Annotated in this window: 45 protein-coding genes and 1 pseudogene (2 of these 46 cut by a window edge); 18 read left to right on the top strand and 28 right to left on the bottom strand. The window is 71.7% G+C overall.

Translation table 11 applies throughout. The features are described 5' to 3' along the window. The 10 genes and pseudogenes from pntB to QRX50_RS27990 all read right to left on the bottom strand — a co-directional run. A protein-coding gene (gene pntB / locus QRX50_RS28035) for a Re/Si-specific NAD(P)(+) transhydrogenase subunit beta (protein ID WP_285966141.1) crosses the window boundary here: on the bottom strand, window positions 1–1367 show its 5' portion. It extends 52 nt beyond the left edge of the window; only the first 1367 of its 1419 coding nucleotides appear in the window; it begins with the start codon at window positions 1365–1367; its stop codon lies off the left edge, out of view. A 7-nt stretch (window positions 1368–1374) separates the two neighbouring features. Further along, the gene (locus tag QRX50_RS28030; protein ID WP_285966140.1) at window positions 1375–2934 is read right to left on the bottom strand and encodes a Re/Si-specific NAD(P)(+) transhydrogenase subunit alpha; all 1560 of its coding nucleotides are present in this window, start codon (window positions 2932–2934) and stop codon (window positions 1375–1377) included. 152 nt (window positions 2935–3086) lie between these two features. Further along, window positions 3087–5234 (bottom strand): glycogen debranching protein GlgX, encoded by a 2148-nt coding sequence (gene glgX / locus QRX50_RS28025; RefSeq protein ID WP_285966139.1) that lies wholly within the window; start codon window positions 5232–5234, stop codon window positions 3087–3089. 92 nt (window positions 5235–5326) lie between these two features. Next, window positions 5327–7048: a malto-oligosyltrehalose trehalohydrolase gene (gene treZ, locus QRX50_RS28020; protein WP_285966138.1), complete on the bottom strand. Its 1722-nt coding sequence runs from the start codon at window positions 7046–7048 to the stop codon at window positions 5327–5329. Beyond that, window positions 7049–9343, bottom strand: coding sequence for a malto-oligosyltrehalose synthase (gene treY / locus QRX50_RS28015; protein ID WP_285966137.1), 2295 nt, complete (start codon window positions 9341–9343; stop codon window positions 7049–7051). Beyond that, window positions 9340–11469 (bottom strand): glycogen debranching protein GlgX, encoded by a 2130-nt coding sequence (gene glgX / locus QRX50_RS28010; protein WP_285966136.1) that lies wholly within the window; start codon window positions 11467–11469, stop codon window positions 9340–9342. The genes treY and glgX (QRX50_RS28010) overlap by 4 nt, the downstream gene beginning before the upstream one ends. 98 nt (window positions 11470–11567) lie before the next feature. Next, complete coding sequence (gene malQ / locus QRX50_RS28005) at window positions 11568–13547, bottom strand: 4-alpha-glucanotransferase (protein ID WP_285966135.1); 1980 nt, start codon at window positions 13545–13547, stop codon at window positions 11568–11570. A 197-nt stretch (window positions 13548–13744) separates the two neighbouring features. Continuing rightward, window positions 13745–15133 (bottom strand): M1 family metallopeptidase, encoded by a 1389-nt coding sequence (locus QRX50_RS28000; protein ID WP_285966134.1) that lies wholly within the window; start codon window positions 15131–15133, stop codon window positions 13745–13747. After that, complete coding sequence (locus QRX50_RS27995) at window positions 15130–16533, bottom strand: M1 family metallopeptidase (protein ID WP_285966133.1); 1404 nt, start codon at window positions 16531–16533, stop codon at window positions 15130–15132. The genes QRX50_RS28000 and QRX50_RS27995 overlap by 4 nt, the downstream gene beginning before the upstream one ends. A gap of 45 nt (window positions 16534–16578) precedes the next feature. Continuing rightward, a pseudogene (locus QRX50_RS27990) lies at window positions 16579–17329 on the bottom strand (TIGR03619 family F420-dependent LLM class oxidoreductase). 220 nt (window positions 17330–17549) lie between these two features. On the opposite strand from QRX50_RS27990, the gene QRX50_RS27985 reads away from it, so the two are divergent. Then, window positions 17550–17846 (top strand): DUF3040 domain-containing protein, encoded by a 297-nt coding sequence (locus QRX50_RS27985; protein WP_285966132.1) that lies wholly within the window; start codon window positions 17550–17552, stop codon window positions 17844–17846. Window positions 17847–17853: 7 nt separating this feature from the next. Here the strand turns inward: QRX50_RS27985 and QRX50_RS27980 are convergent, their stop codons facing one another. Next, window positions 17854–18969, bottom strand: coding sequence for an acyl-CoA dehydrogenase family protein (locus QRX50_RS27980; RefSeq protein ID WP_285966131.1), 1116 nt, complete (start codon window positions 18967–18969; stop codon window positions 17854–17856). A gap of 22 nt (window positions 18970–18991) precedes the next feature. Next, a complete protein-coding gene (locus tag QRX50_RS27975; RefSeq protein WP_285966130.1) occupies window positions 18992–19474 on the bottom strand; it encodes an Lrp/AsnC family transcriptional regulator in 483 nt (160 codons plus the stop codon). 143 nt (window positions 19475–19617) lie between these two features. Here QRX50_RS27975 and QRX50_RS27970 point away from each other — a divergent pair, with 143 nt between their 5' ends. Then, complete coding sequence (locus QRX50_RS27970) at window positions 19618–21936, top strand: transketolase-like TK C-terminal-containing protein (RefSeq protein WP_285966129.1); 2319 nt, start codon at window positions 19618–19620, stop codon at window positions 21934–21936. Between the two features lie 34 nt (window positions 21937–21970). On the opposite strand, the gene QRX50_RS27965 is transcribed toward QRX50_RS27970, so the two are convergent. The 4 genes from QRX50_RS27965 to QRX50_RS27950 form a co-directional block, all read right to left on the bottom strand. Next, window positions 21971–23122: an acyl-CoA dehydrogenase family protein gene (locus QRX50_RS27965; RefSeq protein WP_285966128.1), complete on the bottom strand. Its 1152-nt coding sequence runs from the start codon at window positions 23120–23122 to the stop codon at window positions 21971–21973. After that, entirely contained in the window at window positions 23122–24210 is a 1089-nt protein-coding gene (locus tag QRX50_RS27960) for a Zn-dependent alcohol dehydrogenase (protein ID WP_285966127.1), read from the bottom strand. The genes QRX50_RS27965 and QRX50_RS27960 overlap by 1 nt, the downstream gene beginning before the upstream one ends. Before the next feature lie 31 nt (window positions 24211–24241). Next, the gene (locus QRX50_RS27955) at window positions 24242–25660 is read right to left on the bottom strand and encodes an aldehyde dehydrogenase family protein (protein WP_285966126.1); all 1419 of its coding nucleotides are present in this window, start codon (window positions 25658–25660) and stop codon (window positions 24242–24244) included. A gap of 77 nt (window positions 25661–25737) precedes the next feature. Continuing rightward, the gene (locus tag QRX50_RS27950) at window positions 25738–26418 is read right to left on the bottom strand and encodes a GntR family transcriptional regulator (RefSeq protein ID WP_285966125.1); all 681 of its coding nucleotides are present in this window, start codon (window positions 26416–26418) and stop codon (window positions 25738–25740) included. A 109-nt stretch (window positions 26419–26527) separates the two neighbouring features. Here QRX50_RS27950 and QRX50_RS27945 point away from each other — a divergent pair, with 109 nt between their 5' ends. The 4 genes from QRX50_RS27945 (at window position 26528) to QRX50_RS27930 (ending at window position 30266) form a co-directional block, all read left to right on the top strand. After that, complete coding sequence (locus QRX50_RS27945; RefSeq protein WP_285966124.1) at window positions 26528–27337, top strand: alpha/beta fold hydrolase; 810 nt, start codon at window positions 26528–26530, stop codon at window positions 27335–27337. A 114-nt stretch (window positions 27338–27451) separates the two neighbouring features. After that, on the top strand, window positions 27452–27838 hold the full coding sequence (locus QRX50_RS27940) for a hypothetical protein (RefSeq protein ID WP_285966123.1): 387 nt from the start codon (window positions 27452–27454) through the stop codon (window positions 27836–27838). A gap of 137 nt (window positions 27839–27975) precedes the next feature. Further along, complete coding sequence (locus QRX50_RS27935) at window positions 27976–28779, top strand: trypsin-like serine peptidase (protein ID WP_285974583.1); 804 nt, start codon at window positions 27976–27978, stop codon at window positions 28777–28779. A gap of 80 nt (window positions 28780–28859) precedes the next feature. Beyond that, window positions 28860–30266 carry an MFS transporter gene (locus QRX50_RS27930; protein WP_285966122.1) on the top strand — a complete coding sequence of 469 codons (1407 nt, stop codon included), beginning with the start codon at window positions 28860–28862 and terminating at the stop codon, window positions 30264–30266. An 87-nt stretch (window positions 30267–30353) separates the two neighbouring features. Here the strand turns inward: QRX50_RS27930 and QRX50_RS27925 are convergent, their stop codons facing one another. From QRX50_RS27925 to QRX50_RS27905, 5 genes are all read right to left on the bottom strand, one after another. Then, the gene (locus QRX50_RS27925) at window positions 30354–30989 is read right to left on the bottom strand and encodes a hypothetical protein (protein ID WP_285966121.1); all 636 of its coding nucleotides are present in this window, start codon (window positions 30987–30989) and stop codon (window positions 30354–30356) included. 71 nt (window positions 30990–31060) lie between these two features. Next, entirely contained in the window at window positions 31061–31909 is an 849-nt protein-coding gene (locus QRX50_RS27920) for a hypothetical protein (protein ID WP_285966120.1), read from the bottom strand. 82 nt (window positions 31910–31991) lie between these two features. Then, window positions 31992–33476 (bottom strand): CehA/McbA family metallohydrolase, encoded by a 1485-nt coding sequence (locus QRX50_RS27915; protein ID WP_285966119.1) that lies wholly within the window; start codon window positions 33474–33476, stop codon window positions 31992–31994. Between the two features lie 142 nt (window positions 33477–33618). Beyond that, window positions 33619–34338: an SRPBCC family protein gene (locus tag QRX50_RS27910; protein WP_285966118.1), complete on the bottom strand. Its 720-nt coding sequence runs from the start codon at window positions 34336–34338 to the stop codon at window positions 33619–33621. 91 nt (window positions 34339–34429) lie between these two features. After that, window positions 34430–34879 (bottom strand): Lrp/AsnC family transcriptional regulator, encoded by a 450-nt coding sequence (locus QRX50_RS27905; protein ID WP_285966117.1) that lies wholly within the window; start codon window positions 34877–34879, stop codon window positions 34430–34432. A gap of 94 nt (window positions 34880–34973) precedes the next feature. Between QRX50_RS27905 and QRX50_RS27900 the strand changes: the two genes are divergently transcribed. The 3 genes from QRX50_RS27900 to QRX50_RS27890 all read left to right on the top strand — a co-directional run bounded on the left by QRX50_RS27900 (window position 34974) and on the right by QRX50_RS27890 (window position 37090). Beyond that, complete coding sequence (locus QRX50_RS27900; protein WP_285966116.1) at window positions 34974–35831, top strand: LLM class flavin-dependent oxidoreductase; 858 nt, start codon at window positions 34974–34976, stop codon at window positions 35829–35831. After that, window positions 35828–36244 (top strand): nucleoside deaminase, encoded by a 417-nt coding sequence (locus QRX50_RS27895; RefSeq protein WP_285966115.1) that lies wholly within the window; start codon window positions 35828–35830, stop codon window positions 36242–36244. The genes QRX50_RS27900 and QRX50_RS27895 overlap by 4 nt, the downstream gene beginning before the upstream one ends. A gap of 324 nt (window positions 36245–36568) precedes the next feature. After that, window positions 36569–37090: a 2'-5' RNA ligase family protein gene (locus tag QRX50_RS27890; RefSeq protein ID WP_285966114.1), complete on the top strand. Its 522-nt coding sequence runs from the start codon at window positions 36569–36571 to the stop codon at window positions 37088–37090. Here QRX50_RS27890 and QRX50_RS27885 read toward each other — a convergent pair. From QRX50_RS27885 to QRX50_RS27875, 3 genes are read right to left on the bottom strand one after another with little or no spacing between them, the layout of a single operon-like run. Beyond that, window positions 37032–38111, bottom strand: coding sequence for a hypothetical protein (locus tag QRX50_RS27885; protein ID WP_285966113.1), 1080 nt, complete (start codon window positions 38109–38111; stop codon window positions 37032–37034). The genes QRX50_RS27890 and QRX50_RS27885 overlap by 59 nt on opposite strands. Before the next feature lie 7 nt (window positions 38112–38118). Further along, window positions 38119–38703, bottom strand: coding sequence for a hypothetical protein (locus QRX50_RS27880; RefSeq protein ID WP_285966112.1), 585 nt, complete (start codon window positions 38701–38703; stop codon window positions 38119–38121). Window positions 38704–38705: 2 nt separating this feature from the next. After that, a complete protein-coding gene (locus tag QRX50_RS27875) occupies window positions 38706–39188 on the bottom strand; it encodes a helix-turn-helix domain-containing protein (RefSeq protein WP_285966111.1) in 483 nt (160 codons plus the stop codon). 257 nt (window positions 39189–39445) lie between these two features. On the opposite strand from QRX50_RS27875, the gene QRX50_RS27870 reads away from it, so the two are divergent. Both QRX50_RS27870 and QRX50_RS27865 read left to right on the top strand, forming a co-directional pair. Further along, window positions 39446–40390 carry an NAD-dependent epimerase/dehydratase family protein gene (locus QRX50_RS27870; protein WP_285966110.1) on the top strand — a complete coding sequence of 315 codons (945 nt, stop codon included), beginning with the start codon at window positions 39446–39448 and terminating at the stop codon, window positions 40388–40390. Continuing rightward, on the top strand, window positions 40387–42561 hold the full coding sequence (locus tag QRX50_RS27865) for a glycosyltransferase family 2 protein (RefSeq protein WP_285966109.1): 2175 nt from the start codon (window positions 40387–40389) through the stop codon (window positions 42559–42561). Before QRX50_RS27870 ends, QRX50_RS27865 begins: the two co-directional genes overlap by 4 nt. Here the strand turns inward: QRX50_RS27865 and QRX50_RS27860 are convergent. Next, on the bottom strand, window positions 42491–42997 hold the full coding sequence (locus tag QRX50_RS27860) for a GtrA family protein (protein ID WP_285966108.1): 507 nt from the start codon (window positions 42995–42997) through the stop codon (window positions 42491–42493). The two genes, QRX50_RS27865 and QRX50_RS27860, sit on opposite strands and share 71 nt — an antisense overlap. Before the next feature lie 181 nt (window positions 42998–43178). Here QRX50_RS27860 and QRX50_RS27855 point away from each other — a divergent pair, with 181 nt between their 5' ends. From QRX50_RS27855 to rpmJ, 7 genes are all read left to right on the top strand, one after another. Beyond that, window positions 43179–44333, top strand: a complete 1155-nt coding sequence (locus QRX50_RS27855; RefSeq protein ID WP_285966107.1) for an NAD-dependent epimerase/dehydratase family protein — start codon at window positions 43179–43181, stop codon at window positions 44331–44333. Window positions 44334–44494: 161 nt separating this feature from the next. After that, window positions 44495–45835, top strand: coding sequence for an SWIM zinc finger family protein (locus QRX50_RS27850; RefSeq protein WP_285966106.1), 1341 nt, complete (start codon window positions 44495–44497; stop codon window positions 45833–45835). Between the two features lie 625 nt (window positions 45836–46460). Beyond that, window positions 46461–47924 carry a DUF5691 domain-containing protein gene (locus tag QRX50_RS27845; RefSeq protein WP_285966105.1) on the top strand — a complete coding sequence of 488 codons (1464 nt, stop codon included), beginning with the start codon at window positions 46461–46463 and terminating at the stop codon, window positions 47922–47924. Then, window positions 47921–49006 (top strand): ATP-binding protein, encoded by a 1086-nt coding sequence (locus QRX50_RS27840; RefSeq protein ID WP_285966104.1) that lies wholly within the window; start codon window positions 47921–47923, stop codon window positions 49004–49006. The genes QRX50_RS27845 and QRX50_RS27840 overlap by 4 nt, the downstream gene beginning before the upstream one ends. After that, window positions 49003–51183, top strand: a complete 2181-nt coding sequence (locus tag QRX50_RS27835) for a DUF5682 family protein (RefSeq protein WP_285966103.1) — start codon at window positions 49003–49005, stop codon at window positions 51181–51183. Before QRX50_RS27840 ends, QRX50_RS27835 begins: the two co-directional genes overlap by 4 nt. Continuing rightward, window positions 51180–52349 (top strand): VWA domain-containing protein, encoded by a 1170-nt coding sequence (locus tag QRX50_RS27830; RefSeq protein WP_285966102.1) that lies wholly within the window; start codon window positions 51180–51182, stop codon window positions 52347–52349. The genes QRX50_RS27835 and QRX50_RS27830 overlap by 4 nt, the downstream gene beginning before the upstream one ends. A gap of 60 nt (window positions 52350–52409) precedes the next feature. Next, entirely contained in the window at window positions 52410–52532 is a 123-nt protein-coding gene (gene rpmJ / locus QRX50_RS27825; RefSeq protein WP_220241881.1) for a 50S ribosomal protein L36, read from the top strand. 66 nt (window positions 52533–52598) lie between these two features. On the opposite strand, the gene QRX50_RS27820 is transcribed toward rpmJ, so the two are convergent. From QRX50_RS27820 to QRX50_RS27810, 3 genes are all read right to left on the bottom strand, one after another. After that, the gene (locus QRX50_RS27820) at window positions 52599–54074 is read right to left on the bottom strand and encodes a flavin-containing monooxygenase (protein ID WP_285974582.1); all 1476 of its coding nucleotides are present in this window, start codon (window positions 54072–54074) and stop codon (window positions 52599–52601) included. Between the two features lie 145 nt (window positions 54075–54219). Continuing rightward, a complete protein-coding gene (locus QRX50_RS27815; RefSeq protein WP_285966101.1) occupies window positions 54220–56622 on the bottom strand; it encodes a polysaccharide lyase 8 family protein in 2403 nt (800 codons plus the stop codon). 93 nt (window positions 56623–56715) lie between these two features. Then, a protein-coding gene (locus QRX50_RS27810) for an aldehyde dehydrogenase (NADP(+)) (protein ID WP_285966100.1) crosses the window boundary here: on the bottom strand, window positions 56716–57671 show its 3' portion. 499 nt of this gene lie beyond the right edge of the window; the window shows 956 of its 1455 coding nt (coding positions 500–1455); the start codon falls outside the window, past its right edge; its stop codon occupies window positions 56716–56718.

Here is a 57671-nt window from a genome sequence, read left to right as displayed (position 1 = left end):
GCGTCGCCGAAGAGCATCTGGCTGTTCTCGCGGAAGAACAACGGGTTCTGCACGCCCGCGTAGCCCGGCGCCATGGACCGCTTGAACACCACGACGTTGCCGGCCTCCCAGACCCGCAGCACCGGCATGCCGGCGATCGGGCTGCCCGGGTCCTCCGCGGCCGACGGGTTCACGGTGTCGTTGGCCCCGATCACGAGCACGACGTCGGTGTCGGCGAGGTCGTCGTTGATCTCGTCCATCTCCAGGACGATGTCGTAGGGCACCTTCGCCTCGGCGAGCAGCACGTTCATGTGCCCGGGCAGGCGACCGGCGACGGGGTGCACCCCGAACCGGACGTTCACGCCCTGCTCCCGCAGCCGCCGCGTCAGCTCGGCCACCGGCGACTGCGCCTGCGCGACCGCCATCCCGTAACCCGGCGTGATGACCACCGAGCTCGCGTTCGACAGCAGCTCGGCCACCCCGGCGGCGTCGATCTCGCGGTGCTCGCCCGTGACCTCCGCCGGGCCGCTGGACGCCGGCGCGCCGAAGCCGCCCGCGATGACGGAGATGAACGAGCGGTTCATCGCCTTGCACATCACGTAGGACAGATAGGCACCGGAGGAGCCGACGAGCGCGCCGGTGATGATCAGCAAGTCGTTGCCCAGCAGGAAGCCCGACGCGGCCGCGGCCCAGCCGGAGTAGCTGTTGAGCATCGACACGACCACCGGCATGTCCCCGCCGCCGATCGAGGCGACCAGGTGGACGCCCAGCGCCAGCGCCAGCACCGTGACCACCACGAGCAGCCACGTGGCGGGGGTGATCACGAAGAACACCGTGAGCACCACGAACGCGACCAGCGCGCCGAGGTTGAGCACGTTCTTGCCCGGCAGCCGCAGCGGCGCCGAAGGGATCCGCGCCGACAGCTTCAGGTAGGCGATGATCGAGCCGGTGAACGTCACGGCGCCGATGAACACGCCGATCACGACCTCGGCGTGGTGGATGCCCAGCAGCGACCCCACGAGCTCGGTCTGCGTGGCGTTCCCCTCGACCTCGAGGAACCCGTTCCAGCCGACCAGTACCGCGGCGAGGCCGACGAAGCTGTGCATCAGCGCGATCAGCTCGGGCATGCCCGTCATCTCGACCACGCGCGCCCGCCACACGCCGATCGCGGCGCCGATCACGAGCGCGATGAGCAGCAGCGTGATGCCGAGCCCCGACGCCAGCCCCAGCGCGGTGGCCGCGGTCGCGACGAGCGCGATCGCCATGCCGGCGATCCCGAACCAGACCCCGCGGCGCGAGGTCTCGTGCTTGGCGAGCCCCGCGAGGCTGGCCACGAACAACAGGGCAGCGATCAGGTACGCCGCCAACTTCCACGTTTCAGCGTGCACTGCTCGCTCAGCTCCTCGAGAACATCGACAGCATCCGGCGGGTCACCATGAAGCCACCGACGATGTTGATGGAGGCCAGCAGCACGGCGGCCGCGGCCAGGATGGTGGTGGCGATCCCGGCGCCGGCGATCTGCAGGATCGCGCCGACGACGATGATCCCGGAGATCGCGTTGGTGACCGACATCAGCGGCGTGTGCAGCGCGTGGTGCACGTTGCCGATGACGTAGAAGCCGATCACGATGGCGAGCACGAACACCGTGAGGTGCCCGGCCAGCTCAGGCGGTGCGAACGCCGACGCCAGGAACAGGACCACCGCGCCGAGCACGGCGACCGTCGCCCGCGCCCACGGCGAACGCGGCTTCTCGGGTTCCGGCGTCTTGGCGGGCGCGGCGGGCGCGGCCTGCGGAGCCGCGCTCACCGACACCTTCGGCGGCGGCCACAGGACCTCGCCGTCGCGGACCACGGTCAGCCCGCGCTGCACGACATCCTCGAAGTCGAGGGCCGGCCGGCCGTCCTTCTCGGGCGTGAGCAGCTTCAGCAGGTTCACGACGTTCGTGCCGTAGAGCTGCGAAGCCTGCGCGGGCAACCGGCCCGGCAGGTCGGTGTAGCCGATGATCGTGACGCCGTTGTCCGTGGTCACGACCTCGCCGGCCTCCGTGCCGGCGACGTTGCCGCCCTGCGCGGCGGCCATGTCGACGACGACGCTGCCCGGCTTCATCAACGCGACCTGGTCGGCCGTGAACAGCTTCGGCGCGGGCCGGCCCGGGATGAGCGCGGTCGTGATGACGATGTCCACGTCGGCGGCCTGCTCGGAGTAGATCTCCGCGGCCCGCTTGTCGTAGGCCTCCGAGGTCGCCTTGGCGTAGCCGTCGGTGCTGGCCTCCTGCTCGACCTCGACGGCGAGGTACTCGCCACCGAGCGAACGGACCTGGTCGGCCACCTCCGGGCGCGGGTCCGTCGCGCGGACCACGGCACCCAGGCTGTTGGCCGCGGCGATCGCCGCGAGCCCGGCGACCCCGGCCCCCGCGACGAGCACCTTCGCCGGCGGCACCTTCCCGGCCGCCGTGACCTGGCCCGTGAAAAACCGGCCGAACACGTGCGCGGCCTCGATCACGGCCCGGTAGCCGGCGATGTTCGCCATCGAGCTGAGCACGTCCAGCGACTGCGCCCGCGAGATGCGGGGCACCGCGTCCATCGCGAGCGCCGTGACGCCGCGGGCGGCCAGCGCCGCCAGCCGGTCCGGCTCGAGCGCCGGCGCCAGCATCGACACCAAGGTCGTGCCCGGACGCAGCTTCTCGATCTCACCCGGATCGGGCGCGTTGACGGTGACGACGAGGTCCGCGTCCCACACCGGATCGGCCGTCACCTCGGCGCCCGCGGACACGTAGGCCTCGTCGTCGAACCCCGATCGCACGCCGGCCCCGGACTCCACCAGCACGCGATAACCCAGGCCGATGGCCTTGCGCACGGTGTCCGGCGTCAGCGCGACGCGGGTCTCGGTTTTCGTCGACTCCGCGACCAGTCCGATGCGCAGACCGGGCTCGGATCCAGTGCCGTCGTCGCTCATGCACTTCTCCTCGGGGATAGCCACGCTGGATTTCAGCATCCAACGATCCGGATGACGAGGGGGATTCCGGCGATCCGGGGTGAGAGTGATCTCTTGACCGATTTCTGCGAAACCTCTTGATCGATGCACCTCGGGACCGCCGGACCCCCGCGCTAAAGCGGCTGGGGGCCCGACACGAAGTCCCGCGGCGCTCGGAGCAGCTGCAACGACCGCGCCGCCACGACGATGCGGGTCTTCGGTTCCAGCACCCCGACGTAGGCGGGGCTGCCGTCGGCCGTGCCCGTGTCCAGCGTGGGTTTGTAGGTGGCGCCGTACTCGGGTCCGGGCAGCACCACCTCCACATCATCCTCGCCGGCGTGCAGAATCAGCAGCCACGAGTGGTCGGTGACGAGCTCGCCCTCGCGGTTGCGGGCCTGGGAGTTGGACCCGTCGATCCACATGCACAGCGTGCGGCGGCTCTCGTCGAACCAGTCGATCTCGTCGAACTCCTCGCCGTCGGGCCGGAACCAGATGAGGTCCGGTTTGCCGGTGGGCGTGGTGCGGCCTTCGAAGAACTCCGGCTGGCGCAGCGCGGGGCTGCTCGCGCGGATCCGCACCACGCGCCGGGCGAAGGCGAGCATCGGCTCCGACGCGGCCGAAGGAGTCCAGTCGACCCACGACGTCTCGTCGTCGAGGCAGTAGGCGTTGTTGTTGCCGCCCTGGGTCCGCCACAACTCGTCGCCCGCGACGAACATCGGCGTACCGGTGGACAGCAGCAGCGTGGCGAAGAGGTTGCGGGCCTGCCGGGTGCGCAAAGCGACGATCGCCTGGTCGTCGGTCTCGCCCTCCACGCCGTGGTTCCACGAGCGGTTGTCGGTGGTTCCGTCGCGGTTGTCCTCGCCGTTGTCCTCGTTGTGCTTTTCGTTGTAGGACACCAGATCCCGCAACGTGAAGCCGTCGTGCGCGGTCACGAAGTTGATCGACTGCCACGGCCGGCGCAGGTTGTGGTCGTAGAGGTCCGAAGAACCCGACAGGCGGAACGCGAGGTCGCGCACGCCCGTGACACCACGCCAGAAGTCGCGCAGGGTGTCGCGGTAACGCCCGTTCCACTCGGCCCACTGCGCGCCGAAGTCGCCGACGCGGTAGCCCTCCCCCGTCGCGTCCCACGGCTCGGCGATGAGCTTGCACCGCGACAGCACCGGGTCGGTGGTGATGGCGGTGAGCATGGTGGAGTCGCGGTCGAACATGCCGCCGTTCGGCCGGCCCAGCGTGCTCGCGAGGTCGAACCGGAAGCCGTCGACGCCGAGTTCCTGCGTCCAGTACCGCAGCGAGTCGGTGACGAGCCGGACCACGGTCGGCGAGCCCGAGTCGAGCGTGTTGCCGCAGCCGGTGATGTCGGCCATCTGCCCGCGCTTGGTGTGCAGGTAGTACGCCGGCGCGTCGAGCCCGCGCAGGAACAGCGTGGGCCCGTCGGGCCCGCCCTCGCAGGTGTGGTTGAAGACGACGTCGACGATCACCTCGATGTTGGCCGCGTGCAGCGCCGCCACCATCGTCCGGAACTCCTCGATCTCCCGGCCCGGTTCGCTCGCGTATCCCGGGTGCGGCGCGAAGTAACCCAGCGGCGAGTAGCCCCAGTAGTTGTGCCGGCCCGCGAGCACCAGCGACGGCTCGTCGGCGAACGCGTGCACCGGCAGCAGCTCCACTGTGGTCACGCCGAGCCGCGTGAGGTGCTCGATCGCCACCGGGTGCGCGAGCCCCAGGTAGGTGCCGCGCAACGCTTCCGGGATGAACGGGTGCAGCTCGGTGAACCCCTTCACGTGCAGCTCGTAGATCACCGACTCCTCGAACGGCACCTCGGGCTTGACGCCCGTGTCCGGCCCGCCGGGAGAGGTGACCACCGAGAGCGGCACGCTGCCGAGTGAGTCCACAGTGGACGCGGGACCGCGGTCCGGGTCGCCCACGAAGCCCTGCGCGACCGTGAGGTCGGTCAGCCGGCCGCTGATCCGGTGCGCATATGGGTCCACGAGCAGCTTCGCCGGGTTGCAGCGAAGCCCTCGCCCAGGGTCGTACGGGCCGTGCACGCGGTAGCCGTAGCGCTGCCCCGGCGTGACGCCCGGGACCAGCCCGTGCCACACGCCGAACGTCCGCTCGGTCAGCTCGATCCGGCGCTCGGTGCCGTCGTCACCGAGGAGGCAGACCTCCACGGCGTCGGCCACCGCCGAGGTGACGGCGAACCGCACCCCTCCGGCTTCCGGGTGAGCGCCGAGCGGAAAGGGGCGGCCGGCCAGGACCTGGGTGTCGGAAGCGGGTCGTGTTGCCATGGGGAGATCCTCCCAAACCGGCCGGTCCCGCGGGTCCGGCTACCCGGCTGAACTTTCCGGGGAAAGTGCCGGATTTCCCGCGTAAACGCCGGTCAGGAGGTGGCCACCAGCACGAAAGACGCGGGAGGCAACCGCACGGATTCACCGGCATGGTCGAACTCCGGAGTGTCCCAGGACGCCAGGACCTCCCCCGGCGTCCCGGCCAGTGGGACGGTCGCCGTGGTTTCGCCGAAGTTGCAGACGAGCCTCAGTGCGCCGCGGTGCAGCACGAGCCACGAATCGTCCGGTGCCGCCCGCACGACGAATCCGTCGAGATTCGGGTTGGCCAGCTCGGGCCGTTCGCGGCGCAGCCGGATCAGCGTGCGGTAGGTCCGCAGCACCTCCTGGTGCGCCGGCTGCTCCGGCTCGGTCCAGTCGAGCCGCGAGCGCGCGACGGTCGCCGGGTCCATCGGGTCCGGCACGTCGGCCTCGCCCCAGCCGTGGCGGCCGAACTCGCGCCGCCGGCCCGTGCGCACGGCCTCGGCCAGCTTGGCGTCCGGGAAGGAGGCGAAAAACTGCCACGGCGTGCTCGCCGCCCACTCCTCGCCCATGAACACCATCGGTGTGTACGGCGAGCAGAACACCACCGCGGCCGCGGCCGCGATTTTCCCGGGCGCGACGGTGGCCGAGAGCCGGTCGCCGGTGGCGCGGTTGCCGATCTGGTCGTGGTTCTGCAGGTACGCGAGGAACCGGTGGCCCGGCACCTTGCGCGTGTCGACCGGGCGGCCGTGGGTGCGTTCGCGGAACGACGACCACGTGCCGGCGTGGAAGAACGCCTCGCGCAGCGTCTTCGCGAGCGCGCCCGGCGCGGCGAAGTCGGCGTAGTAGCCCGTGGTCTCACCGGTGATGCGCACGTGCAGCGTGTGGTGCAGGTCGTCGGACCACTGCGCGTGCACACCGTAGCCACTGCCTTCACGCGGGGTGACGAGCCGCGGGTCGTTCTGGTCCGACTCGGCGATCAGGGTGAGCGGGCGACGCAGTGCCGCGGACAGCTCGCCGACCTCGGTGGCCAGCTCCTCCAGCAGGTGCACGGCGCGTTTGTCCACCAGCGCGTGCACGGCGTCGAGCCGCAGCGCGTCCACGTGGAAGTCGCGCAGCCAGCCCAGCGCGTTGTCGAGCACGTAACGGCGCACCTCGTCGGAGCCCGGGCCGTCGAGGTTGAGGCCCGCGCCCCAGTCGGTGTGCCCGGCGAAGTACGGGCCGAAGCGGTCGAGGTAGGCGCCCGACGGGCCGAGGTGGTTGTAGACCACGTCCAGCACCACGGCGAGGCCGCGGGCGTGGCACGCGTCGACGAAGCGCTTGAGGCCGTCCGGCCCGCCGTAGGGCTCGTGCACCGCGCCCCACAGCACGCCGTCGTAGCCCCACCCGGCTGTGCCGTCGAACGAGTTCACCGGCAGCAGCTCGACGTGCGTGATGCCGAGGTCCACGAGGTGGCCGAGCCGCTCGATCGCCGAGTCGAACGTGCCGCCGTCGGTGAAGGTGCCCAGGTGCAGCTCGTAGACGACACCTCCGGGCAGCTGGCGGCCCGTCCACGCGCCGTCGGTCCACTCGAACTCGGCGTGGTCGTACGCACGAGAAGCCTCGTGGACGCCGGCCGGCTGGCGCAGCGAACGCGGGTCCGGCAGCGGTTTCTCGTCGTCGCCGAGGAGGAACGCGTAGTCGGTGCCCGTGACGTCGGCCTGCCACCAGCCGCCCGTGGCCCGGCTCATCTCGTGGTCAGCGCCGTCGACACGCACCCGCACACGGTTCGCGGCGGGCGCCCACACGGTGAACATTCAGCAATCCCCTCGCACCAGAAGAGCCACCGGGTACCGGTCGAACAGCGCCGCGGCCGACGGTGCGTCGCCGACGGCGCGACCGGTGAGCACGTCGGTCCACACGCCAGAGGTCAGCGGCAGCACGGTGTCGCGCCAGCCGCCGGCCTGCTCGAGCCCGACGGGCAACCGCGTCACTGCGACCGCGAGGTTTTCGCCGCGCTGGAACGCCAGCAGGTGCCCGGCGGCCGCGCCCTCGGCCTCCAGCGCGCGGTAGCCGGTGAACAGCTCGGGCCGTTCGCGCCGCAGCGTCAGCGTCCGGTGGACCACGAGCAGCTTCGCGGCACCGGTTTCGTCGACCTCCGGCTGTTCGCCGGCGATCACGCGCTCGAGGATTTCGCGGCGCACGCCGTAGTCGACCTCGCGCCGGTTGTCCGGGTCCACGAGCGAGAAGTCCCACAGCTCGGTGCCCTGGTAGACGTCGGGCACGCCCGGCGCGGCCAGCTGCACCAGCTTCTGGCCCAGCGAGTTCACCCAGCCGGGCCCGCGCAGCTTCCCGACGAACTCCTCGACCTCGGCCACCAGCTCGGCGTCGCCCAGCACCTGGTCGGGCCACGCGGCGACGGCCTGCTCGAACGCCTCGTCGTGGTCGGTCCAGGTGGTGCGGAGCTTCGACTCCTTGGCCGCCTTGTCGAGGTAGTCGCGCAGGCGCTCGGGCGCGATCGGCCAGGCACCCACGAGGGTCTGCCAGGCCAGCAGGTTCAGCGCCGGCTCGTCGATGCCGCGCCGCTTCGTCCAGCGGCGCACGGCGTCGCCGAACTCGTCGGCCAGCTCGGACAACGCCGCCTGCCGCGCCCGCGTGTCCTCCGAGCGTTTGGTGTCGTGCGTGGTCAGCGTGGTCATGCTCGCCGGGCGTCCGGCGGCGCGGCCCGCGGCGAGCCGGTGGAACTCCGCGGGGGCGAGCCCGAACCGGTCCGGGTCGCCGCCGACCTCGTTGAGCGCGGCGAAGCGGGTGAAGCGGTAGAAGGTGGTGTCCTCGGTGCCCTTGGCCACGACCATGCCGGACGTCTGCTGGACGCGCGTCGCCAGCTCGCCGCCGGGTTGCGCGCGGACCTGTGTGTCCAGCGCGGTCAGGGCTTCGCAGAGGTCGGGCCGGCGCGACCGCGCGCGCTCGACGGCACCCGTCCACTCGGCGGCGCCCTCCGGCAGGTACGAGCGGTAGACGCCGAAGGCGATCATCACCTCGGCCACGGCGGCCCGCGCGGCTTCCGGCTCGACGCCGTCGACCAGGGCCGCGATCCGGTGCACCTCGGCCACCAGGATCCGGTCGGTGACCAGGCGCCGCGCTTCCTCTTCCACGGCGAGGTAGTCGGTGCGCCCGCCCAGCTCGCCCGCGAGCCGCGTGAACGCCGGCTTCGCGGCCGGGTCCACGAACACTCCGGTGATCTCGTTCAGCGCGTCGTAGCCGGTAGTGCCGTCGACGGGCCAGCTCTGCGGCAGCGCCTCGCCCGGATGCAGGATCTTCTCCACGACCAGCCACGCGTCGGGCGCGCCCTCGCGCAGCCGCCGCAGATAGCCGCCGGGGTCGGCCAGGCCGTCCGGGTGGTCCACGCGCAGGCCGGTGACATCGCCGTCGGCCACCCAGCGCAGCACCTCGCCGTGGGTCTCGGCGAACACCTCGGCCTTCTCGACCGTGACGGCCGCGAGGTTCGTGATGTCGAAGAAGCGGCGGTAGTTCAGCTCGGCATTGCCGCGGCGCCAGCCGACGAGCTCGTAGTTCTGGCGCGCGTGCACTTCCTGCGGCGTGCCCTCGCCGGTGCCGGGCGCGATCGGGAAGCGGTGGTCGTAGTAGGCGAGCTCGGCGTCGTCACCAGAGCCGTCCACGGTCAGCTCGGCGACGGCCGCGTCCTCGCCCAGCACGGGCAGCAGCACCTTGCCGCGGCTCCAGTCGATGTCGAAGAAGCCCGCGTGCTCGGACGCCTGCCCGTGGCGGAGCACGTCCCACCACCAGCGGTTGAGCTTCGGGACCTCGACCGACATGTGGTTCGGCACGATGTCGACCACGAGTGTGAGCCCGGCGGAGGCCAGCCGCGCGACCAGCACCTGCCGGGCTTCCTCGCCGCCGAGCTCCGGCCGCGCGCGGGTCGGGTCGACCACGTCGTAGCCGTGGGTGGAGCCGGTCGTCGCGTCCAGCACCGGCGACGCGTAGAGCGCGCCCGCGCCGAGCGAGCGCAGGTAGTCGACGATCCCGGCGGCGTCGGTGAAGGTGAACTCCGGGCGCAGCTGCACCCGGTAGGTCGAGGACGGCGCGCTCACTCCTGCTCCTCCCGGCCGGTGCGCTGCAGTACCACGAGCGACCGCGCGGCGAGCGTGTGCTTGCCCCCGCCCGGCACCGGGTCCACATCGGACTGTCCGACCTGACCGGTGGCCGTGTCGACGACAACCGTCCACTCCGTGCCGTACCCGTTGGCGGGCAAGGTCATCGCGATGTCCTCGTAGTGCGCGTTGAACGCGAGCAGGAACGACTCGTCGACCACGGCCATGCCCCGCGGGTCGAGGTCGGAGATGCCCTCGCCGTTGAGGAAGATGACCACGGACTTGCCGAAGCCGTCGTCCCAGTTCTGCTCGGTCATCTCCTCGCCGGCCGGGGTGAACCAGGCGATGTCGCCGAGCTCCTCACCCTTGCGCACCGGCTTGCCCTGGAAGAACCGGCGGCGCCGGAAGACCGGGTGCGCCTTGCGGAACGCCGTGAGCGCCGCGGTGAACTCGACGAGGTCGGCGTTCTCCTTCGCGAGCGCCCAGTCCATCCAGGACAGTTCGGAGTCCTGACAGTAGGCGTTGTTGTTGCCCTGCTGCGTGCGGCCCAGCTCGTCGCCGTGCAGCAGCATCGGCACACCCTGGGACAGCAGCACGGTGGCGAGCAGGTTGCGGCGCTGGCGGGCGCGCAGCGCGAGGACCTCCTCGTCGGTGGTCGGGCCCTCCACGCCGCAGTTCCACGACCGGTTGTCGTCGGCGCCGTCGCGGTTTTCCTCGCCGTTGGCTTCGTTGTGCTTCTCGTTGTAGGAAACCAGGTCCTCGAGCGTGAAGCCGTCGTGCGCGGTGACGAAGTTGATCGACGCGAACGGCCGGCGGCCGTCGTCCTGGTACAGGTCCGACGAACCCGTGATGCGGGAGGCGAACTCCCCCAGCGTCGACGGCTCGCCGCGCCAGAAGTCGCGCACGGTGTCGCGGTACTGCCCGTTCCACTCCGTCCACAGTGGCGGGAAGTTGCCCACCTGGTACCCGCCGGGGCCGACGTCCCACGGCTCGGCGATGAGCTTGACCTGGCTCACGATCGGGTCCTGCTGCACGAGCTCGAAGAACGTGGACAGGCGGTCGACGTCGTAGAACTCGCGCGCCAGCGCGGAGGCGAGGTCGAAGCGGAACCCGTCCACGTGCATCTCGGTGACCCAGTAGCGCAGCGAGTCCATGATCAGCTGCAACGTGTGCGGATTGCGGACGTTGAGCGAGTTGCCCGTGCCCGTGTAGTCCATGTAGTACTGCGGCTCGTCCTCGACCAGCCGGTAGTAGGCCTCGTTGTCGATGCCGCGCATGGACAGCGTCGGGCCGAGGTGGTTGCCCTCCGCGGTGTGGTTGTAGACGACGTCGAGGATCACCTCGATGTTGGCCTCGTGCAGGGCGCGGACCATGCCCTTGAACTCCTGCACCTGCCCGCCCTGGCCCGGCATCGCCGCGTAGGCGTCGTGGGGCGCGAAGAAGCCGATGGTGTTGTAGCCCCAGTAGTTGCGCAGGCCCTTCTGGTCCAGGCCGTGGTCGGTCACGAACTGGTGCACCGGCATGAGCTCCACCGCCGTGACGCCGAGCTTCTTCAGGTGCTCGATCACGGCCGGGTGCGCGAGCCCGGCGTACGTGCCGCGCAGGCGGTCGGGCACGAACGGGTGCGTCATCGTCATGCCGCGCACGTGCGCCTCGTAGATCACGGTCTCGTGGTAGGGTGTGCGCGGCGCGCGGTCGTTGGCCCAGTCGAAGAACGGGCTCACCACCAGCGAGTACGGCACGTGCCCGGCCGAGTCCTGGTCGTTGCGCTGTTCCGGGAACTCGAACTCGTACCCGAACAGCGCCTCCGACCAGTCGACGCCGCGCGAAAGCGCCTTGGCGTACGGGTCGATCAGGACCTTGTTCGGGTTGCAGCGCAGGCCACGCTCGGGGTCGTACGGGCCGTGCACGCGGAAGCCGTAGCGCTGGCCGGGACCGATGCCGAGCAGGTAGCCGTGGTGGACGAACCCGTCGACCTCTTCCAGGCGCGAGCGCGTTTCCGTGCCGTCCTCGTCGAACAGGCACAGCTCCACGTACTCGGCGACTTCGGAGAACAGAGCGAAGTTCGTGCCCACCCCGTCGTAGGTGGCGCCGAGCGGGTAGGGCCTTCCGGGCCAGGGACGCACGGGACTCTCCTTGGGGGACATCGGTTTGTCGGATTACTCGGGGAAGACTGACTTACCCGCGGGGCCGGGTCTCGAACCACGAAGGCCGGCCCGGGCGATCACGGGAGCGGGCGGGCGGCCTTGAGCGGGGCGACCGCCGCACGCACCCGTGCGTCGGCGAAGAACCCGTCGACGGTGACGGGAAGCGGGATCCGCCAGTTAGGGTACTGGTCGATCGTCCCGGGCAGGTTGGGCTGGCGCCGTTCGCCGACCACGTCGGCGGGTGAGGTGAGCACCAGGCGTGACGCCGCCGAGGCCAGGAGCGTGTGCAGGGCCACCACCGGGTCGTCGGCGGGGATGCCTTCGCGCGCAACGAGGTCGAGCAGCGCGCTGCGTTCGGCCGCGGCCTCGGTGTACTCCTGCTCCACGGGCCGGTCGAGCAGGCCCAGCTCGGCCCGCACACGCACGTGCTCGGCTTCGAGCCAGCCGGACACGGTGGGCAGGTCGTGGGTCGAGATGCTCGCCATCGCGTGCGGGTCCCAGTCCGCGGGGCGGACGAACGGTTTGCCCGGTGCGTCCCAGTCGCGCTGGAACCACAGCACGGCGGAGCTGAGCACGCCGCGCTCGTGCATCGTCTCGGTGACGATCTCCTCGACCGTGCCGAGGTCCTCGCCGACCACCACGGCGCCGGCGCGGTGGGCTTCCAGGGCGAGCACGCCGAGCATCGCCTCCGCGTCGTAGTGCACGTAGGTGCCGCGGCCGGCGGGCTCGCCCGGCGGGATCCACCACAGCCGCCAGAGCCCGGCGATGTGGTCCACGCGGATGCCGTCGGCGTGCTGCAGCACGCCGCGAATGACGTCGCGGAACGGCGCGTACCCGGCCTCAGCGAGGCGGTCGGGCCGCCACGGCGGGAGGTTCCAGTCCTGGCCCTGCTGGTTGAACGCGTCGGGCGGCGCGCCCACGCGCACGCGGGCGGCGAACACGTCGCGCAGCGCCCACGTGTCGGCACCGCCGGGGTGCACGCCGACGGGCAGGTCGTGCACGACACCGACGGTCATCCCGGCCTCGCGCGCCGCGAGGCGGACCTCGTCGAGCTGCTCGTGGCACAGCTGCTGGAGCCAGCCGTGGAACTCGACCCGGTCGGCCAGCTCGGCCCGCGCGGCGGCGACCTCGGGGCCCGCCGGGTCGCGCAGGGCCTCGGGCCACTCGCGCCAGTCGGCGCCGTGCACTTCGGCCAGCGCGCCGAACGTCGCGAAGTCGCGCAGGTCGCCGTCGAGCTCGACGGGCCGAGGATGGTGCGGGCGCAGCAGCTCGAGCGCCGTGCGCTTGGCGTCCCACACGGCGTCGTAGTCGATGAGGTCCGGAACCGCGTCCGGGGCCAGGGCCAGTACCTTCGTGCGCGTGGCCTCGTCGGCCCGGGCGAACGCCTCGGTGTCGGTGACCCGCAGGTACACGGGGTTCGCGAAGCGGCGGCTCGACGGCGAGTACGGCGAGCGCTCCACGGGGTGCGCGGGCGCGAACGCCTGCACCGGGTTGACCAGCAGCACGCCGGCGCCGAGCTCGGCGGCCGAGCGCGTGGCGGTGGTCCGCAGGTCGCCGAAGTCGCCCATCCCCCACGACCCGGCCGAGTGCAGCGCGTAGAGCTGCAGCATCCAGCCCCAGGCGGCGGGCACCTCGGGCAGCTTCGCCGGAACCACGGCCAGCGGCACCCGGCGCTCACCTGCGACGACGTGGTGCCAGCCCAGCGGCAGGTCGGCCGGCAGCGTGGTGCCGACGGCGCGGGTCGTGCCGTCCTCCAGCTCGACGGTGACCTCACGGCCCAGCTCGCGCGTGTCACCGGCGCGCACGACGATCGTGGGCGGCAGGTCGGCCGACGCCCGTTCCGCGCGGACGCCCTCCAGCGCCCGGCGGATCGACTCCTCACTCGAGGCGTCCACGTCGAACTGCGCGAGGACGGCGACCACCACCTCGGCCTCGACCTGCACTTCCACGCGATCGGAGTTCTCGTAGTGGGTCGCCACGCCGTACGCGGCGGCCAGCTCGGCCAGCTCGGGCGAAACGTCGGGGGTCGGTGATCCGGAGGCGGTCGGGCTCTGCACCGGCCCAGTCTTGCGGCCCACGCCGGGGCGCGCCAATCGCCCCGCCGGGCGGCACCCGAATGCCGGATGCGTACAGCGGTGACCGGCCAGTCGGGGGGCGTGCCGGCCGGTCACCGCCACACCCACCCAGAGGCCATCCGGTGAACAGAATGACGCGCGGCGACGCACATCACCTTTTCGGGTGAAGTGCGGCCCGCTCAGCGCGCGAGCGAGCCCGGGTAAAGGTATCGGGCCGGCGGGATAACGGAGCTGTGTGCCCACGCGGTGAAGAAGGCCGACAGGTCCTGGCCCGCCTGTGCCGACGCGAAGTGCTCGAAGTCGGGCCAGGACGCGTTGCCGTCGCGGTGCGCGGTGATCCAGTGCTTGAGCAGGCCGAAGAACCTGTCGTCGCCCATGGTGCGGCGCAGGGCGTGGAGCATGAGCGAGCCGCGGTCGTACAGGGCGAAGTCGAGCGGGCGGTCCTTGCCCGGGTCGTAGATCGGCACCTGCCAGTAGGCCGCGTCGCGGGCGTTCTGCTCGACGATCGAGCGGTAGCTCTCGTCGAGGTCGGCGCCGTTCTCGGCCCCGTCCCACAGCTGCCAGGCGTACTGGGCGAAGCACTCGGCGAGGCAGCCGTCGCGCCAGTCCGAAAAGGACACCGCGTCGCCGAACCACTGGTGCGCCAGCTCGTGCACCGCCGAGGCGTCGAAGAACGCGCCGTCGTAGGTCGGGCGGGTCTGCGTCTCCAGCGCGAGGCTGCCCTCGGTCGCCTCGGGCTGGACGACGATCGCGCCGGTCGAATCGCACGGGTACGGGCCGAACGTCGTGGTCAGGAAGCCCATGATCTTCGGCAGCAGCGCCTCGGAGTCGGGAAGGACACTCGTGTTCTGGCCGTACGCGGTGATCACAGGCGTGCCGTCGGCGAGCTTCGAGGTGTGCACGGTGAACTTGTCGATCGCCATCGTCGTGGCGTAGGAGACGATCGGGTGGTCCTCGTGCCAGCGGAACGTCGTGTGGCCGGCGTTCGTGGTCGTCGGGCCGGGCAGCCCGTTGCCCACCACCGTCCACCCGGTCGGCACGGTCGCCTCCAGGTGCAGCGCCGCCTTGTCCGACGGGTGGTCGTTCAGCGGGAACCACGCGGTCGCCGAGTGCGGCTCGCCGCTCACGTCGATGCCCCCGCCGACGAGCCGGTGCCAGCTCGCGCCCACCGGCTTGCGCGAGTACACGACGCGCACGGCGAAGGTGCTGCCACGCCGCACCCGCGTGCGCGGCGTGATCTCCAGCTCGTGTGCGCCCGACCGCGCGATCGCCTTCGCGGGCGCGCCGTTCACGGTCACCGCTGAGACCGTGAAGCCCTCCAGGTCGAGGTCGAACCGGTCGAGGTCCTGGCGCGCGGCCGCGTGGACCGTGGTGTCGCCTGTGAAGGAACCGGGGTTCGCGGGATCGTAGGACACCTTCACGTCGTAGCGCGAGACGTCGTAGCCGCCGTTGCCGTCCTGCGGGAAGTACGGGTCGCCGACACCGTCCGCGCCGATCGTCGACGGCTGCGCCATGCCGAGCGCCGCCGCTCCGCTCGCGACGAGGGCGAGCGCCTTGTACCAGCTCATGCTTTTTCCTTCAGGGTTCCGGGGTCGAGGTAGGGCTCGGGCGGGATCACGGCGCCGTGGGCCCACGCGGTGAAGAAGGCGGTGAGGTCGTGGCCGTACTCGTGGGCCGCGAGGTGCTCGAAGTCGGCCCAGGAGGCGTTGGCGCCGCGCGGGCGGGCGAGGAAATCACGCAGGGTCCGGAAGAACACGGCGTCGCCGACGGTGCGGCGCAGCGCGTGCAGCATGAGCGGGCCGACGGTGTAGGAGCCGCCGTAGAACCCGTCACCCGGGTCCGCGAGCGGGACCTTCCAGAAGTCCGGGTCGGCGGCGGCGCCGGCGAGCGCGGCCCGGTAGTCGGCGTCGAGGTCGTGACCCTCCTTCGCCTCCCGCCACAGCCATTCCGCGTAGGTGGCGAAGCACTCCTTCAGGCAGATGTCGGACCAGCGCGCCACCGAGACGCTGTCGCCGAACCACTGGTGCGCCTGCTCGTGCACGATGTCGGTGAACCGTTCCGGCGGCACCCCGCCCGGGTACACCGGCCGCTCCTGCATCTCGAACCCGCCACCGGTGTCGCCGGGGTAGAAGATGCCGCCGGCCGAGGAGAATGGGTACTTCCCGAAGCGCGAGGACAGAAACCCGAGCACCTCGGGCAGCCGGTCCTCGAACGGCTTCGCGGCCTCCGCGCCGGTGGTGTACGCGTCGACGATCGGGGTCCCGTCGGCGAGCTGTCCCGTGTGGACGGTCATCCGGTCGATCACCACACCCGTCAGGTAGGACGCGACGGGGTGACCCTCGGTCCACGAGAACGTCTTGCGCCCGCCGCGCACCACCGGCGGCGCGGGCACGCCGTTGCCCACCACCGCCCAGCCCGGCCGGTCCGGCATCGTCACGGCGAGGTGGAACGTCGCCTTGTCCGACGGGTGGTCGTTCACCGGGTACCAGCTCGAGGCGGAATGCGGCTCGGCGAACGCGTGCACCGCGCCGGCGTCGTCGGCCGTCATCCAGAAGAACCCCGGCGTGCCCGCATACCGCACGCGTACCCGGAAGGACTGTCCGCACCGCAGGGGTTTCGCGGGCGTGATCACGAGCTCGTGCTCGCCGGTGCGGGTGAAGGCCGCGGGCGCACCCCCCACCGTCACGCTCTGCACCGTGAAGCCCTCGAGATCGAGGTCGAAGCGGCTCAGGTCCTGGGTGGCGACGGCGTCGGCCGTCGTGTCGCCGGTGAGGTAGTCGGGTTTCGCCGGGTCGTAGTCCAGCGCGACGTCGTACTGGCTCACGCGGTAGCCGCCGTTGCCGTCCTGCGGGAACAGGGGGTCGCCGACGCCGTCGGACCCGGGGCTCGGGGCGGCGACCGCCGTGCTCGAGGCGAGCACGAGGATCGAGCCGGCGGCGACCGCGGTCGCCCACACTCTCTTCAGCACCGCGCCAGGCTGGCAGAACGGCGGGACGAACCGGTCAGGAACTTGTCAGGGTCGGATGAGGGTTCCGTGATCGAGTTTGCCCGCGAGCCGCCCGAGCCACGCCACGACCTCGGCCGGCTCGCGGTCCGGCAGCCCGAAGATCACCTCCGTGACACCCGCCGCTTCGAGCCGCGCGAGGCCTTCGGGATCGGGCCGCGGGCCGAGCGCGGCCACCTCGCGCTCACCGGCGCGGCCCTCGGCGCGCCAGATCTCCCGCAGCAGCCCGACGTTCTCCTCGACGTCCACTTCGGACGGTGTGGTGAGCCAGCCGTCTGCCGAGCGCGCGATCCAGCGGAACGTGCGCTCGGTGCCGGCCGCGCCCACAACACGGGAACCCGCTCCTGCACCGGTTTCGGCCACGCCCAGCTCGGCCCGAACGCCACGTGCTCGCCCTCGTGGCTCGCCACCTCGTCGGTCCACAAGGCACGCATCGCGTCGAGGTACCCGCGCAGCACGGTGCGCGCTTTCCCGCGGGCACGCCGTGATCGGCCAGTTCGTCGGTGTTCCACCCGACCCCGACGCCGAGCGTGACTCTCCCACCGGAGAGGTGGTCCAGCGTGGCGATCGTCGTGGCGAGCGTGATCGGGTCGCTCTCCACCGGGAGCGCGACCGCCGTGGCCAGGCGGATGCGAATGGAGACCGAGGCCGCGGTGGCGGGCGAGGCCCACGGGTCGAACCCGGCCGATTCGGCCGCCCGCGCCGCTGCCGCGGGGGTGATCCCGCGGTCGCCCGTGAAGAGCACGATGCCGTATCTCACGGCTCCCGACAGTATTAGAACGTGTTTCAGTTTGCAACGAAATCCGCCTGGCCACCGGAAGTGCTCTACAGTGAGCAGGTGGCCTCCGGCCCACCGAGCACCGCACCACCCGTCCGGGTTTGGCGATTATTCCTGGAAAAGCGGCGCTTGACGTGGGGTGGGCCGGGGTACTCAACTGGTAGGGCGATCACCCGGCCCGATCCGTCCTGAGGAGGGGGTCATGCTTCCCCATCGTGACCGCAGTGCACTGCGGAAGATCGAAGAAGAGCTGGCCGCGAGCGACCCCGACTTCGTCGCGGCCCTGAGCGCCGGCGCCCCGCCCGTGCGGTCGCGCACGTGGCTCGCCACCTTGATCCTCGCCGACATCACGGTGGTGCTGATGATCGTGGTCGGGCTGCTGGCCGGCAGCACCGGCATGTTCCTGTGGGGCCTCGTGATGGTCCCGGCGTTCGTCTGGATCCACCGGTCGATCCTGACGCGCAAGCGCGACCACACGGCCGACGACGCGAAGGCGTAGCGCAGGCTCAGAGCATCGCGGTGATGTTCGGCCGGACACCGAGCAACGCCTTGCCGTAGATCTCGTGGTTCACCGCCGGCTGTGCCATCGCGTGGGTCAGTGCGAAGTTCGCGTCGCGCCAGATGCGCTGCAACGGGTGTGCGTCGGCGAAGCCTCCCGTGCCGTGCGCCGCCACGAGAATCCCGATCGCGTCGACGACGCTCTGCACGGCCAGTCCGATGTCCCCGTGCACCCGCGCCCGCGCCAGCTCGGTCATCGGTTCGCCGCTCGCGAGCGCCGCGTCGACGTCGTCCGCGGCCCGCGCGGAATGCAGATGCGCGGTGTCGATTTTCAACGCCGCTTCGGCGAAGCGCACCTGGAACACCGCCGAGTCGGCTTGGCGCGCGTAGGCGGTTCCGGCCACACCTTTTGCCGACGCGCCCTCGCGCACCAGGTGCAGCGCGGCCCGGCCGAGTCCCAGCTGCGGCGCCGCCAGCACCACGGTCAGGTACGGCGCGAAGACTGAAACACGTTCCAGAAGCGCGGCCGTCCGCATGACGCGGTGCTCGGGCACGAAGAGCTCGTCCGCGACCACGGTGTCACTGCCCGTGCCGCGCATGCCGGCGACGGCCCAGGTGTGCTCGATGCCGTAGTCGCTCGCCGGCACGAGCGCCATCGCGGGTTCGCCGCTCTCCCCCACCGGGATCCCCAGCAGCGCCCAGCCCGCGTGCGCGATCCCCGACGCGTACGGCCAGCGCCCGCCGACGCGGTACCCGCCGGGCACCCGTTCGGCCCGGGCGGTCGGCGCGAGCGCGCCCGCGATCTTCGCCTGCGCGTCCGTCCCGAACACGTCCTCCTGCGCCTGCTCCGGGAAGAGACTCACCACCCACGCGCATGCGTTCACGAGCGTGAGCACCCACGACGTCGCGCCGTCGGCCTCCCCCGCTTCCGCGCCGACGTCCAGCAGCGTCCGCAGGCTCACCTCGTGGCCGCCGAAGCGCCGCGGCGTGCCCAGCCGGAACAGGCCGGCCTCGTCAAGTGCCCGCACGGCCTTGTCGGTGAGCCTGCGGTCGGTCTCCCCCTGCGCGGCCTCGGCGGTGAGCAGGGGCCGCAGCTCCCGCGCCCGCGCGACAAGATCGTTCACGGCTCCAGTGTGCCCTCGCGGCTCACTTCCCGGCGACCGCGCGCTCCAGCAACGGCGTGATCCGGTAGGGCACCATCTCGCGCATCACGAGCGCGTTGTGCGTGCGCTCCACGCCGGGGATCTCGAGCATCTGCCCGGCGATGCGGTAGAGGTCGTCGGCCTCGCGGGCCACGACGTGCACGAGCAGATCGGACTGCCCGGTCAGCCCGCGCACCTGAAGCACCTCCGGCACGGCGGCCAGCGCGCGGCCGACCTCGTCGAGCAGCCGCTGCGTGACCTGCACGGTCACGAACGCGGTCAGGGGGTAGCCGAGCGCGGCGGGGTCGATCCGGTGCTCGACCGAGCGCAGCGAGTCGCCCTGCTCCAGCCGCGCGAGGCGGCTCTGCACCGTGTTGCGCGAGAGCCCGAGCTCGTCGGCCAGCGCGACCGCGGTGGCACGCGGGTTGCGGTTGAGCGCGAGCAGGATCCGGGCGTCGGTGCCATCGAGCCGCTGACCACTGGGCATGGTGCGCAGTCCTCTCCGCGCCTGAGGGCGCGATTCTGGGCGTTCTGCTCACTGAACAGACCATCAGTTGTGCAGCATACCCAGCTCTGTTGGACTGAAGGCCGCGTTACGCCCAAGAAGATCGCAGAGAGGTCGTTGTCGTCGTGAGCAGTCCAGCCGCCGAGCGCACACCGGGAACCGCAGCGGACACGGAAGTCCTGCGCGAGGTACAGGACCGCGTGCTCTGGCTTTCGACCGCGATCATCGACCACGCCAACCGCGTGCGTCCGAACCCGACCGGCCTCAAGGTCGGCGGCCACCAGGCGTCCAGCGCGTCGATGGTCTCGATCATGACGGCTCTGTGGTTCGCGCGGCTGCGCGCCGAGGACCGCGTGTCGGTGAAGCCGCACGCCTCCCCCGTGCTCCACGCGATCAACTACCTGCTCGACGGCCTCGACGAGAAGTACCTGACGTCGCTGCGCGAGTTCGGCGGCCTGCAGAGCTACCCGTCGCGTTCGAAGGACCCCGACCAGGTCGACTACTCCACGGGCTCGGTCGGCATCGGCGCCACCGCGCCGATCTGGGGCGCGCTGGCCCGGCGCTACGTCGAGTCGACCACCGGCGGCGCGGGCACCGGCCGCCAGTACTCGCTCGTCGGCGACGCGGAGCTCGACGAGGGCGCGGTCTGGGAGTCCATTCTCGACCCGAACGTCCAGGAGCTCGGCGAGGTCGTGTGGATCGTCGACCTCAACCGCCAGTCGCTCGACCGCGTGGTGCCCAACATCGGCGCCACGCGCCTGCAGGGCATGTTCGACGCGGCGGGCTGGCAGGTGCTCACCGTCAAGTACGGCCGGCTGCTGCAGGAGCTGTTCGAGCACCCGGGCGGCGAAGCGCTGCGCCGGCGCATCGACGACATGCCCAACCCCGAGTACCAGCGCCTGCTGCGCTGCACCCCGGCCCAGCTGCGCGAGCGCCTCGCCGCCCCGGAACTGGCGCCGCTGCTCGACTCGCTCGACGACGAGACGCTGCACGCGGCGATCCGCAACCTCGGCGGCCACGACCTGTCCGCGCTGCTCGACTCGTTCGACGCCATCGACGACCGCCGGCCCACGGTGATCTTCGCCTACACCGTCAAGGGCTTCGGCCTCGCGAGCGAGGGCCATCCGCAGAACCACTCGTCGCTGCTCACGGCCGAGCAGCTCGGGCAGCTGGCCGAGCGCGTCGGCACGTCGGTCGACGACCCGTGGCACAAGTTCCCCGAAGGCTCGGCCGCGGCTCGCCTGTGCACTGAGACCGCCGCGCGGCTGCACCGCGAACCCGTGATCGCCCACGAGGTTCCGGCCATTCCTGCCGACATCGGCCGTACGCCCTCGGGCCGTACGACCACGCAGGCGGCGCTCGGGCGCGCGCTGCTCGACCTGACCCGGGAAGCGCCCGAAGCCGCGAAGCTCGTGGTGACGCTGTGCCCCGACGTCTCGTCGAGCACCAACCTCGGCGGGTGGGTGAACAAGGTCGGCGTGTGGTCGCCGCAGGAGCGGGTGGACTGGTTCGCCGACGACCCCGAGACGATCCTGCACTGGCGCGAGCGGCCCACCGGTCAGCACCTGGAGCTGGGCATCGCCGAGGTGAACCTGGTGAGCGCACTGGGCGAGCTGGGCACCACGTGGTCGCGCTGGGGCCGGCCCTTGCTGCCGATCGGCGTGCTCTACGACCCCTTCGTGGAGCGCGCGCTGGAGCCGTGGTCGTTCGGCATCTACGGCGGCGGGCAGTCGATCCTCGTCGGCACGCCCTCGGGCGTCACGCTGGCGCCGGAGGGCGGCGCGCACCAGTCGGTGACCACGCCGTCGGTCGGGCTCGAGCAGCCGGGCTGCATCACCTACGAGCCGGCGTTCGCGATCGACGTCGAGTGGACGCTGCTGGCTTCGCTGGCGCGCCTCGGCCGGCCCGACGGCACGTCGGCGTACCTGCGGCTCTCGACCCGCCCCGTGGAACAGAACCTGGCCGCGGTACCGACCGACCCGGCCGCGCGTGAACGCCGGCGCCGCCAGGTCGTGGCCGGCGCCTACCCGATCCGCACGGCCGCGGTCGCGCGCCCGGACGTGACGATCGTGGCGATGGGCGCGATGGTCACCGAGGCGCTGGCCGCCGCCGACCGGCTCGACGCGCTGGGCAAGCACGCCGACGTGGTGTGCGTGACGAGCGCGGGCCTGCTGTTCCGCGCGCTGCAGGCGCGGTCGGGTCAGGACACCGCCGACACGTGGATCCTCGACTCGGCACTGCCGTCCGAGCGCTCCGCGCCGATGGTGACGGTGCTCGACGGGCACCCACACACGCTCGCGTTCCTGGCCAACGTGCACCGGGTGCGGGCCGCGCACCTGGGCGTGACGCGGTTCGGGCAGTCGGGCGACCTGGAGAGCGTGTACCGCCACCACGGCATCGACACCGACAACATCATCCGCGCCGCGCTGGACGTCGCGGACTGACGCGCCGCTCGCCCGCGGTGGTAAGAGGCGGTGGTCAAAGGCCGCCGCGGGCGATGAGCTGGCGCACGATCACGTCCTGCTGGATCTCGTTGGTGCCCTCGCCGACGATCATCAGCGGGGCGTCACGGAAGTAGCGCTCCACGTCGAACTCGGTGGAGTAGCCGTAGGCGCCGTGCACGCGGATGGCGTCGAGCGCCACCTCCATCGCCGCCTCGGAGCAGAACAGCTTCGCCATGCCGGCCTCGAGGTCGGAGCGGGCACCGGAGTCGTACTGGCGTGCGGCGTGCAGGATGAGCTGGCGCGCGGCCGTCAGCTTCGTCGCCATGCCGGCGAGGTGGTTGCCCACCGCCTGGTGCTTCCAGATCGGCTTGCCGAACGACTCGCGTTCCTGCGCGTAGCGGAACGCGTCGTCGAACGCGGCCCGGCCCACGCCGAGCGCGCGCGAGGCGACCTGGATCCGGCCGATCTCCAGGCCTCGCATCATCTGCGCGAAGCCGCGGCCCTCTTCCGCGCCCAGCAACGCCGACGCGGGCACGTGACAGTCCGAAAAGGACAGTTCACACGTCTCCACGCCCTTGTACCCGAGCTTGCCCAGATCGCGCGAGACCTCGAAGCCGGGCACCTTCTCCATCAGCAGCACACTGATGCCCCGGTGCTTCGGTTCAGCGTCGGGATCCGTTTTGCACAGCAACGCGACCAGGCCCGCGCGGCGCGCGTTGGTGATCCACGTCTTCGTGCCGTCGACCACGTACCCGTCGCCGACGCGGCGGGCGCGCGTGCGCATCGCCTGCAGGTCGGAGCCGCCGCCCGGTTCGGTGAGCGCCATCGCGGCCCGCAGCTCGCCGGTCGCCATGCGCGGCAGGTACTTCTGCTTCTGCTCTTCCGTCCCGTACATGAGCAGCAGCTTCGCGACGACGGTGTGGCCGCCCATCGCGCCCGCGAGGCTCATCCAGCCGCGCGCGAGCTCCGCGGTGACGAGCGCATAGCACGGCGTGGACACCTTGACCTCACCGTAGGGCTCGGGGATGGCCAGGCCGAAGACGCCGAGCTCCTTCATGCGCTCGATCAGCGCCTCGGGGTAGGTGTCCGAGTGCTCGAGGTCGCGCGCGACCGGGCGCACGTCGCGGTCCACGAACTCGGCCACCGTGTCCACAATGGCCTGTTCCTCGGTGTCGAGCTCCCCCATCAGGCCTCCGCCGCGATCCGGATCAGCGACCGGGCGCCCTGGCCCGCGCGCATCCGGTCGAACGCCTCGGGCACCTCGTCGAGGGAAATGCGGTGCGTCACCAGGCTTTCCAGGTTCAGCTCGCCGGAGCGCACCTCTTCGGCGAGCATCGGGATGTCGCGATCGGGGTCGGAAGCACCGTAGACGGTGCTGGTGAGCGTGCGCGCGAAGTGGAAGATCTCCAACGGGTTGAAGACCACTTCCTGGTCGCGCCGCCCGACGCCGACCACCGTACAGTGCCCGCCGCGGCGCACCGAGCTCCAGGCCGTGCGGATCGTCGCGGCCGCGCCGACGCACTCGAAGGCGTGGTCGGCACCGCGGCCCTCGGTGAGGCCCCGCACCTGCTTCGCGAGCTTTTCCTCGCTCAGCAGGAAGTGCGTCGCCCCCGCGGCGCGGGCCAGCTCCTCCTTCTCCGGCGAGACGTCCACGGCGATGATCGGCGACGCGCCGGCCAGCTTTGCACCGAGCACCGCGCAGAGCCCGATGCCACCGAGGCCGACCACGAGCACCGACTGTCCACTGCGGACCTTCGCGGTGTTGCGCACGGCGCCGACGCCCGTGAGCACCGCGCAGCCCATCAGCGCCGCCAGGTCGAGCGGCACCCCGTCGGGCAGCGGCACCACGGACTTGCCGGGCAGCACGGTCTCCTCGGCGAAGCCGCCGACGCCGAGCACGACGTTGAGCGGCTCGCCGTCCACCTCGCCGCGCGGCAGTGTGGTGATGCCTTCGATCGTGGAGCACAGCCACGGTTCCCCGGCCTGGCAGAACCAGCATTCGCGGCACGCGGCGGCCCAGTTGAGCACGACGCGGTCGCCGGGCTTGACGTGCGTGACCTCCGCACCGGTCTCGGCGACGATGCCCGAAGCCTCGTGCCCGGGCACGAACGGGTACTGCGGTTTCAGCGTGCCGTCGACCATCGAGAGGTCGGAGTGGCAGACGCCGGCGGCGGCGATCCGCACCCGCACGTCGGCGGGACCGACGGGCGGCAGCACGATGTCGCGAACCTCGGGCACGGCACCCGGCTCACGCACGACCACGGCTTTGACCACGGTGTCTTCTCCTTCATCGCGCTTGAGTGGATCAGAGCTGGATGGACTTGATCTCGGTGAACTCGTCGAGCGCGGGACGGCCCATCTCGCGGCCGACGCCCGAGGACTTGTACCCGCCGAAGGGCGCCAGCGGGTTGTAGGCGCCGCCGTTCACGTCGATCTGGCCCGTGCGCACGCGGCGCGCGAACGCCAGCGCGCGGTCCTGGTCGCCCGACCACACGGCGCCGTGCAGGCCGTACTTCGAGTTGTTGGCGATCCGCAGCGCGTCTTCCTCGTCGTCGAACGGGATGATCGACAGCACGGGGCCGAAGATCTCCTCCTGCGCGATCGTCGAGTCCGGGTCCACGCCCGCGAACACGGTCGGGCGCACGAAGTAGCCGGTGTCGAGCCCCTCGGGGGTTTCGGCGCCACCGGTCACCAGCGTCGCGCCTTCGGAGACGCCCTTGGCGATGAACTCCCGCACGCGCTCGCGCTGCGCGGCCGACACCAGCGGGCCGAGCTTCGTCTTCGCGTCGAGCGGGTCGCCGGGGGTGAAGCCCTCGGCGAACTTCTTCGCCAGCGCAACGGCTTCCTCGTGCTTCTCGCGCGGCACGAGCATGCGCGTCCACGCGGTGCAGGTCTGGCCGGCGTTGAGGAAAGCGTTGGAGACGCCCACCTTCACGGCGGTGGCCAGGTCGGCGTCATCGAGGATCACGTTGGCGGACTTGCCGCCCAGTTCCAGCGTCACGCGCTTGACCGAGCGGGCGGCGACCTCGGCCACGCGCGTGCCGGCACGCACGGAACCGGTGAACGACACGACGTCGACCTCCGGGTGCGTCGCGAGCGCTTCGCCGACCACCGGGCCGAACCCGGTGACCAGGTTGACCACGCCGGCCGGGAAACCGGCCTCGTGGATCGCGTCGAACAGCTGGTACGCGCCCAGCGGCGCGACCTCGCTGGGCTTGACCACCACGGTGCAGCCCGCGGCCAGCGCGGGCGCGATCTTGCACGTGATCTGGTGCAGCGGGTAGTTCCACGGCGTGATCGCCGCGACGACCCCGGCGGCCTCGCGCACGATCAGCGAGTTGCCGACCTTCTCCTCCGGCGCGTCTTCGCCGAGCAGGTCCACGTACGTCCGCACGTCGGTCTGCGGCAGCGCAGCCTGGATGCGAGTGGCGATACGCAGCGGCGTGCCGACGTCGCGCGCGATCGTCTCGCCGATCTCCTCGGCGCGCTTGGCGAGTCCTTCGTGGAGCTTGCGCAGCAGCTCCGCGCGCTCGGCCCGCGTGGTGGCCGACCAGGCCGGGAAGGCCTCGCGCGCCGCCCGCACCGCGCGGTCGACGTCGTCGGCCGAGCCTTCCGGGATCTGAGCCTGCACCTGTTCGGTGGCCGGGTTCTCGACGGCGATCGTGGCGGCTCCCGCCGCCGGGACCCACTCGCCGCCGATGTACAGCACGTTGCGCTCTTGCACCGAGTCTCCTTCGACCGGGAACCGCCTTCGCGGCGGATTCTATAGAAAACTCACGCGCCCTGCCCAGTACGGATTCGTCACTCCCCCGCCAGCACACCCTGCGCAGCGAGGAAGTCGACGAGCAGATCGCCGGCGAGGCGGATGTGCGCGCTCATCGCGGCCCGCGCCGGCGCGGTCGCCCCTTCGCGCAGCGCGGTGAGAATCGGCTCGTGGCCGTCGCGCGCGGCGAGCGGCCAGCCGGGGATGTCGGCGTAGGCGGTGAACGGCACGTACCGCAGCGTCAGCGACAGCATCCACGTGAGCTTCGGCGCGGCCGCGGCGTGGTTCACACGGCGGTGCAGCTCGAAGTCGGCGCGTTCGGTGGCGTCGAGATCTCCGGCGGCCACGGCGCGTTCGAGCTCGGCCTGCAGCTCGGCCAGACCGGCGAGGTCCGCGGCGGTGAGCCGCCCCGCCGCGCGCGCCGCGAGCTCACCGGAGAGGTAGGCCTGCGTGTCGTAGAGGTCGGTCACGTCCTGACGCGTCACCGGAACGACGCTGAAGCCGCGGCCGGGCCGGAAGTCGACCATGCCCTCGCCCGTGAGGGACATCAGCGCTTCGCGCACCGGAGTCGCGCTCACGCCGAGCTGTTCGGCGAGGTGCTCGGTGCGCAGCCGTTCGCCGCCGCGCACGGCGCCGCTCATGATGAGGTCGCGGACCTGCTTGGCCACCCGCGGGCTCAGCCGCTCCCCCGGCTGCCGCGTCTGTCCGGCTTCTGCCACGAAACGACCACCCTGCGGGGCTCCGGCGACGATTCACGCCATCGTAGCGCCGGACGATCCGCCGTGCGGCCGCTACCGCCCGGGCGCCACCCGGCTAGCGTTTCGCCGCATGGAAACCCTCGACGCGGGCGGACAGCGGATCGCCTACCGCACCAGCCCCGGTTCCGGCCCCGCCGTGGTGTTCGTCCACGGCAACTCCTCGTCCTCGGCGGCGTGGGCGCGCGTGCTCGACGGCCCCTTCGGGCGGCGGTTCCGCGTGCTCGCGCTCGACCTGCCCGGCCACGGCGAGTCCGCACGCGCGAAAGACCCGGCCACCTACTCGATCCCCGGGCACGCCCGCGTGGTCGCGGATTTCGCCGAAGCGGCGGGCGCCGGCGACGCCGTACTCGTCGGCTGGAGCCTCGGCGGGCACATCGCGCTCTCGGCCTCGACACGGCTGCCCGGTGTGCGCGGGATCGTCGTGCACGGCACGCCGCCGGTCGCGTCGCCGGCCGACCTCGCCACGGCGTTCCTGCCCAACCCGGCCGTGGCCACCGGTTTCACCGGTGAAGTGTCCCGAGAGGACGCGACAGCGTATGCCCGTGCCCAGCTCGCGCTCGGCTCGCCGCTGCCGGTCGACGCGGCGGTCGCGCACATCCTCGCCACCGACCCCGAGGCGCGCGCGGCGCTCGGGCGCAGCCTGCAGAGCGCCGAGAACGCCGACGAGCGCGCGATCGTCGCCGGCTCCCGCGTGCCCGTGGCGATCCTGCACGGCGCCGAAGAGCAGCTGGTGAACCTCGAGTACCTGCGCACCATCACCTCGCCCCGGCTGTGGCGCGGCGAAGTCCAGGTGCTCCCCGGTGCCGGCCACACGCCGCAGGACGAGACCCCGGACGCGTACGAGACCGTGCTCGCCGCATTCCTCGACGATCTCGAGTGATCCCGATCACACGGAGAACCTCCGTCACCGGTCCGGGCGTCTTGCCCGGCGGGTCCCACGCCGTGGGGCCGTCGGCGCGTGTCCCAAGTGGACACCTGAGGAGGGAGAAACACTGTGGGGAGCAGGAAAGCAGTGCTGGTGGCAGCCGTGGCCGTGACGCTGGCGACGGCGGGCACGATCGGGATCACCACCGCGTCGGCCAGCGGCGACCAGCCGCCGGAGGGCGCGCGGGCCACCGTGCACGTGAGCCCGAACCCGGCCACCGCACGGGGCCAGGAAGTGTCGATCACCGGGAACTGCGGGGGCGGCACCGGACTGAAGGCCGTGCTGGGCGGGCTGCCGGACCACCCGGCGCTCGTCGACATCCACGTCGTCGACCCGAACCCGGCGCACTACCGGGCCACCGCCCGGGTGTCCGACCAGATCGGCTCGGGGGTCGGGCCGGTCATGGTCGGCTGCGGCGGCGAAGCCGGCGTGACACTGCTGGTCACGCGCTTCTGAGCCGACGCCGGGGGATCCCGGCGTCGGGATCCCCCGGGCCGGCACAACCGTTCGGCACCACCGTTCGACACCACTGTGAGGTTGCTGTGCATCCGGGCGCTCAGCGTGCTTTGCGCCCGAAAGCGTGCTCACCTGAACTGGTGGTGATCAACGTTTCCCGGGCGGCGCTGGCGGTGTCGGCCGCCGCGGTGCTGGTGCTGACGGGCGGCGCGGCGGTGTCCACCTCGGTCGCGGACTCCGGCGGGCTGCTCGGCGACGACACCGTCGCGAGCGCGGCCGTGCCCGCGACCCCGTCACCCGCGCCCACGACCGCGGCCACCGACGCGGTCGGCGCGTTGTTCTCCGGGGGCAAGCACTTCTGCTCCGCCAGCGTGGTGCACAGCCCGGCCGGCGACCTCGTCCTCACCGCCGCACACTGCCTCGGCGGCGGCACCGAGGGCCTCACGTTCGAGCCCGGCTACCACGACGGGGTCGCTCCCTACGGCAGCTGGACGGTGACGGCCGCGGCCGTGCCGGCGGGCTGGACCGCCTCGGCCGACCCGGACCTCGACTTCGCGTTCCTCACCGTCACCCAGCCCGGCACCGCCGCGCCACTGGAAAGCCTGACGGGCGCGAACCGGCTCGGCGTCGACCGGGGCTTCACGAACCCCATCACGCTCACCGGCTACCCCGACCCGGCCGACGCCCCGGTCGTCTGCGCGAACACCACGACCCAGTCCGACACCTACCAGCAGCGCGTGGAGTGCCCGGGCTTCCCGGACGGCACCAGCGGCGGCCCGTGGGTCACGGCGGCCGACCCGGCGACGGGGCTCGGCACGGTGATCGGCGTGATCGGCGGCTACGAACAGGGCGGCGACACCCCAGATGTGTCCTACAGCGCCTACTTCGACGGCAACATCCAGCAGCTCTACGACTCCGTCACGGCTGACGTCGGCAGGTAACAACCAGCACAGTCTCTTGTGAGGACCGGCTCCCGCCAGCTAGGTTGCCTTTGCCAACCGAGCTCGACGGGAGCCCGTTCATGCCCTCAGCCCCGGTCCGTCCCGGCGCGGTCCTGCTCGTGGTCTCGGCCGCGACGTTCCTCGCGAGCCTCGACCTGTTCATCGTCACGGTCGCGTTCCCGGCCATCCGCACGGCCTTCACCGGCGCCGATCTGGCGACGACGTCGTGGGTGCTCAACGGCTACACCGTGCTCTTCGCCGCCTTCCTCGCCCCGGCGGGCCGGCTGGCCGACCGCTACGGCCGCCGGCGGCTGTTCCTGCTGGGCGTCGCGGTGTTCACCCTGGCCTCGGCCGCGTGCGCCGCGGCGACGTCGATCGAGCTGCTCGTGGCGTTCCGGGCACTGCAGGCGGTAGGCGCGGCGCTGGTGATGCCGACGGCGCTCGCGCTGCTGCTCACGGCGTTCCCGCCGCACCGGCGGTCGATGGCGGTCGGGGTGTGGGCATCGATCGGCGCGGTGGCGGCGGCGCTCGGCCCGCCCGTCGGCGGCCTGCTGGTGGAAGCCTCCTGGCGCTGGGTGTTCCTGGTGAACCTGCCGATCGGCGTGCTCACACTCGTGTTCGGCCCGCGGGTGCTGCGCGAGACGCGCGACGGCACCACCGGCGTCCCCGACTTCCTCGGCGCGCTCGGCCTGCTCGCGGGTGTCGGGGCGCTCGCGTACGCGCTGGTCGAAGCGCCCGACCGCGGCTGGGGTTCGCCGACCGTGCTGATCGCGTTCGGCGTCGCCACGGTGGCGCTGGCGTGGGTCCCGTGGCGCTCGGCACGCCACGCCGTGCCGGTGCTCGACCTGCCTGCGCTGCGCGTGCCGACGCTGTGGCTGGCCTGCCTCGCGGTCGCGGTGTTCTCGGCGGGCTTCGGCGCGATGCTGTTCGGCAACGTGCTCGTCCTGACCTCGCAGTGGCACGACTCGATCCTCCTGGCGGGCCTGTCGCTGGCGCCCGGGCCGCTCGTGGTCGTGCCGATGTCGCAGCTCGCGGGCCGGGTCGCGCACCGCACGGGCCCCGGGCCGGTGATCGCGGCCGGCGGCCTGGCCATGGCGCTCGGCGTGACCGTGTGGCTGCTGCGGATGGGGTCCGAGCCGGCCTACCTCGCGGCCATGTTGCCCGGCCAGCTGCTCACCGGCGCCGGCGTGGGCCTGACCATGCCGAGCGTCTCCGGCATCGTCGCCACGGTCCTGCCCGCCACCCGCTGGGGCGCGGGGTCGTCGATGATCAACACCAGCCGCCAGGTCGGCACGGTCCTCGGCACCGCCGTGCTCGTCGCGATCTACGCCGGCGCACAGGACCTCGCGGCCTTCCAGCGCGGCTGGCTGCTGATCCTCGGCACCTGCGTCGCCACGTCCGTGGCCGGCCTCGCCATCGCCGGCCGGCGGCGCACGGACCACGTGCCCGAAAGCGCGCCGGAGCCGTCGCTCGCGACGCGAACTTGACCTGGAGCGCGCTTCAGCTCCTAGCCTCACCGGTCGTGTCGCAGAGCGCCTACTTCGACGACGACACCCAGCAGCCCGACGACTCCATCACGGCAGGTCGTCCATCGGCGAGACCTTTCCGCCTACCCCTCCGGAACGTGCCAAACCACTTCCAGCTACCCGCTTCCGTCGAGTTGGTGTGCAAGATCGTCGCCGTCGACGACCCACCTTGATTCGCGCACTTCTCGAATTAATTATGTTCCGCTTTCCCGCCAACCGACGGAAACAGCGGATCACCTCGTGGACACTGTCGATTTTCGCAAGAACCAGGACAATGATGAGCACGAGAAGCGAATCTGATCCCTTGAACTGCCCGGGAACGATCAATTGACTGAGCATCACTCCAATACTGCCGAATACCAGTGGATAGTAGACCTTGATCGCGGCCGACATGAACTCGCCATACTTCGCGCTCTTGCCGAAGAACGCCAGCGCCACGACGTGTCTTGCCACCACCGGCGACAGCGGAACGAAGAATACCGTCAAGCTCAAGCAGAAGATGACACTACGATCCTCGGTCACGCGAGCAATGACAGGGATAACAACAGAAACAGCCACTAGTAAGGCGTCCATCAATCTTACAATATGAAACACATTCAGCTTACGTGGCGGGGGATGCAGAAATGTTCGACGGGCGTTATCGGATTCAGTTCTGTTCTTCATCTCGCGGCCGCTCGTAACCATGCGGAGAGTCTATTGCACAGACGCCTGCCCCAGTTCCATTCGCGGACTGAATCGGAGTCCGAAGTGGACGGTCAGCGCGAGCTGGGCGGGGCGGCCGGCACCTGGTGCAGCGTCAGGTTCTGCCCGACGGCAGGGTCGGCCGTCCACGCGCCCGACTCGGCCGTCCAGGCCTGGCCGGCGAAGGTGACCTTGTCGACGCCCACCGTGGCGGCGCGGGCGACCAGCCAGGTGCTGATCGCCCAGCCCTGCGCGACCGGGTGGGCGCCGCTGAGGCGGGCGGTGCCCAGCTCGGCGTCGGCGGTCTTCACGAGGTCGGCGGTGGCCGGGCCGACGGTGATGTTGCGGCAGGTCAGCGCGGCCGGGATCTGGCCGGTCAGTGCGCTCGCCGCCGCGCGCGCGACGGGTTCCCACTGCGCGTAGGCGTCGGGTGCGGCGGAGCGCTGCACCGCCTGCGCCGCCTGGGTGATGGGCATCGACTCCCAGCCCGAGAGCTTGGCGAGCTTCGTGTAGAACGCCGTGGCCGCGTAGACCGGGTCCTGCAGCTGCTCCGGCGTGCCCCAGCCCTGGCTCGGCCGTTGCTGGAACAGGCCGACCGAGTCGCGGTCACCGCCGCTGAGGTTGCGCAGCTTCGACTCCTGCAACGCCGTGGCCAGCGCGACCGTGACGGCGTGCGACGGCAGCCCCTCCTTCGAGGCGACCGCGGCGATCGTCGCCGCGTTGCTCATCTGGGCGGGCTGCAGTGTGTACTGCGTCGCGTCCTGCTGGCCCGGCTCCTTCGGCAACGTGACCGTGCACCCGGGTGTCGCGACGTCGCTGCCCCGCGACAGCACCACCACCACGACGACCACGGCCACGAGGACCACGACGACCGCCGCGATCGCCGCCTTGACCCCGCACCCGCGCACCCGTTCCTCCCCCACCCGTCACATCCGGACCTGTTCGGACAATTCTGCCCGGAGGACCGGTAGGGCCCGTGTGTGGGTGAAGGAGGACGGGCCGGGGTCACTTGCCGTCGGCGGCGCCCAGGAAGATCGGGTTGGACATGGCGACCATCGCGTTCGGCGTGGTGGTGTTCGGGCCGCCCGAGGGACGCCGCACCTCGACACGCACCCACCGGCTGTAGCGCGGGTAGGTGGTCCAAGTCACCGTGGCCTTGCCACTGTCGGGCACCGTCTCGACGTGCTCGGGGCCGAGCTGGTCGAGGAACGTGACGGTGGTGCCCGGCGCACCGGTCACCGTCGCGCTCACCGTGACCGCGGTGCCGGTGCCGGCCGTGAGCCGCTCGCCGATGCCCGCGCTGCGCCCGCCGCCGGACACGCCGAACTCGAGGTTCACGTCCTTCGACTCGGCCAGCCACGTCCGGCCCGCCTTGAGGCCGGCGAGCAGGTCGGCGCGGCGGAGGCTGTCCGCCTTCACCACGGTGTGCGGCAGGGCCACGATCTGGTCCGGGTTGTGCGCGTCGGAGTCGCCGATCGCGGGGATCCAGCGGCCGCCGCGCAGCAAGCCGTCCCAGTGCGTGACGCTGGCCTCGTCGTCCTGGGTCCACGGCCCGTTCCACACCTCGACGAGGTCGGCGATCTCGTAGGCGAACTCGTACGTGCACCCGAAGCAGTTCGCGAACGGGTGCGCCGCGGTGACCAGGCCGCCCGCGCGGTGCACCTGGTCGGTGAAGTGCCGGAAGTCCGCCGCGTCGGACGCGCGGTAGCGCCAGTCGATCCAGGTGCCGGCGGGCAGGCCGATCGCGGGCCAGTGGCCCGAGCGTGTGGTGACCTCTTCACCGTTGAGGATCAGCAGGTCGTCGGTGGCGTAGTCACCCCAGATCAGCTGCGAGCTCTTGGTGTTGTGGTCGGTGGAGACGATGAAGTCGAGCCCCGCCGCGCGCGAGTCGGCGACGAGTTGCTCCGGCGTGCGCTTGCCGTCGGAGTGGACGGTGTGCAGGTGGCAGTCGCCGCGGTACCAGGACTTGCCCCGCTGGCTGGCCGGAGCCGTCTCCGGCGCCGGGTTCGGCTTGAACGGCTTGTCGTCCGCACCGAACGTCAGCGTGATGTCCACGCGGTAGTTCATGCCCTGCGGCGCCACCGTGTACGGGCCGAGGATCACGTGCCAGCGGCCCTGCTTGATCGGGCCGGCGACGTACCCGGGGGTGGCCTCGGCGGCACTGATCGAGAAGCGGTCGCGGAACCCGCCGGACCAGCCGCGGAAGCCGCGGGTGTTGCCGAGGTCGTGGCCCTCGGGGCCGAACATGCCGATGTCACAGGCGTTCCCGCGCACGCCGGCGGGCACGGTCGGCCGGTCGTAGGAGTAGACGACATCGATCTGCTTGACCCCGCGGGGCACGTCGACGGGCAGGTAGTACCAGTCTGGTACGTCGGGCTTGAGCGTGCCCGTGACCGTCTTGGTCTGCTGCGCCGTGCCCGGCGCGGGAGCCGCGAACGCGACGCCGGGCAACATGCCCATCGCCGCTCCGGCCGCCACGACACCACTCACGCGCAACAAGTTACGCCGGCTGAGATCCCCAGTGGACATGCGTTCCTCCGCATAGGTCGAAGACGGCCCGACGCTAGGCGAGGCCGAGCGCCGCCATCAACGACGCGCGGGTGAACACTCGGCGACCCTGGCCGCGGCCGGGCTATTCGTCCGTTCCCGCGGGGAAAACCTCGGCCAGCCAGGTGGTCCAGGCCACTTCCGGGTCCGCCGGACCGTCGAAGACGTGCGCCGCGACGGCGACCGGCCAGCCCCACGCGTCGCGGCCGTAGACGCGGTACAGCGCGCCGGCCGTGCGGATGCCGAGGAAACGGTCGGTACGATAGTCGACGACGCCTTCGATCGGCGTCGGTCCCGCGGCCACGACCCGGTCGCCGACGGCCGCGTCGCTCACGCCGAGCGCGTCGCACACCGCCGCGAACCCGCCGTCGGCCGAGGACTCCGGCGCACCTGCCGACACGTACGTCGCGTCGCGGCCCGCGAAGTGGCGGACGTACTCGGTGAGCGAGTGGTAGTAGAACTTCGTGTGGTGCAGACACGAGTCGAGCTGCACGTCGTGATCCTCGCCGAGCACCGAGCGGTGCCGATAGCGCAGCAGTGTGCCGGCTGCGCGGGGCTCGAGGTCGTAGTCGAGCTGGTTGAACCACCCGTCGGCCGAATCCGCGCGCGTCACGAACCGCCGCGCCGGGTCCCACTCGACGACGGTGCCGCCGGTCGGTGTCAGGCCGCGCTCGGCACCGCCGGGGCGCGGCTCGTAGGCGATCTCCCACAGCCAGCCGCCGGTGCGTGCCGTGAACGCGTCCCACACCTGCTCCGGCGTCCCCGCCAGCACGCCTTCCCACCGGACGTCGATCTCCGTGCCCATGTCCGCTCCTCCGCTCCGAGGGACGCCAGGAGCGCCCCTTCACGGATGCGTCGGAGGGGCCGGGCGCGCTTCGACAAATCGGCGGAATACTTCAGGCAGGTTTGCGCGGCCCCCGATACGGCAGCGTCTGGCTGTAGACGACGTTCGTGGTCGTGCTGCCGAACCGCGCCAGCTCCCCCATGAGCTGCTCGAGGTGTGCCATGGACGTGGCGGCGACCTTGAGCGTGTAGCAGTCGTCGCCGGTGGTGCGCAGGCATTCGAGCAGTTCGGCGCGTTCGGCCAGCAGCTGGTGCAGCGCCTCGTGGTGGTTGCCGGGGAACTTCAGCCGCACCACGGCCAGCACGCCGAACCCGACCTTGCCGAGGTCGACCTCGGCGCGGTAGCCGGTGATCACGCCGAGCGCCTCGAGCCGCCGCACGCGTTCGGTGGCCGCCGAGGCGCTGAGGCTCACCCGTTTGCCGAGCTCGGTGAGCGCGAGCCGGCCGTCCTGCTGCAGCTCGGCGAGGATCGCCCAGTCGGTGTCGTCGAGAGTCTCGGCCATTCCCGCAATCTACCGGCAGATCCACGGCCATCGGGCCGGTCTGCCGGACGGAATCCCTTCACCGGCCGGGCTCCCCGCCGCTAGCGTTGGCGCCGTGCGACTCGGTGTGAACATCCCGAACTTCGGCCCCGGCGCCGACCCCGGTGTGCTGCGCGCGTGGGCGCAGACCAGCGAGGGGCTCGGCTACGACCTGCTGATGGTGTCCGACCACGTCGCCATCACGCCCGACGTGGCGGCGCAGTACCCCGCGCCCTTCTACGAGCCGTTCACCACGTTGTCGTGGCTGGCGGGCGCGACGGCGAACGTGCGGCTGGGCACCACCGTGCTGATCCTCCCCTACCGGCACCCGCTGCTCACCGCGCGCATGGCCGCGAACCTGGCGGATCTCAGCGGCGGCCGGTTCGTGCTCGGCGTGGGCGTCGGCTGGGCCCGCGAGGAGTACGCGGCGCTCGGCGTGCCGTTCGAACGTCGCGGCGCGCTGACCGACGCGCACCTGGCGACCATCCGGGACGCGTGGGCCGACGAGGACGACTACCGCGCGGGCCGGGTGCCCCTGTGGATCGGCGGCGGCAGCGACGCCGCGCTGCGCCGTTCGGTGCGCTTCGGCGACGCGTGGCATCCGCTGCGCTTCCGGCTGCCGTGGGTGCGCGACGCGCTCGGCCGGCTGCGGGGCCTCGCCGAGGCCGAGGGCAGACCCGTGCCGGGCTTCGCGCCACGGATCGTCCTGCGGCTCACCGACGCCCCGCCCGCCGACCGGCTCGCGGGTGAGGGCACGCTGGAGCAGATCGTGGGCGATCTGGAGGAACTTCGGCGTCTCGGCGCCGAAGACGTGGTGTTCGACCCGTTCTCGGGCGACCCTGAAGAGACCAGGCGGCCCTCGGCGGCCTGGCGGACGCTCGCGGCCATCGCGGACGCCTGGAAGCAGCACTCCCTCGAAAGGGGACCACGATGACCGAGGCCCTGCTCCGCCGTGCGATCGAGCTCGCCGCCACGGCGCGGGCCAGCGGGAACCCGCCGTTCGGGTCGCTGCTCGCCGGCGCCGGCGGCAAGGTGCTCGTCGAGGAGTGGAACACGTCGCTCACCGACCGGGACATCACCGCGCACCCCGAGCTGAAGCTCGCGCGCTGGGCCGCGCGCGAGCTCAGCCCCGAGACGGCCGCGCTGACGACGATGTACACGAGCTGCCAGCCGTGCGGGATGTGCACGGGCGCCATCGAACGGTCGGGACTCGGCCGCGTGGTCTTCGCGCTGTCCACGCAGCAGCTGGCCACCCTCAAACCCCCCGCGCCCGCCGCGAGTTTCGAACTGCAGGGGCCCGCGTTGTTCGACGAAGCCCGCCTGCCGGTGGCCGGTTATTACCACTGAATTGCAATTGCGCGGCGACCCGGGGAATATCAGCCGCAAGTGGTGATCAATTCTCTTTCTTCGGCTCCCCGGCCGACTTCCCGCCGCGCGGGAACACAGGCCAGGAGCAGGGAAACCGCCACGACGCCCAGGAGCACGTGGCCGGCGAGGGCACACAATCCGCATAATGCGGTCCATAGGACGATCTTCATTCACCGAGTGTAGGGCCAGGTGCACAATGCAGCGGAAAACTTGGGAAAGACTTAGGGTTCCCATTCGGGTACCCCCGAGAAGGTAGGTGAGCCTCAATTCCCCGATACGGTGCGGGTACGGGAAGATCACCTCGTGCCCGCTCCCGGAACCAGTGCCCTCGTCGTCGAGCTCCCCGCCGCGGCCGGCCTGTTCGAGGCCGCCGTCGCGGTCAGCCCCGCGCTCGTGCGGCCCGGACTGCCCCCGCACGTCACGGCGCTCTACCCGTTCCTGCCCGCCACCGAGCTCACGGACGAGGTCGACGCCGCCGTGACCGCGCTGGCCGCGGCCCACGAAGCGGTCGACGTCGCGCTGGGTGACCTCGTGGTCGCTCCCGGGTTCGTCGCCGCGGCGGCCCCGGCGCTGCAGCCGCTCGCCGACGCCGCGTGCGACCGCTGGCCCGGCGTGCAGCCATACGGCGGCCGCTTCGGCGCGCACCCGCCGGCCCACCTCACGGTCGCGATGGGCGGCAGCGACGAGCAGAACACCGAGGTGACGAAGCTCGTGGAGCAGCTCCTGCCGCTGACCGCTCGCGCCGAGGCGCTGCACCTGGTCGTGCTCACCGAACAGGGCTGGCAGCTCCGGCTGACCGCTGCTCTCGCAACGCCCGCGCGATAGCCCGCAGCCGAGCGACGTCGGCCGCGAGCGCGGTGTCACCCTCGACGTCGCCGGCCGGCCCCGCCACCGCGTCGCCGCCACCCCGCTGCAACAGGTCGGCTGCCGCCTCGGGCGGAGCCGACGGCGGGATCCCGGCGAGCAGCAGGCCGTCGTTGATCTCGCTGAGCACCGTCAGCAGCCGCTCGCGCCCGGTCGCGCCCGCGCGGCCGAGGCGCACGACGTCGGGGAACCGCTCGGCGAGGTGCTCGCGCAGCGGGCGCAGCTCGGCCCGCGTCCGCGCGTCGCGCACCGCGCGCCCGGCCGAGGGGATCGCGGGCACGGTCAGGCCGATCACGATCAGCAGCACCGAGATCGCCGGGAAGCCCACGGCCAGCGCGCAGTCGACCGTCGAGAACGCGCCGCGGCAGACCACGGCGACCGGGTGCTCGGCGGTCACGTCGGCGACGAGGTCCACGATCTTGCCCGCGAGGTAGGCCAGCGCGAACGCGCACGCCACGAGCATCAGCCCGAGGCCGGCCCGCAACGCGCCGGCGCCCGCGCGGACCGCCCCCGCCGACACGATCGCGATGTCCAGCACCGCGAACCCGAGGTAGAGCGTGTAGACCACGATGTAGGCGACCAGCGTCGGATTGGTCCGGTACAGCTCGTCGAACAGGCCGATGCCCACGGGCAGGCCACGGGTCGAGAAGAACGAGACCACCAGCATGACCAGCGCGACCACGAGCGCGGCGAGCCGGCTCCGGCGCCGTTTCTCCGCCACCCCGCCGATCTCGGCGACGGTGACCTCGATGCCGTACGCGGCCACCATCGTCGCGAGGTTCGACAGCAGCCGCCCGAGGCTCGGGTACATCCGGCTTTCGATCGCCTGCGCGCTGTCGGCCAGGAGGATCAGCGCGAGACCGAGCGCGATCAGGCTCGTGGCCAGCCCGGCACCCGCACCGGTGCGCCGCGCCCGCACGGCGCGCCAGATGCCCACGGCCACGGCGACGAGCCCGACCCCGAAGAACAGCGCGTCGATCATCCGGCCGCTACCCGAGCAGCGACGCGAGCCGCCGCGCGCGATCGGCGGAGCGCCCGGACGCACCGGGCTTCAGCGGTTCGCGCTCCGCCGTCGCCGCACTCATCAGCAGCACGGCGATGAGCTCGGCCTCGTGCTCGTCGACGTCGGTCGTCACGCGCGTGAGCAGGTGCGACAGCGTGTGGGCACTGAGGTCGGGCGCCAGCGCCACGGCCTCGGCGTCGGACATCACGCAGGACCCGCGGTGCTCGCAAAGCAGGTGCGCGAGCTCGTGGGCGATGATGTGGTCCTGGTGCAACGGCGAAGTGCCGGCGGTGTAGGCGATGAGGTCGTAGTCCGCGCGCCGCTGCCAGGCGCCCGAAGGCCGGCCCGGCTCGTACTCCACGGCCACCAGGTCGATCTCGCGGCCACGGTGGCGTTCCAGCTCGTCGACCCACGCGTTCATCGACCACGGGCGCGGCGGCGGCACGTCGCGCAGCAGCTCGTGCACTCGGGTGCGGGCGCGCGCTCTCAGGCTCGGGTCGATGACCCCTCCCGGTGCGCTCGGCGGCTGGACCAGCCGGGTGCACCGCGGCGCCCCGGCGGTGATCAGCATAGCTACTCGGGTTTGCGCCCGCGGCGGGTGCGCTCGCGCCCGGCGTCGTAGCTGTTCAGCTGGTCCACCAGCGCCGACACGGTGTCGCGGTCGCGTTCGGAGAGCCGCATCGCGCGCTGCGCGAGGTCGCGGGCGCCGGTGTCGCGCCACGCGACGACGTCGGCGATCTGCCCGTCGACGCGCTCGGCCACGTCGTCGTCGAAGAAGTAGGTGACGGGCACGCCGAAGAAGCGCGCCAGCGCCTGGATGTGCGAGCGCTTCGGGTCGCGCCGCGCCCCGACCGCGAGCTGCTGCACGTGGGTGGCCGACATGCTCACCCCGGTGAGCTCGGCGACCCCCTGCGCTATCTCCCGGTAGGAGTAGGGCTTGCGGTCCGGCGGGTGCACCGTCGAGATCAAGTGCGCGAGCCGGTCGGCGAAGCTGGTCTCCTCGTCGGGACCGCTCGCCGTGGCCCCTGCGTCCCCCGTGTCCGGCGTCCCGGTCATCAGTCCCCCAACCGTCCTCCGCTCGTGACGACGTGAAGCATAGCTGTCACGAAAACTTGACATCAACCGTCACGTCAACGCTACACTCCGACGCAAGGGATGTCGCGAAAACGAGACGGGCGCCCGTGTGTGGTCACTGGGGGTGGCCACACACGGGCGCCGGGCGCGGGCGGACCTACCGGACATCCGGGACCGATCGGCCCGGCCGCGCTCGTCCGCTGTCCTGGCTCACAGGCTGCGGAGGTAGGTTGTGCGCCATGGTGCTGGAGAACGGTCCTGAAAGGACACCCGTCGTCGTCACCGGTGGCAGCGGCTTCATCGGCCGCGCGGCCGTGCGCGAACTGCGTGATCGCGGCTACCCCGTCACCGTCGTGGACCGGGTCCCGTACGTCACCGAAGACGAGGGCGTGCGCGTGGTCACCGGCAATCTGCGCGACGCGGAAACCCGCGAAGCCGCCGTCACCGCGGGTACGGGCGCCATCGTCCACCTCGCGGCCCTCACGTCGGTGCTGAAGTCGGTGGAGCTGCCCGACGACACGTTCACCGAGAACGTCGCCGTGACCCACGGGCTGCTGGAGCTCGCCCGCGAACGCGGGGTGCAGACCTTCGTGCTCGCCTCCACCAACGCCGTGATCGGCGACGTCGGCACGTCGACCATCACCGTCGACCTGCCCACGCGGCCCCTCACTCCGTACGGCGCCACGAAAGCCGCGTGCGAGATGCTGCTGTCGGGCTACTCCGGCGCGTACGGCATGACGACGTGCGCCTTGCGGTTCACCAACGTCTACGGCCCCGGCATGTCCCACAAGGACAGCTTCGTGCCGCGCATGATGCGCGCCGCGATGGCGGGCGAGGGCGTGCGCGTGTACGGCACGGGCGAGCAGCGCCGCGACCTCGTGCACGTGGACGACGTGGTGCGCGCCATCGCACTGGCGCTGGAAAGCGGGTACAGCGGCCGGGCCATCGTCGGCGCCGGCCACTCCGTGTCGGTGCTGGAGATGGTGCAGACCGTGCGCGACGTGACGGGCGCCGAGCTGCCCGTGGAGCACGTGGCCGCGCCCAAGGGCGAGATGCCCGCGGTCGTCGTCGACGTGTCCGCCAGCGCTCAGACCATCGGCTTCGCCCCGGCGATCTCGCTCGCCGACGGCCTCGCCACCGCTTGGAAGTACTTCGCGGAACTGGACCTGAAAGCGACCCCGTGAGCCTGTTCCTCCGCCGCCACGCCTTCCTGCTCGTCCTGCTCGTCCTCGGCACGACGCTGCGGGTGCTGACCTGGGTCGCGTACCGGCCGGCGATCGTCTACATCGACACCTTCCGCTACCTCGACAACCTGCACGCACTGCGGGCCGACCAGCTCAACCCGATCGGCTACGACCTGGTGCTGCGGCCGTTGCTCGCGATCGGCGGGCTGTCGTTCGTAGCGGCGCTGCAGCACCTGGGCGGTCTGGCGATCGCGGTGGGGATTTACCGGCTCGCGCTGCGCCTGGGCGCGCGCCGCTGGGTCGGCGCGCTGGCGACGGCGCCGCTGCTGCTGGACGCCTATCAGTTGCAGATCGAGCAGAACATCATGTCCGAGGTCGCCTTCGAGGCGCTGCTGCTGGGTCTGCTGTGGCTGCTGCTCGCGAAGGGGAAGCCGAACTGGCGGCGGATCGCGCTGGCGGGTCTGGTCATCGGCTTCGCCGTGGTGGTGCGGCTGATCGGTGTCGTGCTCGCCGCGCCGTTCCTGCTGTACGTGCTGAGCGCGGACAGCGCGTGGCGGTCGTGGCGCGGCTGGCGCAACGCCGGCGTCGGGCTGCTCGCGATCCTCGTGGTGCTCGTGCCGTACGCGGCGGAAGTCAAGGCGCAGACCGGGAAGTGGGGCCTGAGCGGTCCGTCCGGCAGCATGCTCTACGGGCGCACGGCCGCCGTCGCGGACTGCGCGAAGCTCGACATCGACCCGACGCTGCGGGTGTTCTGCCCGACCGAGGACGTCTCCACGCGGCTCGTCGACAACTACACGCACGCCGACCTCGACCCCGCGTGGCCCGGCCCGCTGCCGCCCGGGGCGGACAAGACGGCGCTGGCGCACGACTTCTCGGTGCAGGTGCTCAAGGCGCAGTGGTGGGACGTCGCGAAGGCGATCCTCAGCGACTTCTCCAAGAGCTTCCGGTTCACGCGCGCGACCGCGATCAATGACGTGCCGGTGGACCGCTGGCAGTTCCAGCAGACCTACCCGTACTGGTCCGATCCCCCGGTCACCGCTTTCTACACCCAGCAGTACGACGGCGTGGACCCGAGCGTGAACGAGCCGATCGCCACGTTCCTGCGCGATTACCAGCTCAACGGCGGGTTCGTGCCCGGCGCGGTGCTCGGGTTCTTCGCGCTGCTTGGTCTGCTCACCTTGCTGCGCCGCAAGAAACCGCGGGACAAGGCGCGCAGCGGTGCGCTTTTCGCCGCCGGCACCGGGTTGTTCCTGCTTTTCGCTTCGGCGGTCTTCGAATTCTCGTGGCGTTACCAGATCCCGGCGCTCGTGCTGCTGCCCGTCGCGGGCGCGCTCGGCTTCACCACCCTCACGGCCGCGAGCCGGCGGCGTCTCGCCGCGTACCCGGACGCCGTGGACGTGGGCGCGGTCAAGGACTTCGACGACCGGCACCCGGGCGCGAAGCTGTCTGAGCTGACCGTGGTGATCGCCGCTTACAACGAGGCCGGCGGAATCGGCCAGGTGCTCGAGAAGATGCCCGACGAGTGCCTCGGCCTGCCGGTCGACGTGCTCGTGGTCGTCGACGGCGGCGGCGACAACACGGCCGCCATCGCGCAGGACCACGGCGCGTACGTGTGCGTCGCGCCGACGAACCGGGGCCAGGGCGCGGCTTTGCGCCTCGGTTACCACCTCGCGACCGAACGCGGCGCGCACTACGTCGTGACGACCGACGGCGACGGCCAGTACGACAACACCGAAATGGCGGAACTGGTCGCACCACTGCTCGACGACACCGCCGACTTCGTCACGGGATCGCGGCGGCTGGGCCACGAAGAGGCCGACAGCCGCATGCGCTGGCTCGGCGTGCGCGTGTTCGCGTGGCTGGCTTCGGCGCTGACCTGGCGGAAGATCACCGACACGTCGTTCGGTTTCCGGTCGATGCGCGCGGAGCTCGCGTGCGCGGTTCCGCTCAACGAGCCGCAGTACCAGTCTTCGGAACTGTTGCTGGGAGTCACCGCGCGCGGCGCCCGGGTGCTCGAACGGCCCATGAGCATGCGGCTGCGCAAGGCGGGCAAGAGCAAGAAGGGCGGCAGCGTCGTGTACGGCGCGAACTACGCGCGGGTCATGACGGGGACGTGGTGGCGGGGGTACGTGCTGCGCCGCGGGCGAACACGAAGCGGTCGAGCATCGTGAACTTCACCACGAAAACCAGAGCGTAACTGAACACGTACGCACCGTCGATGAAAATGACCCACCAGGCGTGCGGCAGGTTCAGCGGCGCGAGCAGGTGACCGGTGAGCGTGGTGAGCCCCACGGAGGCGAGCCCGCCGATCGAGATGACGACGATGTAGAGCAGCAGCTCACGCCCGACCTCCGGCTTGCCGCGCCGGCCCCAGACCCAGCGGCGGGTGAGGAAGAAGTTCAGGACCGCACCCGCGGCAAACGCGAACGCGCTGGCCAGCCACGGAGCACCGCCGATGGCGAGGACCGCGAGCAACGCCGCCTGGCTGAGCAAGGTCGCCGCGACCGAACTGGTGGCCGCGCGGAAGAACCTGCCGGCGAGGCGACGCCGGGGCCGGGGTGAATCGTCCGTCGTGCGAGGCTCCACCGGGTTGGTTACCGTCGTCATGTCCCCCAGTCTCCCCTCGGGCCGATCGGCCTGCCGTCCGGCCCCCCGACGCACAGTAGATTCACAGCTGCCTGCCAGGTGATCATCAGCACCTGGTCGATAGGTTCGGACGTGTTCAAGGCGTCATGTACAAAGAGGAATCAGCGTGCTTGTCGCGTAAACGATACGGAAAGGCTCTTCAATGCGAGTGCTGGTTCTCGGCGGTGACGGCTACCTCGGCTGGCCCACGGCATTGCACTTGTCGGACAAAGGCCACGAAGTGGCTGTTCTGGACAATTACGCCCGCCGCAAGTACGACGTGGAGCTCGAAGCCGAGAGTCTCGTCCCCATCGAAGACCTGCCCACGCGCATCGCGGCGTGGGAGGAGGTGTCGGGCAAGAAGATCGCTCTGTTCGAGGGCGACCTCTGCGATGCCGAGTTCACCTATTCGGCCGTGCGCGACTTCGCTCCCGACTCGATCGTCCACTTCGCCGAGCAGCGGTCCGCGCCATACTCGATGATCGACCGCGAGCACGCCGTCTACACGCAACAGAACAACGTCGTCGGCAACCTGAACCTGCTCTACGCGATCGCCGAGATCAACCCGGACATCCACCTGGTGAAGCTCGGCACGATGGGTGAGTACGGCACGCCCAACATCGACATCGAAGAGGGCTGGCTCGAGGTCGAGCACAACGGCCGCAAGGACCGCATGCTCTACCCGAAGAAGCCGGGCTCCTTCTACCACCTGTCGAAGGTGCACGACTCCCACAACATCGAGTTCGCGTGCCGCATCTGGGACCTGCGCGCCACCGACCTCAACCAGGGTGTCGTGTACGGCCAGCAGACGCCGCAGACCGCGCTCGACCCGCGCCTGGCGACCCGGTTCGACTACGACGCGGTGTTCGGCACCGTGCTGAACCGCTTCGTGATCCAGGCGGTGCTGGGCCAGCCGCTGACCGTCTACGGCAAGGGCGGGCAGACCCGCGGCCTGCTCGACATCCGCGACACCGTCGAGTGCATCCGGCTCGCCGTGGAGAACCCGGCCGACCGCGGGGAATTCCGCGTGTTCAACCAGATGACCGAGAGCTACTCGGTCGCCCAGATCGCGGAGATCGTGGCGACCACCTTCCCCGGCCCGGTCCAGATCGAGAACCTGGACAACCCGCGGGTGGAGCAGGCCGAGCACTACTACAACGTGAAGCACACGGGGCTCGTCGAGCTCGGCCTGCAGCCGCACCTGTTGTCCGACACGCTGATCGAGTCGCTGTTCGACATCGTCGGTTCGAACAAGCACCGCGTGAACGACGAGCGCATGCGCCCGACCGTGCGCTGGCGGGGCGCGGTCAAGTCCTGACCCTTTCTGCCGCCTTGGCACGCTGAAACGCCGGATCGCCATGGTGCGGTCCGGCGTTTTTTCATCGGCACCGGGCAGGTGTCGGAATCTGTCGGTGGCGGATGAGATGCTTCTCCGGTCAGCCCCTCACGGGGTCGGAAACACGGAGCGGCAAGGGAAACGTGGCCGAACAGGTGGCAACGCGCTGGAGTCCCGAGCAGGTCGCCGGGCTCGCGCCGGACCCGGCGTCGGCCAAGGTCGGGCGCGGGCTCGCGGTGCCGGCGAAATGGTCGGGCGCCGGCGCTTCGGCGCGGGCGGTGTGGGGTTCGTGCAAGGGCAGTGGCGCGAAGCCGTACCGCACGGTGGTCGAGCTGGCGGGGCCGGCGTTCAAGTGCACGTGCCCGTCGCGGAAGTTCCCGTGCAAGCACGCGCTGGGGTTGTTGCTGTTGTGGTCGGCGGAGCACGTGCCTTCGGCGGCTGAGGAGCCCGACGTCTCCACGTGGCTCGCGGAGCGCGAGGCGCGGGCGTCGCGCGCGGAACGCAAGCCGGAGGCGCCGAAGGACCTGGAAGCCGCGGCGAAACGCGCACAGGAGCGGCTCGCGCGTGTCACGGCGGGCGCGGCCGAGCTGCGCGGCTGGCTGACCGACCGCGTCGGTGCCGGTTTCGCGAGCTTCGAGGGCAGTGCGTTCGAGGGCGGTGGTTTCTCAGGCGGGGGTGCTGAGCAGCTGCGCACGGTCGCCGCGCGAATGATCGACGCCCAGGCCCCGGGCCTGGCCGGCGGTCTGCGACGCGCGGCCGGGCTCGTCGGGCGCGGCCGCGACTGGCCGGGTGACCTGCTGGCCGAGCTGTCGCTGCTCTACGTGCTGGCCGGCGCCGCGCTTCGCTTGGACGAGCTGCCCGCGCCCCTGGCCGAAACCGTGCGCACGCGCCTGGGGTTCTCGGCGGGCACCGCGCAGGTGCTGGAGTCGGGCGAACGCGTCGCCGACCAGTGGCTCGTGACCGGAGCGGTCGACGACGAACAGGACAACCTCCGCACCCGCCGCACCTGGCTGCGCGGCCGCCACTCGGGGCGCGTCGCGTTGGTCCTGTCCTTCGCCCCGCCCGGTCGCCCGTTGGACAGCTCCCTGCCGCCCGGCTACGTCGTCCCCGGCGAACTCGCCTTCCACCCGGGCGCGCTGCCACTGCGCGCGCTGGTCGCCGACCGCACCGAGGCCGTCCTCACCCCGGTCCCCCGCGGCGACACCGTCGCAGAGGCCCTGGCAGCCTTCGCCGAGGCCCTCGCCGTGGACCCGTGGCTCGACCGCTGGCCCGTGCTCCTGTCCGACCTCACCCCCGCCCGCCACGACGGCGGCTGGGCCCTGTCCGATGTGGACGGTGCCGCCCTGCCCCTGCTCCCGGGCGTCGACCCATGGCCCCTGCTGGCCCTCGCCGCCGAACACCCGGTGACCCTCGCGGCCGAACTCACCCCGGCCGGCCTGCGCCCCCTCACGTGCTGGCACCCGAACGGCGTGGTGCGGCTGTGACCTCGAACCTCATGGAGACCCCGGAACCCTTGGCACCACACGGAAATACGCCCGCGCCACGTCGGCACGCTGTGCCCGCGACGCAGGCGTTTCGCCGCGCGACCCTGGCCGCGCCAAGGATTCGCCGGAACGTCGCCGCCGGCGGACCGTTCCCGGCGCGCTCGACCAGACGGTCCAAACCGGCACCACACCTCGCAACCACCCGCCCGACCGGCACCGGAGACCGTCCGGCAGGCACGACCGGACTCCAGTCCTCGACGCGTCCCACCAACCAACCCACGCCGACACCACACCTCACAACCGGGCCCTCAGCCGAGGCTGGGGACCGTTCGGCACGCACGACCGGGCAACAATTGCCGACGCGCTTGGCCAATCGATCCAGGCCGGCACCACACCTCGTAACCACCTGCCCATCCGAGACCCCGCACCGTTCGGCAGACGCAGCCGGACAACAGTGCCCGGCACATTCCATCCGGTCGACCAGGCCGGCCACCGGTTCGGGAACGCACCTCCCCCACCCCCGCGCCGCACCGGCGACCGGCCCTTCGAGCACGTCGACCGCGCCAAGGATTCGCCAGAACGTCGCCACCGGCGCCGGCGGGAAGGCCGAGGCGGTGGTGCGCCGATGAAGGCGTGGGAAGACCTCGTCGGCACCGCGTTGCTGGGCACGCGCCGCCGGGGTGTCGACGTGGGCGGGCTGCCGGCCGAGGTGCGGGAGATCGTGGGCAAAGCGGAAGACCAGGCCGACGCCGTTCTCGTCACCGCGGCGCTGCTCACCAATTACCGCCGTGCGGGCCGGCTCCCCGTGGCCAACGCGCGACGGGAAGAGCCGGCCAAGCCCGACGACCGGAGGTTCGTCCCGCCGCTCGCGCGGGAGCGGCTGGCGCGGTTGCTGCACGCGAACCGGCCCGAGCTCCTCGAAGAGTGGCTGCGCACGGCAGCCGGGCGAGGATTCCGGGTGGGGCCGGAGCTGCTGCCGGCGCTGGCGGACGCGGCGCGGGCGCGGGTGTCGTTGCGGGCGCCGCTCGCGGAGGTGGCGGGTCCGGTCGGGGCGTGGCTGGGCGAGCGCAACCCCGACTGGGCGTTCCTGGTCGCCGAGGTCGAGGACGACAGCGACGACGCGTGGCAGTTCGGCACTCCCGCGCGGCGCCAGGCTTGGTTCGAGCGGGCGCTCGCGCAGGATCCCGCCGCGGCGCGCGCGGCGCTCACGGCGACGTGGCGCACCGAGCCCGCCGACCTGCGCGCGATGTTCCTCACGTTGCTGGGCCGCCACCTCACCCAGGACGACGAGCCGTTCCTAGACGCGGCGCTGGCCGACCGCGCGGCGGCGGTGCGCGACACGGCCGTCCGGCTGCTCGGCGGGCTGCCCGGCACCGGGCTCGGTGACCGGATGGCGGCGCGGCTGCGGGAGTGCGTCACCGTGCGCAGCCGGTCGCTGCGGGCCGACGTCCTGCAGGTCACGCTGCCGGGGCCGGACGAAACACTGGTGCGCGACGGCGTCCGCGTGCCCCACGGGCCCGGGCAGGACACCGCGCGGCTGCGGGCGATCATCGCCGCCGCTCCCCTGGAGTTCTGGGCGGAGTTCGGCACGCCGGGCGACCTCGTGGGCATGCTCGTGGAGGGCTGCCCGCTCGCCGTGGTCCGCGAAAGCTGGGCCACGGCCGCGATCCGGCAGCGCGACGAGGCCTGGGCGCAGGCGCTCGTCGAAGCCGAACCCGGCGGCCGGGCCACGGCGGCGCTCGTCGGCGTGCTGGCGCCGGAGAAGCAGGCCGCCACCGTCGCGAAGCTGGCGCGCGGCCTGAAGGTCGAAGCGCTCACGCGGCTGATCCTCGACCTGCCGCAACCGTGGCCCGAGGAGCTGGGCCGGGTGCTGCTCGACTGGGTCGCCGCGCAGCAGGACCACCGGCTCGTGGCCCACGCTGCCACGCTCATCGCCAAGGCCGTGCCGTCCGGCTGCCTGCGCCACCGCCTGGCGACGCTCCCCCAGCCCGGCGAGGCCGCCCCGTGGCCCGGCGCAGCCGCTTCATGGCACCGCGCCGTGGCCGAAACCCTGACTTTCCGCCGCGAAATGCACGAGGAGCTCTCATGACGTCCGCAGTCCTCCGGCCCCACGCCGAACAGGAGTACGCCGGTGAACTGGCCGCGCTGGCCGCGGCCGACGACCGCGCGAAGCCGCCTTCGTGGCTGCTGTCGCCGTGGGCCGTGGTCACGTACCTGCTGGGCGGCACGCTGCCCGACGGCACCGAGATCAGCCCGAAGTACGTCGGCCCGCGCCGGCTGATCGAGGTCGCCGTCGCCACGCTCGCCACCGACCGCGCGCTGCTGCTGCTCGGTGTGCCCGGCACCGCCAAGACCTGGGTGTCGGAGCACCTCGCGGCCGCCGTCAGCGGCGACTCCACGCTGCTCGTCCAGGGCACGGCGGGCACGGCCGAAGAGCAGATCCGCTACGGCTGGAACTACGCGCGCCTGATCGCCGAGGGCCCGAGCGAGCAGGCGCTCGTGGAAAGCCCCATCCTGCGCGCGATGCGAGACGGCAAGGTCGCGCGGCTCGAAGAGCTCACCCGCATCCCGGCCGACGTACAGGACTCGCTGATCACCGTCCTGTCGGAGAAAACCCTGCCCGTGCCCGAGCTCGGCACCGAGGTGCAGGCCCGCCCGGGATTCACGCTCGTGGCCACCGCCAACAACCGCGACAAGGGCGTGAACGAGCTGTCGAGCGCGTTGCGCCGCCGGTTCAACACGGTGGTGCTGCCGCTGCCGGACACCGCCGAGGCCGAGGTGGAGATCGTCAGCCGCCGGGTCGCGCAGCTGGGCGCCTCGCTCGCGCTGCCGGCCGAAGCGGCCGAGCTGACCGAGATCCGCCGCGTCGTCACCGTGTTCCGCGAGCTGCGCGCCGGGCGCACCGAAGACGGGCGCACGGCGGTCAAGACCCCGTCGGGCACCCTGTCGACGGCCGAGGCGATCAGCGTGCTCACCGGCGGGCTCGCGCTCGCCGCGCACTTCGGCGACGGCGTGCTGCGGGCGCAGGACGTCGCGGCCGGCATCCACGGCGCGGTGGTGAAGGACCCGGTCGCCGACCGCGCGATCTGGATCGAGTACCTCGAGACCGTGGTCCGCGAACGCGACGGCTGGGCCGACTTCTACCGCGCGGGGCAGGAGATCAGCGGATGACCACGCACCTGCTCGGGATCCGGCACCACGGGCCGGGTTCGGCGCGGGCGGTGGCCGCGAGGCTCGCCGAGCTGGAGCCCGACGTGGTGCTCATCGAGGGCCCGCCCGAAGCCGACCAGCTCGTGGACCTGGCGACCGACGAGGACATGCGGCCGCCCGTCGCGGTGCTCGCGTACGCGGCCGACGACGTGTCGCGCGCGGCGTTCTGGCCGTTCGCGGTGTTCAGCCCCGAGTGGCAGGCCCTGCGCTACGCCGCGGAAGCCGGGGTGCCGGTGCGGTTCTGCGACCTGCCGGCCGCGCACCAGTTCGCGCTCGGCGACGAGGACCGGATGCCGCGCACCGACCCGCTGGCGGAGCTGGCGGCCGCGGGCGGGTACGACGATCCCGAGCGGTGGTGGGACGACGTCGTGGAATCGCGGCGCGGCGGGGAGTCGCCGTTCGAGGTGATCGCGGAGGCGATGACCGCGCTGCGCGAGGACGACCGCCCGGCGGACATCCACGAGCAGCGCCGCGAGGCGTACATGCGCGGCGTGCTGCGCAAGACGCGCAAGGAAGGCTTCGAACGCATCGCCGTGGTGTGCGGCGCGTGGCACGTGCCGGCGCTGGCCGATCCGCTGCCGCCGGCGAGCCACGACCAGACCGTCCTCAAAGGACTACCGAAGCGCAAGGTCGTGTGCACGTGGGTGCCGTGGACCCACGGCCGGCTCGCCACGGCGAGCGGCTACGGCGCGGGCGTGCGCTCGCCCGGCTGGTACCACCACCTGTTCACCACGGCGGACGAAGTCACCGCCCGCTGGCTCACCGCTGTGGCCGGGGTGCTGCGCAAGGAGGACCTGCCGGTCTCGACGGCGCACGTGATCGAGGCGGTGCGGCTGGCCGAGACACTGGCGGCGCTGCGCGGCCGGTCCTCGGCGGGGCTGTCGGAAGTCGACGCCGCCACGCGCTCGGTGCTGTGCTCGGGTGATGACGTGCAGGCCGACCTCGTCACGCGCAAGCTCGTGGTCGGCGAGCGCCTCGGCGAAGTCCCGGAGTCCGTGCCGCAGGCCCCGCTCGCCGCCGACCTCATCGCGACCGCGCGCCGGCTGCGACTCAAGCGCGAGCCGACCGCGCGCGAGCTCGACCTCGACCTGCGCACGCCTGGCGGGCTCGACCGCTCGCGGCTGCTGCACCGGCTGCGCCTGCTCGAGATCCCTTGGGGCAGCCCGGAAATCTCGGCGACGCGCAGCAAGGGCACCTTCCGCGAGACCTGGACGCTGTGCTGGGAGCCGGGCTTCGAGGTCGACCTCGTCGCGGCCGCCGTGCACGGCACCACGGTCGCCTCGGCGGCGTCCAACCGCGTGCGCGAAGCGATGGCCGGCAAGCCGCCGCTCGCCGACATCACCACGGCCGTCGAGGGCTGCCTGCTCGGCGGCCTCGGCGACGCGCTGCCGGAGGTGCTCACCGCACTCGACGTCCGCGCCGCGGCCGACACCGACGTCGCCGACCTGATGACCTCGCTGCCCCCGCTGGCCCGCTCCACCCGCTACGGCGATGTCCGCGGCACCGACACCGCGCAGCTGCGGGAAGTCGCGGACCGCCTGCTCACCCGCGTGTGCGCCGGACTGCCGCCGGCGGTCCACGGCATCGACGACGACGCGGCCAGGAAGTTCTGCGACCTGGTCGACAACGTCCACGAAGCCACCACCCTCCTCGGCGACGCGGCACGCGAACGCTGGCTCGCCGCCCTGGGCAAGCTCGCCGGCCGCGACTCCCTGCCGCCGCTGCTGGCCGGCCGCATCGTGCGGCTGTTGCACGACGCCGACCTGTTCGACAGCGCGGAGGTCGAGCTGCGCCTCGGCCGCGCGCTCACCCCTGGTGTCGAGCCGGCCGCGGGTGCGGCCTACGTCGAGGGCTTCTTCGCCGGCGGCGCGCTCCTGCTGGTCCACGACGAGCACATGCTGCGGGTCGTCGACACCTGGCTGGGCACCATCCCGTCCGACGTGTTCACCGAGGTGCTGCCCTTGCTGCGCCGCACTTTCGGCGCCTTCGCGGGCCCGGAGAAACGCGCCATCGGCGAGCGCGCCGCCACCCTCTCCGGCGGCGCCCCCACGGCTCGCCTCGCCGCCGACGAGCTGGACGAGATCCGCGCCCGCAGTGCCCTGCCCGTGCTCGCGACCCTTCTCGGAGCGGCGTCATGACCACCCCGGACCCCGACCGCCTGCGCCGCTGGCGCCTCGTGCTCGGCGGCGGCGAGGACGGCACCGGCCGCTCACTGTCCGAAGAGGACAGTGGTCTCGACGCCGTGCTCGCGGCCCTCTACGACCGGCGCGACGAGCCCGTCCGCTCAGGCGACCGCCGCGGCGCGACCCTGAGCTCGTCGGCACCACGCGTCGCCCGCTGGCTCGGCGACATCCGGCGGTACTTCCCGGGTTCGGTCGTGCAGGTGATGCAGCGCGACGCCGTCGACCGGCTCGGGCTCACCCGCATGCTCATGGAGCCGGAGCTGCTCAGCGCGGTCGAGCCCGACGTGCACCTGGTCGGCACGCTGCTGTCGCTCAACGGCGTGCTGCCCGAGGAGACGAAGGAGACGGCGCGCTCGGTCGTGCGCACCGTCGTGGCCGAGCTCGAGGAGCGGCTGGCCGAGCCCACGCGCGCGGCGATCCGCGGCGCGCTCGACCGGGCCGCCCGCACGCAGCGCCCGCGCGCCGCGGACATCGACTGGGCCCGCACCGTGCGCACGAACCTGAAGCACTACTCCCCCGAGCTGAAGACCATCGTGCCCGAGCGGCTGGTCGGCTTCGGCCGGCGTCAGCTCAGCGTGCAGCGAGAGGTGATCCTGGCCGTGGACCAGTCGGGGTCGATGGCCGAGTCGGTGGTGTACTCGGGCCTGTTCGGTGCCGTGCTCGCGTCCATTCGGGCGCTGAGCACGAAGTTCGTCGCGTTCGACACGGCGGTGGTGGACCTCACCGAGCACCTCGACGACCCCGTCGAGCTCCTCTTCGGCACTCAGCTCGGCGGCGGCACCGACATCAACCGCGCCATCACCTACTGCCAGGGCCTGGTCGAACGCCCCGAGCAGACGCTGCTGGTGCTCATCAGCGACCTCTACGAGGGCGGCGTGCGCGACGAGCTGCTGCGCCGCGTCGGCGAGCTGGTGGGCTCGGGCGTGCAGGTCGTGACCCTGCTGGCGCTGTCGGACTCCGGCGCGCCGTTCTACGACCACGAGAACGCCGCCGCGCTGGCCGAGCTCGGTGTGCCGGCCTTCGCGTGCACCCCGGACCTGTTCCCCGAGCTGATGGCCGCGGCCCTGCGCCGCGAGGACCTCGGCCGGTGGGTGAGCGCCGCCACTGCGACCGGGGATTAAACCGACCGGTCATCTGGTTGAAGAAGACAGAACGAGACTTCGAAGAGAGGACGGGTAACCATGAAGGTTCGCGCGTCGGTCAGGTCGCTGGCTCGCCAGCAGGGGGCGCAGGTCATCCGCAGGCACGGCAAGATCCTCGTGATCAACCGCGACAACCCGCGGAACAAGGCTCGCCAGGGCTGAGCTGCACAGCGTCGGGCGCCATCCACCTAAGGTGGGTGGCGCCCTTTTTTCGGCTCAACCGTGCGCTCAGGCCGGCGCCGGGATGCGTTCGTCGGCCCGGCGGAAGGCCATCACGCCGTCGTCGAGCCGGTTGAGACGCATGTCGGCCAGGTCCAGCAGGTAGTTCTGGCGCATCACCCACGGGCGGCGGCCGCCCTGTTTCGGCAGGGCCGAGGTGGCGCGTTTGATGTAGCCCGACATCAGGTCGACGACCGGGCGCAGGCCCGTGGTCGGGGCGCGGCCCGGATCCGGGGCGCAGGCGACGTAGCCGTGGCGGTCCATGTGCGAGATCAGCCGGCAGACGTACTGCGAGGCCAGGTCGGCGCGCAGCGTCCACGAGTTGTTGGTGTAGCCCACGCACCACGCGAGATTGGGGATGCCGCCGAACATCATGCCCTTGTAGACGAGCTGCTCGCCCGGGTTGATTTCGCGACCGTCGACGGTCAACGCGACCTGCCCGAACGCGACCATCCGCAGGCCGGTCGCGGTGACGATGACGTCGGCGGGCAGCTCGCGGCCGGACTCGAGCCGAATGCCGTCCGGGGTGAAGCGGGTGATGTGGTCGGTGACGACGTCGGCCTTGCCGCTGCGCAGCGCGCGGAACAGGTCGGCGTCGGGCACCAGGCACAGCCGCTGGTCCCATGGGTTGTAGTCGGGCACGAAGTGCGGGTCGACGGGGATGGACGGCGGCAGCTGCTTTGCCACGCCGTCGCGCAGCACCGCGGCCGCGCGCTCGGGCAGGCGGCGCATGAGCTGGAAGAACAGCGTGCCCATCACCACGTTCTTGCCCCGCACCAGCCGGTGCGCGAGGTTCTCCGGCAGCACGGCCCGCAGGCGGTCGGCGAGCGCGTCGGCACCGGGGCGGGCGACGACGTAGCTCGGCGAGCGCTGCAGCATGGTCACCGAAGCCGCTTCGGGCGCCATCGCCGGCACCAGCGTCACGGCGGTGGCGCCGCTGCCGATCACCACCACGTTCTTGCCCGCGTAGTCCAGGTCCGCGGGCCAGTGCTGCGGGTGCACGATCTCGCCGGCGAAGTCCTCTCGGCCCGGGAAGTCGACGACATGGCCGCTGTCGTAGCTGTAGTAGCCGCTGCACAGGTAGAGGAACGAGCAGGTGAACGTGGCCGGCTCGCCGTCGTGCTCGGCCTCGACCGTCCAGCGGGCGTCGGCCGAGGACCACGAAGCGGACACCACGCGGTGCCCGAACCGGATGTGGCGGTCGACGCCGTAGGCCTCGGCCGTGGCGCGGATGTAGCTGAGGATCGAGGGACCGTCGGCGATCGCCTTCGGGTCCTTCCACGGCCGGAACGGGTAACCGAGCGTGAACATGTCCGAGTCGGACCGGATGCCCGGGTAGCGGAAGAGGTCCCAGGTCCCGCCGATCGAGTCGCGGGCCTCCAGGATCGCGTAGGTCTTGCCGGGGGTCCGCAGCTGGAAGCGGCACGCCGCCCCGATCCCGGACAACCCCGCACCTACCACGAGGACGTCGACGTGCGTGGCGATCGTGATCACTCTCCCCGGCTCGAGCGTGCTCCCGAGATCGTACCGTCGGAATGCTCCGCCGGCCGGGTCCGGGCAGAACGAGATTCGGAAGTGGGGCCCTGCCGGGCCGGGCGGGGAATCACCGGCCCGGCAGGGAAACCTGGGGTCAGCGCGGCAGGTGGACCACCTGTGTCGCGCCGAAGGTGCCCTTCAGCGGGACCTCCACGCTCTGGCGCCGCACCGTCACCCGGACGCTGTCCTGCGACTGCGTCGGATCCGAGACGGCGAGCTGCCAGCCCGAGCCGCTGCGTCCCAGGGCCACCGAAGCCGGACCTGAGACAGTCACCTCATCCACAGTATCCGCCCTGTAGAAGTTTGCGAGGAGTGTGTTGTCCCACAGCCGAATCGCCTGAACTGCGGCTGTGTTCGCCCGCACTCGCCACGCGAGCACCGAAGCGACGGTGCTCACCACCGAAGCCGCGGGCAAAACCGCGTACGCGTACTTCGCGTCCGTCGGCTTCACTCCGTGCTCGATCACGAGCTTCTGGTAACGCCGTGTGTACGGATCGGTCGTGCCCTTGGTGTTCGCGCCGGTGTCGATGTCGCGCCACGCGCCGGTGCGGTCCTCGCGCAGCGCGGTCACGTCGGCCTTGTCGAGCAGCACGTAGCCGGCGACGTTCCCGGCGGCACCGTCGAGGTGCAGCCAATGCGGGTTGCGCAGCGACGTCACCCGGCCCAGCGCGGACGACACGAGCCGCGCGTCGGCCAGCAGGGTGCCCCGGCCGTTCTCCCCCAGGTTGCGGTTTTCGATCGTGGTCCGCACCTGCTGTCCCGACGTGTCGGTGATCCCCGCACCGAGGCACACGACGCCCGCCGGCGTGAAGAACCACGACTTCTTCGCGGTGAGCGTGCCGTCGAGCGACACGAAGTCCATGGCGTACGCGCCGTGACGCGCGTCCCAGCGAACACCGCCGACGTGGGCCTTCGTCGACATCGGCGTGGATTGCAGCGCACCGGTCGGCCCGGTTTTCGTGGTGGCCCCCGGCAACAGCATCGGGTCGACGGTCGGCCAGTAGGCGTCGGAGTAGTGCCCCTTGGCGTTGGGCAGGAAGAGGTACACCACGCCGTCGCCGACGTACCAGCCGTGCTGGTTCATGCCGTTGATCGACTCGTAGCGCGAGATCCGCGTGGACCCCACGGCGAGCGAGCTCGACCAGCCTTCGGTCACGTGCAGCATCCGGTCCTGCTGGCCGAAAATCCGGTGCGTGGCCGTGATCGGCGTCGGCCGCACGTGGGTCGCGAGCATCTCCTGCGCGAACTCGATGCCCGGCGTCGCCACGAGGTCCGGGCCCGGCGCGAACCGCTCCGGGTCCGGGATCTCCAGGAACGGCGCGTACGTGCCTTCGGAGATCCACTTCGCCGCGAGGCCCGACAGCTCGGCCTTGGCCGCACCGGTGGCCGCGCGCGCCAGCACGAGCGTGGCGACGGTGAGCTGGTGGCCGATGTCGTGGCCGGTCTCGCCCTGGCGCGAGAGCATCCGCCCGCGCACCGGCTCCATCAGCGCACCCGCGTAGACGAACGGGGCGAACGTGTCGGGCACCAGCGCGTAGATCTTCTGCTTGAGCTCCTCGGGCAGCGCGTACTCGGTGCCCTCGGTCACGTGGATCGCGCCGGAGAGCGCGGTCAGCAGCACGATGCCGTAGTGCCCGGGGTACGGGATGGTGTCGTGCTGGATGAACGAGCCGTCCACGTGGAAGCCGTCGCTGCCGGCCTTGTCCAGCTTGGCCACGAGGCTCGCCGCACCGCCGCCGGCGACGTCGGTGAGCGCGTCGATGCCCGTCTTGACCCATGCGGTGTCACCGACGAGGGCGCCGGAGACGATGGAGATCAGGGCCTTGTCGGCCCGGTTGGCGCCGGTCTCGACGGTGCTCGGGCTGTTGGCCCGCACGTTGGGGTTGCCCACGAACCGCTTGATCGGGCTGACGTAGCGCGCGAGCTCGTCGGCCGTCAGCTCGTCGGCGACCGTGACGAGCGTGTGCAGCACGTAGTACGGCACGCCGATCTCGTAGGTGTACCAGTTGCCGATCTCACCGACCTGCGGGTTGTACTGGCTGGCGTAGATCAATTCGAGCGCCTTCTTGATGCGGTCGAGCACCTGCGGATCACCAGAGAGCGTGCCGCCCGGCGTGCCCCAGTCGACCGCGATCGCCCGCAGCCGCGCGTACATCGACGTGGTGTAGTCGCTGCCCGGCCCGAGCGGCAGGTCAGTCCACAGTGGACCGCCGGTGACGGTCATCGTGTCGTTGTAGGACTTCGCGACGCGGCCGAGGTTCTTCAGCGCGGCCGTGCGCTCGGCCGACGGCCGGTTGATCCCGGTCTGCAGCTCGCGGTAGCCCACCACGATGGCCTTCAGCGGGTCGGTGGCCGCGACCTTCGAGGCGGGCACCGCGGGCGCGGAACCCGCCGCGACTGTGTCCGATGCGAGAGCCGGGTGCGCGGCGGCGGCCAGGGCCACCGAGGCGGCCGCGACGGCGCCGCCGCGCAGGGCAGTTCTCCGGTTTACGGGCATGACAATGCCTCCCAGGATCAAGACGTCCTTGGCTTGCGGGATTTCGGGGACCGAAAAGGAGAATTCAGTTGTGGTCACTCGGCGGAGAAGAGGTCAGCGGGCTCCGTCCGTGCGCCGCGGCAGCTGCCACGGGTTGCCCTCCTGCAGCGGCTCGGGCAGCAGCTCGTCGGGGAAGCCCTGCCACGCGACCGGGCGCAGGAACCGCTCGATGGCGGCGGTGCCGACCGACGTGGTGGTGGGCGCGGTGGTTGCCGGGTACGGGCCGCCGTGCTGCTGCGCCCAGCTCACCGTGACGCCGGTGGGCCAGTCGTTCCACAGCAGCCGCCCGGCGAGGCGGGTCAGCGAAGGCAGCAGCGGGCGGACGTAGTCGGCCTCGTCGGCCTCGCCCTGCACCGTGGCGGTCAGGCCCGGCTCCAGCGTGTCGAGCACGCCGATGAGCTCGTCGGCGTCGCTGTAGGTGACGATCAGCGACGCGGGGCCGAAGTGCTCCTCCCGCACCGCTTCGCCGCCGGCCAGGAACTCCTTGGCCGTGGTCGAGAGCAGGCTCGGGGTGAACGACTCGCCCTGGTGCGTGCCGTCGACGACCGTGGTAACGCCCGGCGCCTGGCGCAGCTCGGACAGCTTGTGCGCGAAGCCCTGCGCGATGCGCTCGTTGAGCATCGGCTGGCCCGTGACGGCGCCGACGGCCTCACGCAGCACGTCGTCGAGACCATGGCCTTCGGGCAGGAACAGCAGGCCCGGCTTCGTGCAGAACTGCCCGGCGCCGAGGCTGAACGACCCCGCGTACGCCTTCGCCACGGCCTCACCGCGCTGGGCGACCGCGCCCGGCGTCACGACGACGGGGTTGACGCTGCCGAGCTCGCCGTAGAACGGGATCGGCGTGGGCCGCGAGACGGCGATGTCGAACAGCGCGCGCCCGCCCGGCACGGAGCCGGTGAACGACGCGGCCTGGATGCGCGGATCCTTGAGCGCGGTCACGCCCTGCTCGAACCCGTGGATCACGGCGAACACACCCGCGGGCGCGCCGGCGGCGGCGAGCGCCCCGACGA

It is taken from the genome of Amycolatopsis sp. 2-15 (assembly GCF_030285625.1).
Taxonomy (GTDB): domain Bacteria; phylum Actinomycetota; class Actinomycetes; order Mycobacteriales; family Pseudonocardiaceae; genus Amycolatopsis; species Amycolatopsis carbonis.
The sequence above is the reverse complement of the archived record's forward strand: the minus strand, read 5'-3'. Positions and strand labels throughout refer to the sequence as shown.

Coding starts and splice junctions, on each gene's coding strand:
- QRX50_RS27830 (WP_285966102.1), top strand. CDS start 51,180: ATGACCACCCCGGACCCCGACCGCCTGCGCCGCTGGCGCCTCGTGCTC.
- QRX50_RS27985 (WP_285966132.1), top strand. CDS start 17,550: ATGCTTCCCCATCGTGACCGCAGTGCACTGCGGAAGATCGAAGAAGAG.
- treZ (WP_285966138.1), bottom strand. CDS start 7,048: ATGTTCACCGTGTGGGCGCCCGCCGCGAACCGTGTGCGGGTGCGTGTC.
- rpmJ (WP_220241881.1), top strand. CDS start 52,410: ATGAAGGTTCGCGCGTCGGTCAGGTCGCTGGCTCGCCAGCAGGGGGCG.
- glgX (WP_285966139.1), bottom strand. CDS start 5,234: ATGGCAACACGACCCGCTTCCGACACCCAGGTCCTGGCCGGCCGCCCC.
- QRX50_RS27905 (WP_285966117.1), bottom strand. CDS start 34,879: ATGGCCGAGACTCTCGACGACACCGACTGGGCGATCCTCGCCGAGCTG.
- QRX50_RS27835 (WP_285966103.1), top strand. CDS start 49,003: ATGACCACGCACCTGCTCGGGATCCGGCACCACGGGCCGGGTTCGGCG.
- QRX50_RS27840 (WP_285966104.1), top strand. CDS start 47,921: ATGACGTCCGCAGTCCTCCGGCCCCACGCCGAACAGGAGTACGCCGGT.
- QRX50_RS27870 (WP_285966110.1), top strand. CDS start 39,446: ATGGTGCTGGAGAACGGTCCTGAAAGGACACCCGTCGTCGTCACCGGT.
- QRX50_RS27895 (WP_285966115.1), top strand. CDS start 35,828: ATGACCGAGGCCCTGCTCCGCCGTGCGATCGAGCTCGCCGCCACGGCG.
- QRX50_RS27965 (WP_285966128.1), bottom strand. CDS start 23,122: ATGGGGGAGCTCGACACCGAGGAACAGGCCATTGTGGACACGGTGGCC.
- QRX50_RS27925 (WP_285966121.1), bottom strand. CDS start 30,989: ATGGTTACGAGCGGCCGCGAGATGAAGAACAGAACTGAATCCGATAAC.
- QRX50_RS27875 (WP_285966111.1), bottom strand. CDS start 39,188: ATGACCGGGACGCCGGACACGGGGGACGCAGGGGCCACGGCGAGCGGT.
- QRX50_RS27930 (WP_285966122.1), top strand. CDS start 28,860: ATGCCCTCAGCCCCGGTCCGTCCCGGCGCGGTCCTGCTCGTGGTCTCG.
- QRX50_RS27880 (WP_285966112.1), bottom strand. CDS start 38,703: ATGCTGATCACCGCCGGGGCGCCGCGGTGCACCCGGCTGGTCCAGCCG.
- QRX50_RS27945 (WP_285966124.1), top strand. CDS start 26,528: ATGGAAACCCTCGACGCGGGCGGACAGCGGATCGCCTACCGCACCAGC.
- QRX50_RS28000 (WP_285966134.1), bottom strand. CDS start 15,133: ATGAGCTGGTACAAGGCGCTCGCCCTCGTCGCGAGCGGAGCGGCGGCG.
- QRX50_RS27855 (WP_285966107.1), top strand. CDS start 43,179: ATGCGAGTGCTGGTTCTCGGCGGTGACGGCTACCTCGGCTGGCCCACG.
- QRX50_RS28030 (WP_285966140.1), bottom strand. CDS start 2,934: ATGAGCGACGACGGCACTGGATCCGAGCCCGGTCTGCGCATCGGACTG.
- QRX50_RS27815 (WP_285966101.1), bottom strand. CDS start 56,622: ATGCCCGTAAACCGGAGAACTGCCCTGCGCGGCGGCGCCGTCGCGGCC.
- QRX50_RS27975 (WP_285966130.1), bottom strand. CDS start 19,474: ATGCCCAGTGGTCAGCGGCTCGATGGCACCGACGCCCGGATCCTGCTC.
- QRX50_RS27845 (WP_285966105.1), top strand. CDS start 46,461: ATGAAGGCGTGGGAAGACCTCGTCGGCACCGCGTTGCTGGGCACGCGC.
- QRX50_RS27885 (WP_285966113.1), bottom strand. CDS start 38,111: ATGATCGACGCGCTGTTCTTCGGGGTCGGGCTCGTCGCCGTGGCCGTG.
- QRX50_RS27910 (WP_285966118.1), bottom strand. CDS start 34,338: ATGGGCACGGAGATCGACGTCCGGTGGGAAGGCGTGCTGGCGGGGACG.
- QRX50_RS27860 (WP_285966108.1), bottom strand. CDS start 42,997: ATGACGACGGTAACCAACCCGGTGGAGCCTCGCACGACGGACGATTCA.